This window comes from Acinetobacter pittii ANC 4050, from assembly GCF_000399685.1.
GTDB classification, from domain to species: domain Bacteria; phylum Pseudomonadota; class Gammaproteobacteria; order Pseudomonadales; family Moraxellaceae; genus Acinetobacter; species Acinetobacter pittii_E.
On sequence record NZ_KB976987.1, the window covers coordinates 873,330 to 931,000 of the forward strand.

General features: G+C 37.5%; 56 protein-coding genes (1 of these 56 only partly in view). 39 read left to right on the plus strand and 17 right to left on the minus strand.

Annotated features, from left to right (window positions below):
- Positions 1-588 precede the first annotated feature (588 nt).
- The 4 genes from F931_RS08010 to F931_RS08025 all read right to left on the minus strand — a co-directional run bounded on the left by F931_RS08010 (position 589) and on the right by F931_RS08025 (position 2,584).
- Positions 589-1,515 (minus strand): ornithine cyclodeaminase family protein, encoded by a 927-nt coding sequence (locus F931_RS08010; RefSeq protein WP_016140878.1) that lies wholly within the window; start codon positions 1,513-1,515, stop codon positions 589-591.
- A 6-nt stretch (positions 1,516-1,521) separates the two neighbouring features.
- Positions 1,522-1,818 carry a DUF1330 domain-containing protein gene (locus F931_RS08015; RefSeq protein WP_016140879.1) on the minus strand — a complete coding sequence of 99 codons (297 nt, stop codon included), beginning with the start codon at positions 1,816-1,818 and terminating at the stop codon, positions 1,522-1,524.
- Between the two features lie 27 nt (positions 1,819-1,845).
- Complete coding sequence (locus F931_RS08020; RefSeq protein ID WP_016140880.1) at positions 1,846-2,037, minus strand: type II toxin-antitoxin system Phd/YefM family antitoxin; 192 nt, start codon at positions 2,035-2,037, stop codon at positions 1,846-1,848.
- A gap of 91 nt (positions 2,038-2,128) precedes the next feature.
- Positions 2,129-2,584, minus strand: a complete 456-nt coding sequence (locus F931_RS08025) for an acyl-CoA thioesterase (protein WP_050567590.1) — start codon at positions 2,582-2,584, stop codon at positions 2,129-2,131.
- A gap of 399 nt (positions 2,585-2,983) precedes the next feature.
- On the opposite strand from F931_RS08025, the gene F931_RS08030 reads away from it, so the two are divergent.
- From F931_RS08030 to F931_RS08055, 6 genes are all read left to right on the plus strand, one after another.
- The gene (locus F931_RS08030) at positions 2,984-4,303 is read left to right on the plus strand and encodes an NAD(P)/FAD-dependent oxidoreductase (RefSeq protein WP_016140882.1); all 1,320 of its coding nucleotides are present in this window, start codon (positions 2,984-2,986) and stop codon (positions 4,301-4,303) included.
- A gap of 121 nt (positions 4,304-4,424) precedes the next feature.
- The gene (locus F931_RS08035; RefSeq protein WP_016140883.1) at positions 4,425-5,762 is read left to right on the plus strand and encodes an MFS transporter; all 1,338 of its coding nucleotides are present in this window, start codon (positions 4,425-4,427) and stop codon (positions 5,760-5,762) included.
- Between the two features lie 136 nt (positions 5,763-5,898).
- A complete protein-coding gene (locus F931_RS08040; protein WP_016140884.1) occupies positions 5,899-7,239 on the plus strand; it encodes an MFS transporter in 1,341 nt (446 codons plus the stop codon).
- Between the two features lie 43 nt (positions 7,240-7,282).
- Positions 7,283-7,633, plus strand: coding sequence for a cupin domain-containing protein (locus tag F931_RS08045; RefSeq protein ID WP_016140885.1), 351 nt, complete (start codon positions 7,283-7,285; stop codon positions 7,631-7,633).
- Positions 7,634-7,640: 7 nt separating this feature from the next.
- Complete coding sequence (locus F931_RS08050) at positions 7,641-7,994, plus strand: RidA family protein (RefSeq protein WP_016140886.1); 354 nt, start codon at positions 7,641-7,643, stop codon at positions 7,992-7,994.
- 76 nt (positions 7,995-8,070) lie between these two features.
- Entirely contained in the window at positions 8,071-9,564 is a 1,494-nt protein-coding gene (locus F931_RS08055; RefSeq protein WP_016140887.1) for an FAD-dependent oxidoreductase, read from the plus strand.
- 58 nt (positions 9,565-9,622) lie between these two features.
- Here F931_RS08055 and F931_RS08060 read toward each other — a convergent pair whose 3' ends face one another.
- Together F931_RS08060 and F931_RS08065 are read right to left on the minus strand one after the other, a co-directional pair.
- On the minus strand, positions 9,623-10,696 hold the full coding sequence (locus F931_RS08060) for a GlxA family transcriptional regulator (RefSeq protein WP_016140888.1): 1,074 nt from the start codon (positions 10,694-10,696) through the stop codon (positions 9,623-9,625).
- Between the two features lie 179 nt (positions 10,697-10,875).
- Positions 10,876-11,931: a proline racemase family protein gene (locus F931_RS08065; protein WP_016140889.1), complete on the minus strand. Its 1,056-nt coding sequence runs from the start codon at positions 11,929-11,931 to the stop codon at positions 10,876-10,878.
- Between the two features lie 415 nt (positions 11,932-12,346).
- Here F931_RS08065 and F931_RS08070 point away from each other — a divergent pair, with 415 nt between their 5' ends.
- The 9 genes from F931_RS08070 (at position 12,347) to F931_RS08110 (ending at position 23,021) form a co-directional block, all read left to right on the plus strand.
- Positions 12,347-13,735, plus strand: a complete 1,389-nt coding sequence (locus F931_RS08070; RefSeq protein ID WP_016140890.1) for an NAD(P)/FAD-dependent oxidoreductase — start codon at positions 12,347-12,349, stop codon at positions 13,733-13,735.
- Positions 13,736-13,776: 41 nt separating this feature from the next.
- A complete protein-coding gene (locus tag F931_RS08075; RefSeq protein ID WP_016140891.1) occupies positions 13,777-14,760 on the plus strand; it encodes an NAD(P)-dependent oxidoreductase in 984 nt (327 codons plus the stop codon).
- Complete coding sequence (locus F931_RS08080) at positions 14,748-16,199, plus strand: aldehyde dehydrogenase family protein (RefSeq protein WP_016140892.1); 1,452 nt, start codon at positions 14,748-14,750, stop codon at positions 16,197-16,199. The genes F931_RS08075 and F931_RS08080 overlap by 13 nt, the downstream gene beginning before the upstream one ends.
- Before the next feature lie 123 nt (positions 16,200-16,322).
- Positions 16,323-17,729, plus strand: a complete 1,407-nt coding sequence (locus F931_RS08085) for an FAD-binding oxidoreductase (RefSeq protein ID WP_016140893.1) — start codon at positions 16,323-16,325, stop codon at positions 17,727-17,729.
- Between the two features lie 183 nt (positions 17,730-17,912).
- The gene (locus tag F931_RS08090; RefSeq protein ID WP_267283352.1) at positions 17,913-19,640 is read left to right on the plus strand and encodes an electron transfer flavoprotein-ubiquinone oxidoreductase; all 1,728 of its coding nucleotides are present in this window, start codon (positions 17,913-17,915) and stop codon (positions 19,638-19,640) included.
- A gap of 137 nt (positions 19,641-19,777) precedes the next feature.
- A complete protein-coding gene (locus tag F931_RS08095) occupies positions 19,778-20,950 on the plus strand; it encodes a hypothetical protein (RefSeq protein ID WP_016140895.1) in 1,173 nt (390 codons plus the stop codon).
- A 78-nt stretch (positions 20,951-21,028) separates the two neighbouring features.
- On the plus strand, positions 21,029-21,934 hold the full coding sequence (locus tag F931_RS08100; protein WP_016140896.1) for a DMT family transporter: 906 nt from the start codon (positions 21,029-21,031) through the stop codon (positions 21,932-21,934).
- A 10-nt stretch (positions 21,935-21,944) separates the two neighbouring features.
- On the plus strand, positions 21,945-22,682 hold the full coding sequence (locus F931_RS08105; RefSeq protein ID WP_228681257.1) for a glutamine amidotransferase: 738 nt from the start codon (positions 21,945-21,947) through the stop codon (positions 22,680-22,682).
- Positions 22,683-22,829: 147 nt separating this feature from the next.
- The gene (locus F931_RS08110; protein WP_016140898.1) at positions 22,830-23,021 is read left to right on the plus strand and encodes a biotin/lipoyl-containing protein; all 192 of its coding nucleotides are present in this window, start codon (positions 22,830-22,832) and stop codon (positions 23,019-23,021) included.
- Positions 23,022-23,123: 102 nt separating this feature from the next.
- On the opposite strand, the gene F931_RS08115 is transcribed toward F931_RS08110, so the two are convergent.
- Complete coding sequence (locus F931_RS08115) at positions 23,124-24,020, minus strand: hypothetical protein (protein WP_016140899.1); 897 nt, start codon at positions 24,018-24,020, stop codon at positions 23,124-23,126.
- A 328-nt stretch (positions 24,021-24,348) separates the two neighbouring features.
- Between F931_RS08115 and cpo the strand changes: the two genes are divergently transcribed.
- From cpo to F931_RS08135, 4 genes are all read left to right on the plus strand, one after another.
- Complete coding sequence (gene cpo / locus F931_RS08120) at positions 24,349-25,179, plus strand: alpha/beta fold hydrolase (RefSeq protein ID WP_004792098.1); 831 nt, start codon at positions 24,349-24,351, stop codon at positions 25,177-25,179.
- Between the two features lie 160 nt (positions 25,180-25,339).
- A complete protein-coding gene (locus tag F931_RS08125) occupies positions 25,340-26,578 on the plus strand; it encodes an NADH:flavin oxidoreductase/NADH oxidase family protein (RefSeq protein WP_016140900.1) in 1,239 nt (412 codons plus the stop codon).
- A 15-nt stretch (positions 26,579-26,593) separates the two neighbouring features.
- On the plus strand, positions 26,594-27,661 hold the full coding sequence (lysl, locus tag F931_RS08130; protein WP_016140901.1) for a saccharopine dehydrogenase family protein: 1,068 nt from the start codon (positions 26,594-26,596) through the stop codon (positions 27,659-27,661).
- Positions 27,662-27,861: 200 nt separating this feature from the next.
- Positions 27,862-28,437: a dihydrofolate reductase family protein gene (locus F931_RS08135; protein WP_016140902.1), complete on the plus strand. Its 576-nt coding sequence runs from the start codon at positions 27,862-27,864 to the stop codon at positions 28,435-28,437.
- 65 nt (positions 28,438-28,502) lie between these two features.
- Here F931_RS08135 and F931_RS08140 read toward each other — a convergent pair whose 3' ends face one another.
- Together F931_RS08140 and F931_RS08145 are read right to left on the minus strand one after the other, a co-directional pair.
- The gene (locus tag F931_RS08140) at positions 28,503-29,309 is read right to left on the minus strand and encodes a type 1 glutamine amidotransferase domain-containing protein (protein ID WP_016140903.1); all 807 of its coding nucleotides are present in this window, start codon (positions 29,307-29,309) and stop codon (positions 28,503-28,505) included.
- A 76-nt stretch (positions 29,310-29,385) separates the two neighbouring features.
- Positions 29,386-29,802, minus strand: coding sequence for a MerR family transcriptional regulator (locus tag F931_RS08145; protein WP_016140904.1), 417 nt, complete (start codon positions 29,800-29,802; stop codon positions 29,386-29,388).
- A 155-nt stretch (positions 29,803-29,957) separates the two neighbouring features.
- On the opposite strand from F931_RS08145, the gene F931_RS08150 reads away from it, so the two are divergent.
- Positions 29,958-30,650, plus strand: coding sequence for a type 1 glutamine amidotransferase domain-containing protein (locus F931_RS08150; RefSeq protein WP_016140905.1), 693 nt, complete (start codon positions 29,958-29,960; stop codon positions 30,648-30,650).
- Between the two features lie 89 nt (positions 30,651-30,739).
- Here F931_RS08150 and yjlD read toward each other — a convergent pair whose 3' ends face one another.
- The 4 genes from yjlD to yhgD form a co-directional block, all read right to left on the minus strand.
- Positions 30,740-31,945, minus strand: a complete 1,206-nt coding sequence (yjlD, locus tag F931_RS08155; protein WP_016140906.1) for an NAD(P)/FAD-dependent oxidoreductase — start codon at positions 31,943-31,945, stop codon at positions 30,740-30,742.
- Between the two features lie 158 nt (positions 31,946-32,103).
- Positions 32,104-32,652 (minus strand): RrF2 family transcriptional regulator, encoded by a 549-nt coding sequence (locus F931_RS08160; RefSeq protein ID WP_016140907.1) that lies wholly within the window; start codon positions 32,650-32,652, stop codon positions 32,104-32,106.
- A 198-nt stretch (positions 32,653-32,850) separates the two neighbouring features.
- Positions 32,851-33,870 (minus strand): MBL fold metallo-hydrolase, encoded by a 1,020-nt coding sequence (locus tag F931_RS08165; RefSeq protein ID WP_016140908.1) that lies wholly within the window; start codon positions 33,868-33,870, stop codon positions 32,851-32,853.
- A gap of 141 nt (positions 33,871-34,011) precedes the next feature.
- Positions 34,012-34,581 (minus strand): TetR/AcrR family transcriptional regulator, encoded by a 570-nt coding sequence (gene yhgD / locus F931_RS08170; protein ID WP_016140909.1) that lies wholly within the window; start codon positions 34,579-34,581, stop codon positions 34,012-34,014.
- A gap of 371 nt (positions 34,582-34,952) precedes the next feature.
- On the opposite strand from yhgD, the gene F931_RS08175 reads away from it, so the two are divergent.
- The 18 genes from F931_RS08175 (at position 34,953) to F931_RS08255 (ending at position 53,096) form a co-directional block, all read left to right on the plus strand.
- Positions 34,953-36,680, plus strand: coding sequence for an amidohydrolase (locus F931_RS08175; protein ID WP_016140910.1), 1,728 nt, complete (start codon positions 34,953-34,955; stop codon positions 36,678-36,680).
- A 147-nt stretch (positions 36,681-36,827) separates the two neighbouring features.
- The gene (locus F931_RS08180) at positions 36,828-37,586 is read left to right on the plus strand and encodes a TorF family putative porin (RefSeq protein WP_016140911.1); all 759 of its coding nucleotides are present in this window, start codon (positions 36,828-36,830) and stop codon (positions 37,584-37,586) included.
- A 381-nt stretch (positions 37,587-37,967) separates the two neighbouring features.
- Positions 37,968-39,230 carry a Zn-dependent hydrolase gene (locus tag F931_RS08185; protein ID WP_016140912.1) on the plus strand — a complete coding sequence of 421 codons (1,263 nt, stop codon included), beginning with the start codon at positions 37,968-37,970 and terminating at the stop codon, positions 39,228-39,230.
- 69 nt (positions 39,231-39,299) lie between these two features.
- A complete protein-coding gene (locus F931_RS08190) occupies positions 39,300-40,700 on the plus strand; it encodes an aminotransferase (RefSeq protein ID WP_016140913.1) in 1,401 nt (466 codons plus the stop codon).
- Positions 40,701-40,832: 132 nt separating this feature from the next.
- A complete protein-coding gene (locus F931_RS08195; protein ID WP_016140914.1) occupies positions 40,833-42,248 on the plus strand; it encodes an aldehyde dehydrogenase family protein in 1,416 nt (471 codons plus the stop codon).
- Positions 42,249-42,365: 117 nt separating this feature from the next.
- Positions 42,366-43,709: an APC family permease gene (locus F931_RS08200; protein ID WP_016140915.1), complete on the plus strand. Its 1,344-nt coding sequence runs from the start codon at positions 42,366-42,368 to the stop codon at positions 43,707-43,709.
- Between the two features lie 81 nt (positions 43,710-43,790).
- A complete protein-coding gene (aguA, locus tag F931_RS08205; protein WP_025470296.1) occupies positions 43,791-44,885 on the plus strand; it encodes an agmatine deiminase in 1,095 nt (364 codons plus the stop codon).
- Between the two features lie 257 nt (positions 44,886-45,142).
- Entirely contained in the window at positions 45,143-45,739 is a 597-nt protein-coding gene (locus F931_RS08210) for a UbiX family flavin prenyltransferase (protein ID WP_016140917.1), read from the plus strand.
- Positions 45,736-47,223, plus strand: coding sequence for a UbiD family decarboxylase (locus F931_RS08215; RefSeq protein ID WP_016140918.1), 1,488 nt, complete (start codon positions 45,736-45,738; stop codon positions 47,221-47,223). Before F931_RS08210 ends, F931_RS08215 begins: the two co-directional genes overlap by 4 nt.
- Positions 47,213-47,701, plus strand: coding sequence for a MarR family winged helix-turn-helix transcriptional regulator (locus F931_RS08220; protein ID WP_016140919.1), 489 nt, complete (start codon positions 47,213-47,215; stop codon positions 47,699-47,701). The genes F931_RS08215 and F931_RS08220 overlap by 11 nt, the downstream gene beginning before the upstream one ends.
- A gap of 713 nt (positions 47,702-48,414) precedes the next feature.
- Positions 48,415-48,972, plus strand: a complete 558-nt coding sequence (locus tag F931_RS08225) for a TetR/AcrR family transcriptional regulator (RefSeq protein WP_016140920.1) — start codon at positions 48,415-48,417, stop codon at positions 48,970-48,972.
- A gap of 127 nt (positions 48,973-49,099) precedes the next feature.
- Positions 49,100-50,137: a hypothetical protein gene (locus tag F931_RS08230; RefSeq protein ID WP_002047201.1), complete on the plus strand. Its 1,038-nt coding sequence runs from the start codon at positions 49,100-49,102 to the stop codon at positions 50,135-50,137.
- 202 nt (positions 50,138-50,339) lie between these two features.
- Entirely contained in the window at positions 50,340-50,657 is a 318-nt protein-coding gene (locus F931_RS0103705) for a hypothetical protein (protein ID WP_031945504.1), read from the plus strand.
- 267 nt (positions 50,658-50,924) lie between these two features.
- A complete protein-coding gene (locus F931_RS08235; RefSeq protein WP_016140922.1) occupies positions 50,925-51,065 on the plus strand; it encodes a hypothetical protein in 141 nt (46 codons plus the stop codon).
- A gap of 156 nt (positions 51,066-51,221) precedes the next feature.
- Positions 51,222-51,404 carry a hypothetical protein gene (locus F931_RS08240; protein ID WP_016140923.1) on the plus strand — a complete coding sequence of 61 codons (183 nt, stop codon included), beginning with the start codon at positions 51,222-51,224 and terminating at the stop codon, positions 51,402-51,404.
- A 195-nt stretch (positions 51,405-51,599) separates the two neighbouring features.
- A complete protein-coding gene (locus tag F931_RS22565; protein WP_016140924.1) occupies positions 51,600-51,830 on the plus strand; it encodes a hypothetical protein in 231 nt (76 codons plus the stop codon).
- 314 nt (positions 51,831-52,144) lie between these two features.
- On the plus strand, positions 52,145-52,603 hold the full coding sequence (locus tag F931_RS08250) for a hypothetical protein (protein ID WP_016140925.1): 459 nt from the start codon (positions 52,145-52,147) through the stop codon (positions 52,601-52,603).
- A gap of 256 nt (positions 52,604-52,859) precedes the next feature.
- Positions 52,860-53,096: a hypothetical protein gene (locus F931_RS08255; protein WP_016140926.1), complete on the plus strand. Its 237-nt coding sequence runs from the start codon at positions 52,860-52,862 to the stop codon at positions 53,094-53,096.
- Positions 53,097-53,366: 270 nt separating this feature from the next.
- Here the strand turns inward: F931_RS08255 and F931_RS22445 are convergent, their stop codons facing one another.
- Entirely contained in the window at positions 53,367-53,543 is a 177-nt protein-coding gene (locus tag F931_RS22445; RefSeq protein WP_016140927.1) for a hypothetical protein, read from the minus strand.
- A 353-nt stretch (positions 53,544-53,896) separates the two neighbouring features.
- Between F931_RS22445 and F931_RS08260 the strand changes: the two genes are divergently transcribed.
- Entirely contained in the window at positions 53,897-54,112 is a 216-nt protein-coding gene (locus tag F931_RS08260) for a hypothetical protein (RefSeq protein ID WP_016140928.1), read from the plus strand.
- A 119-nt stretch (positions 54,113-54,231) separates the two neighbouring features.
- Here F931_RS08260 and F931_RS08265 read toward each other — a convergent pair whose 3' ends face one another.
- The 3 genes in view from F931_RS08265 to F931_RS08275 are tightly spaced (at most 9 nt apart) and all read right to left on the minus strand, a layout consistent with a single transcriptional unit that may run on beyond the window.
- Entirely contained in the window at positions 54,232-55,572 is a 1,341-nt protein-coding gene (locus F931_RS08265; protein ID WP_016140929.1) for an MFS transporter, read from the minus strand.
- A 9-nt stretch (positions 55,573-55,581) separates the two neighbouring features.
- Complete coding sequence (locus F931_RS08270) at positions 55,582-56,394, minus strand: amidohydrolase family protein (protein ID WP_016140930.1); 813 nt, start codon at positions 56,392-56,394, stop codon at positions 55,582-55,584.
- A gap of 7 nt (positions 56,395-56,401) precedes the next feature.
- Positions 56,402-57,671, minus strand: the 3' portion of a protein-coding gene (locus F931_RS08275) for an SLC13 family permease (RefSeq protein WP_016140931.1). Its footprint extends 20 nt past the window's final position; only the last 1,270 of its 1,290 coding nucleotides appear in the window; its start codon lies off the right edge, out of view; it ends in the stop codon at positions 56,402-56,404.

The window sequence follows — 57,671 nt, forward strand, 5'->3', positions numbered from 1 at the left end:
AGATGGAGCTTGCCATTAAAGCTGATCAGGACTGTGTGGTTCAGGAAGTTTTAATGAGTGCAGGTAAGCAAGTTAGAAATATGGATTTGGTTTTAACATTAAGTTAGAAATACAAGGTATATTTTTAATTCAATAAACTAAGAAGCTCTCACGAGAGGGCTTCTTAATATATTTTTAAAAAAGTAACATTATATTTTCTAAAAATACAAATATTGTTTATTCATTAGATTATGAGAGTTCGCTCCCTATCAACTCAGGTGTATGGAGCATGTTAGTTTTTATATAAATAATAAAAATTAAATTTTTTTGCTTTACGGCAATGTATAAAAAATACGCCGTTTCCTATATATCATAAGGGTTTTAGCTTTTTCTAAATTCTCATCTCGTAAAGCTACGTAAAACAAAAAGTAATTTTGTTGGACGACATTTATCCTTAATTTACCTAAAAACTATATATAGAAAGGCTTTGAGTAAGTTTTGCAAGTTTGAGTTTGTCAAACTAGGTCAAACAAAAAATTAGAAGATGAAGCAAATAAAATTTTATATTGGAAGTATGCTCAGAGATGAGTTGGTCTTAATAGATTGATTTTATAACCCTAACTTCTTCAATATTGCATCGGCAATCATGAGATCTAAATGAGCGCCTCCACCATTTTTAAAAACAGTGATATCTTTTTGATTTCTAAAAGTGTCAGAACTACTATTTACCAACCTATATAGATCACCTCGAATATGATCTCGTGAGATTTTTCCATTCGCAATTGGAATGACAATTTCTCCAATATTCCAAGTAGTTTCAAGATTATCTACATAGAGCTGAGATGCTGCGATTAATTGATCATCAGCTTCACGCATTTCAGGGGTAAAAGCACCAATTAAGTCGATATGAGTTCCTGAGCGAATCCAGTCTGCTTTTAAAATTGGTTGTTGTGCCATAGTCGCTGAAGAAACAATATCAGCAGTTGATAAAGCCAACTGTAAATCTGAGGCAGCAACAACTGGCACAGATAATCCATCTAGTTTTTTAACGAGTGCTTGAGATTGATTTAAACGGCGAGACCAAATTGATATTTTTTTAAGTTGGGGAAATAAAGCACTGTAGGCATTTGCAAGATTGTGAGCAACGCGACCTGCTCCAATGATTACTAGATGCTTACTATCGGGACGAGCGAGTAGAGTAGCCCCTAATACAGAATCAGCAGCAGTTTTCAGATCGGTAATAATGTGGCTATCAACCAAGCCGCGTAAAATACCATTTTCAGAAGAATAAACTGCGACCACTCCATGAGTATTAGGAAGCCCTATACTCGCATTTCCATTGAAGACAGACTCAGCTTTTATTCCATAGCCCAACCCTTCAATTCTTGCCATGCGATTTAACAACATGCCATCTTTAGGGCCTATGAGTGAGTCGTGCAGAGTTGCTTTGGGTTTTTCATGACCTAAGCGTAGTGCCTCAATAGCTTCATGCCAATTTAGAATATCTTTAGCTTGATCGTAGTTTAAAAAATTCATTAGACCTTATATTCCCTCAATAATGGAAAATGTTCTTTCCATTGCTTTTAATGCAAGCTCCTTAGCTTTTTGGTACTTTTCACTGTAATAGCAATCTTGAGCAATTTGGTAAGAAGGGAACTCCAAAATAAGTACTCGTGCTTTTTGTGGGCCTTCTACAAAGTCGGAAGATTTAGTGCCGCCAATAATTTGAGCATTAAACTCATTTGCTATTTCAGTCCAAGCATTTGCATATTTTTCCATAGAGATTTGGTCAGTAATTTCCTGACACTCGATAATCCAATATCCTTTAGGAACACACATCTCTTAATTCCTTTTATGAATTTTCTATTAAGGTTTTTTTTGCTCAGCAGGGAATCTCGCTTCGAATTCAGCTCTTTTATATGCTTCATATGATTCTTTACTTATGATGACAGCCGACCCTCTACCTCTACGAGTAATTTCAACGGGTTGGCCACCAATAGCTTTATCCATAAGCATAGAAAGTTGCGCTCTAGCATTAGAGTAATTCATGCTATCCATAATTATGCTCCATGATATTAAATGGTTAATTGTGACTAAATTTAATTTCGGTCATTTCGCTTTAATTAAGCAATAAATCCCTATTTAAGAACTACTTCTCTCTTAGTTGACAAGAAGGTTGAATTTGTTCTTTTAAGCGAATACTTTTGCGCTTCGAAGCAGCTTTAAAACGGCACTGTTTTAAGGCTGTATCTAGAACCAACTTCGGGACTACACGTGGTTTACGATCTTCATCAACAGCAATCATGGTGAAATAACAACTGTTAGTATGGCGTATAGTACGTTGCTGAATATTTTGTGATTCAACCCTAATACCTACTTCCATAGAGGTTGTACCTACATGATTAACTGTGGCCAGAAAAGTTACTAATTCCCCTACATGAATTGATTCTTTAAAAATAACTTTATCGACAGATAAGGTAACAACATAACTACCTGAATAACGGCTCGCGCAAGCATAGGCCACTTGGTCTAATAGTTTAAGAATCGTTCCTCCATGAACATTGCCAGAAAAATTTGCCATATCCGGAGTCATGAGGATAGACATTGTTAATTCTGACTGGTCATCTTTATTAAGACCAAAGTGACTTACCACAGCAATTGACCAATATTAAAAAAGATTAAAGTATCAAAACATCATTCTAAAAATAGAAATATAAAAAAAAGGTCAATTTATCTCATAAAAATGATGAAGTGGAAAAACATAAATATGAAGAATATGACATAGGTATAGAAATATAAGATTAGAATAATTTTACTTAAATTAAAAAGATTATGTTTTTGATTTATATTGAATAATTTATTAAAAGTATAAATTTTTTAATAAAATTCATTTTGTCGACTTTTAATAGAATGTCTATTTTGTCCTAAAAATTGCCCATTTTTTTATATGCAAGACATAGAAATGAGATCAAAAATAATAAGAAAAGGACGTTAGGAATTTATCATGGAAAGAATAGGTTCAACACCGGCTGATGACAATGGATGTGCTTGGTTCCACTTAAGCCCAAATCGATTACCGAAATCTCCATTGAATGGAAGAATAGAGGCTGATTGGGTCGTTGTAGGGGCGGGGTTTACAGGTTTATCCGCTGCTAGACAACTTGCCTTAAATTTTCCTAACGATCACATTGTTCTTGTAGAGGCACAAGAGGTTGGGTATGGAGCTTCTGGAAGAAATTCAGGTTTTATGATTGACCTTCCTCATGATATTGGAGCCGCAGATTATATCGGTGATATCAAAACAGCTGGTATGCATTTAAAGCTCAATCTGGCTGCGCAGAATATTATTAAAAGGTTAGTTGCCGATTACAATATTGATTGTCAACTTGAGCCAGCGGGCAAGTACCAGGCTGCTGTTGAAAAGAGAGGTCTAGCAGTTCTTGAAGCGTATAAAAGTGGTTTAGAAAAGCTTGGTCAAGTGTGTGAGATTATTGAGGAACAAGATATTCCAGCTCATTTAGGTACGCATTTTTATAAAAAGGCACTTTACACACCAGGGACTTTGTTAGTACAGCCAGCGGCAGTGGTAAAAGGTTTAGCCAATAACTTACCAAGTAATGTGACTTTATATGAGTATACGGCCATTACATCTGTTGAATATGGAAAGAAAATTCAATTGCAAACAGATCAAGGTTCAATCATTGCGAATAAACTTATATTAACAAACAATGCATTTGCTTCCCAATTTGGCTTTTTAAAAGGTCGATTACTTCCTATTTTTACCTATGCCAGCATGACTCGTGTGCTGACAGAAGAAGAGCAATTAGCTTTGGGCGGGAAAAAAACATGGGGCATTATTCCTGCAGATCCGTTTGGAAGTACATTGCGTCGTACACCAGATAATCGTCTATTAGTGCGTAATAGTTTTAGTTTTAATACTGACGGACGCAGTAAACCTCATCTTTTATCTCGTGTAGCACAGAGACAAAGGCAGTCATTTGAAAATAGATTTCCAATGTTACCTCAGGTTGAATTTGAATATACATGGGGTGGATCTATGTGCTTATCCAGAAACCATGAATCATTTTTTGGCGAACTAGCACCGAATGTTTATGGAGCACTTTGCTGGAATGGCTTAGGGACAACTAAAGGAACTATTGCAGGAACATTATTAGCAGATTGGCTTGCAGGTGAAAGAAATGAACTTATCGATTTCTTAATTTCATCACCGGGACCAAATGCGAATCCACCTCAACCATTTTTATCACTTGGCGTAAACCTTAACTTAATGACAGGGCAATACCGAGCGGGAAAGGAAAGTTAGGTTTTCAAATATCAGTTAAGACTTGTTAGATCATGATGTTAATGGTCTTGGAAGATTATTTTTGAAGAAAGCTGTTAAGGGATAGATAACAGTTTTATACCGTGTAGGTAAAGGAGTTTATATGCGTAATAAAATACCTTTAGAGGAAGTTCCTTTAAATAAGTTTCATAAAAAACTAACCATTTATTCAGCTGGTGGGCCATTTTTAGATGGTTACGTGTTGAGTATTATTGGTGTAGTAATGCTTCAGATTTCTTCAGCGTTACATCTCACCTTATTATGGGAAGGGCTAGTCGCGGCATCCGCACTTGTTGGTATTTTCTTTGGCGGATTTCTAGGTGGTTGGCTTACTGATAAAATTGGCCGTAAACTACTATATATTTTAAATTTAGTCATTATTGTTGGCTTATCAGTTGCACAATTCTGGGTAGAAACAGCACTAATGCTGGTTGTATTACGTTTCCTCATCGGTGCCGCAGTGGGAGCAGATTGTCCTATTGCTACTTCTTTATTAGCAGAATTCTTACCACGAAAAAATCGTGGTCCTCGGCTTTCAGCTTTAGTAACAGCATGGTTCTTAGGCGCAGCGGCAGCTTATATTATTGGTGAGTTGATTTTGTCTGTGATTGGACCCGATGCTTGGCGTTGGGTACTAGCGAGTGCACTTATTCCTGGCATCCTATTCTTAGTTGGACGCTTAGGTACACCTGAGTCCGCAAGATGGTTAATTAGTCAGGGACGCACAGCAGAAGCAGATAAAATTATTAAGAAAATTTACGGTAATGAATACTCTGTGAATGATTTACCAGAACAACAAGTTGATGAGAAGAATAAAGTTTCTATCACATCTTTGTTTCACTCTGGCTATGGTAAGCGTACTCTATTTGTTGGGCTTTTTTGGACTTGTTCAATCATTCCCTTATTCGCTATTTATGCATTCGCGCCAAAAGTTATGTTGGCTTTGAAACTAACAGGCGAAATGGCGAAATGGGGAGCTGTCGCTATCACAGTTTTATTCTGTGTTGGTTGTACTGTTGCTACGTTAACGATTAATACCGTAGGCCGTAAGAGAATGTTGTCACATAGCTTCTTTTGGTCTGGTTTAATGTTACTTTTACTCGGACTTTTCCCAAGCGCATCTCCTGTCATTATTCTGATTTTATTTGGTGGTTATGCAGTATTTATTGGTGGCGCTCAAGTCATGCAATATGTTTATCCAAATGAATTATTTCCCACAGAAGTTCGTGCTACAGCAGTTGGATTAGGCACTTCATTATCACGGATTGGTGCAGCTGCAGGCACTTATTTTGTACCTTTGTCTCTGGCACATTGGGGGATTGGTACCACAATGTTGATTGCAGCAGCTATTAGCTTGGTTGGATTATGGGTAACTCGAGCATGGGCTCCGGATATTGATGGTGTAGATTTACATCAAGCCGCATCTCTAAGTAAGAACTAAGTTATTTAATCTAAATCACCTTATTTAAAATTTATAAAACAAAAAGTTAGCTTCTTAAAGGAAGAGGCTAGTAGAGGTTTTTTGTCCTCAAAATTTGAATAAGGTGAATTTTGCTTGAGATAAGGCAGATATTCCCATGAAAAATAAGATTCCTTTAGAGGATATTCCTTTAAATTCCTACCATAAAAAACTGACCTTTTACTCATCGGGTGGTCCATTCCTAGATGGTTATGTATTGAGTATTGTCGGGGTCGTAATGATGCAAATGACAGATGCATTATCTCTTACGACTTTTTGGCAAGGAATGATCGCGGCTTCCGCATTAATTGGTGTATTTCTAGGTGGGTTTTTAGGTGGATGGATTACTGACAAGTATGGCCGAAAAGTTCTTTACTTAATTGACCTTATCGCGATTATTGGCTTTTCAGCTGCTCAATTTTGGGTTGAATCAGCTTTTATGCTTTTCATTTGGCGATTATTAATTGGTGTCGCTGTTGGAGCGGACTACCCAATTGCTACGGCTTATCTTGCAGAGTTTTTACCACGTAAAAATCGTGGACCAAGATTAGCAGCAATGGTTATGGTTTGGTTTTTGGGTGCAGCGGTTGCCTATGCTGTCGGAGAGCTTACATTAACATTTGGTGGAGATGAAGCTTGGCGCTGGGCTTTAGCGAGTGCCGTGGTACCGGGTGCACTATTTTTAATGGTACGTATGGGGGCTTCTGAGTCACCACGATGGTTGCTTAATAAAGGTCGAGTTGCTGAAGCCGATGCAGTCATTAAAAAAGTATATGGCCAAGAATACTCTCATGCTGATTTATCAGAAAATATTGGAAATCAAAATTCTAATACTTCGGTTTGGTCATTATTCCATTCAGGATATGGCAAACGCATGTTATTTGTTTCAATTTTCTGGACATGTGCAATTCTGCCTCTTTTCGCAATTTATGCATTTGCTCCTCAAGTATTACAGGCTTTAGGGCTGACTGGCGAACTTGCTGGTTGGGGAGCAGTTGCTATTACTTTCCTATTTTTCGTTGGGTGCTTATTAGCAACATTATTAATTAATGCTATGGGCCGCAAAAAGATGCTTTTTCATAGCTTCTTATGGTCAGGAATAGCTTTATTTCTCTTAGGCGTATTCCCTCAAGCCTCTTCCTTCATTGTGTTGTGTCTATTTGGTGCATATGCCGTATTCATTGGTGGGGCACAGGTCATGGAATATGTTTACCCCAATGAACTTTTTCCAACTGAAATAAGAGCTTCTGCCGTTGGGCTTGGGACATCTATCTCAAGAATTGGAGCAGCTATTGGTACTTATTTATTACCTTTTGCTTTAACAAGCTGGGGAATAGGCACCACGATGATCGTTGCCGCAGTAGTTTGCTTTATTGGGGCGTGGTCAGCTTGGGCATTAGCGCCAGATGTAGATGCTTTAGATTTAAATCAGGCTGCAAGCTTGGGAAATCGTAAATAATTTTTTATTTAAATCAGTCTAAAGACTGTATAGGGAGATCATTATGAACAATCAACTCGTTGTAGTACGTCAAGCAGAAAGTGCTGTATTAGGCGTGCCAGCACCAGCAAAACTTCCGGTAGGTGAGTTAATTGCACAGCAGAGCACTGCACAAGATCAAACTTCTGAAAGTATTGCTGCAAGTATTGGTGTATGGGAAAGCTCGCCAGGTAAGTTCAAGCGTCATATCGCAAACCGTGAGTTTAGCCATATTGTTAAAGGCTGGTGCATTTTTACTCCAGAAGGTGGAGAACCGGTAGAGCTACGTGCAGGAGATGCAGTTTTATTCCCAGCAAACTGTGAAGGTGTATGGGACATCAAAGAAGACTTTAGAAAGACTTATTGTATTTTTTGAGGCATAAATGATGACAGATATAAAAAGATTTCATAGCGGAGCTCGTGCTAGTCAGGTTGTTGTAAGTGGCCAACATATCGAAACAGCTGGGTTAGTTGCTAAGTGCACGGATAAAGGAATTGCAGAACAAACCCGTTGTGTATTAGATCAACTTGAACAGTTAATGGTTGATATAGGTGCAAATCGTAACCAAATTACCCGTATTCAGATTTGGCTAGCTAATATGGCTGATTTTGAAGAAATGAATAAGGTCTATGATGCATGGGTAAGTGAAATAGATAAACCTGCACGAGCTTGTGTTGGTTCGCAACTTGCTAGTCCTGAATATTTAATTGAAATTCAGGCAACAGGAACGTTTTAGTATTCCACTAAATGTTTGAAAAGCACCTTTCTCATTTCTGAGAAAGGTGCTTTTTTATGAAAATAAAAGGTTAGTTATGGAACGATTAACATTAGAAAGTTTACAAGAACAAGTATATGACGTTGTAGTTATTGGTGCAGGCGCTGTTGGATGCGCATCAGCCCGAGAGTTGGCTGCACGAGGTTACCGTACTTTATTAGTTGATAGAGGTGATATAGGTGCAGGAACTTCATCACGTTCAAGTCGTATGTTGTATTCTGGCGTAGGTTATCTAGCACCAGATTTTCCTCTATGGCAAATACCTTTCCGATTTATAGCATTATGGAAACGTTTTCTCTATGCACGCAATATTATGCATTGTCGAGCTGAGTTAGTTGCTGACATGCCTCATCGTTTGACCAAACATTCATTTCATTATCCATTTAGAAAAGGTGACCGTTATCCTCATTGGTTAATCGATTTTGGTTTTCGCTTGATGGAAACGCTTACTAGTCGTGGAGTTCCATTAGCCTATTGTAAGGTATCAGCTGCTAGAGCAGCCAAAAAGAGTGCGATGGTGGCTAGTTTGAGTAAGCCATTACCTAATGTTGCGATATTTGAAGAGTATATGTACGATTGGCCTGAACGTATCTGCGTAGACACAGCATTAGATGCTGAGCAAAGAGGAGCACATATACGTACTTATACGAAAGTAAATAAAATAGAACGCTGTAATGAAATTTGGGAAATTACTTTAGATGACCAAGCGCCCGGTATGGATGGGCAGGTACAGATAAAAACACGATCAATAGTGAATGCTGCTGGCCCATGGGTTGACCGAGTATTGGGCGGTGGTAAAAAAGAAGAAAATCGAGTACTAGGACGAAAAGGTGTTAATGTCATGGTGCGTTTGCCAGATGAATGGCGTGGACAAGGCTTAGAAGCATTTTCTAGCAAAGGTGAACCTTTCTATGTTTTTCCATGGCGTGACTATCACTTTATCGGACCAACTGAATCTCTGGTTACCGATGATCCCGATAATATTCATGTATTAGATTCTGAAATTGACTATATATTGGGTGAAGCTAACTTTTTGTTTCCAGATCTAAAATTATCACGAAAAGATGTGAAACATTGTTGGTGTGGGGTTAGGCCCATGTCAACATTAGATGGTAAAACAGTTAGTTTACCTGTGCGTGCTATTACGGATTCAGATATGCCCGGATTGATAACGATGACAGGGTCATACATTATGATGCATCGTCATGCTGGACGATTGGCTGCTCAATCTATTGAAAAATGTCTAGGCAAACGACTTGCACCAGCAAAAGGAATGATCTTCAAGGCTAATAATGCCAAAAGTGAAAAGGATATTAAGCAAATCATTATGAAAGAACATGTTGTACGTCTTACTGATTTGATTCGCAGGCGTTTGAATGATGGATTAAATATAGATTTGGGGTTTGATCGTGTTGAAGAATTATCAATCATAGCCGCAAAAGTTTTAGGTTGGAGTGAAGCACGGCGTTTGGAAGAAGTTGCTTATTTTAAAGAAGATACCCACCGTGTCTATCGAAAAATAAATTCCTAAAATCATGAGGCTTTATAAAGGGCATAATTAATAATATTGCCCTTTACTTTATTGAAAATTAATTTAATCGTTCAACTTCATGACGTCGTTTTCTATAAGAGAATGGTGTTTCGCCGTATTGTTTCTTAAACCAGTAAATGAAGTGTGAAGCATCGGAAAACCCACATTCTATTGCAATAGTAGTTACATAAGCACTCGTATTTGCCAACAATTTTCGGGCATGATCGAGTCTTAAACGTCTCCAATAATTAGCAGGAGATTCATTCGTATTTGCTACAAATACACGATGCAATTGTCGTGGACTAGTTTGAGCATGTTCTGCTACTTCTTTTAAAGTAACATGAGCACTTAAATTTTTACTCATAAAATCTATAGCACGGGTAACTGTTATATTTTCATAAGTGTCTGGTTTATCGATATCTGGGCTTTCTTGTGTTTTAGGTGGCTTTTCTCCATTTATTAAAAGATATTCCAAACCTTTTTGTGCACGTACATCCCCACAATGTTGTCGAATTAAATTTGCTGCCAAGTCAATTGCTGTCCCACCTGGACAAGTAAAAACACCCCGGTCTTCAACATACGTTTTATCAATAACAGCTATGGCTTTTGGAAATCTCTGAACAAATTCGTCTCTAATCGTAAAATGAATTGCACATTTATGTTGATCAAGAATACCTGCTTTCCCTAAAACAAAGCTTGCGGAGCATAAGGCAATGATAGGAATTTTAGCTTTATGAATTTCTTGAAGTGTATCTAATAAGCCTTGCGGGGGTTCTCGGGTTTCACTTAATAAACCACCAGCAAGAATAATATAATCATAATTCTTCTTTAAATTTTCTAAATTAAAGTCAGTAGTAGGCTGTATGGTAAGGCCACAACTTGCAACGACTGGAATATTGTTGAAGGTCATCCAGTCCCATTTACAATAAATTTGTAAGCTACGAAAAGACTTATCTGCTGCAAACCGTAATGATTCAACTAGTCCAGTCACTGGAGCTAAAGTGAATTTGTTCATCAGGATAAATGCAACTCGCATATCTGGATTAATTGCAGAGGATGCTTCTTCAGGATCTAAAATTTCTTCATAAGCATGAGCAGATACATTTTTCATATTTTCACCGTCAAGTTCCATGAGAGCAGTGGGCAACAGTTTGAAGCTGTCTCTTTTATTATATATTTCTTTTTTATGAAAACGAAGACAAATTTGTTTTGTTTTTTATTTATAAATATTTGTTTTAAATAAATAAATTAAGAGATTAGGGCGGTTTCCCTAATCTCTTCTTATAAATCTTTTAGTATAAAAATTAGGTCTTATTCAGCCCAGATGTCACCTACAGTAAAACCTTCAGTAAATGGATCATCTGGATCTAATACATAAGTATTTAATCCATAAATCCAGCTTGTTCCAGTAATTGTTGGGACAACTGCTTTTTTATCGCCCACCATTGTTTCTTCGACTAAACGTCCTGTAAATACATTGCCAAGAATACCTTGGTGACGGAAATCTTCATCAATTTTAAGCTGACCTTTAGCATGTAAAATAGCCATTTTTGCACAGGTACCCGTTCCGCAAGGGCATCGGTCAATTGCACCTGTCCATGTCTGAGGATCATCCCATCTTAAATCGCCAGATGCTACGGTCACTGCATTTTTCCAGTCAGCATCTGGGCTATCAGTAGGCCCTGAAAGTTGTGAAATCGTAATTCCTACACCAGGATAGTCGGGATGTGAAACAGGCAGCTGCTCGATTGCTGCTTGTCGGATCATCGCAGAGATGCGTGCAATTTCAGCACCATGTTCAGGAGTTAACTGAATATGTGGGAACTGACGTACATCGGCAATAACATAGAACATGCCACCCCAACCAACATCGACAGTTACTTTACCTAAATTTGGAACATCAATTTCTGCATCAAGATATGCAGCAAAGGCAGGAACGTTTTTGAAGGTAACGTTTTTTACTTTACCATCTTTACATTCAGCTTTGATTTTGATTAAACCAGCTGGAGCTTCAAGAGTTAATTCGGTTACAGGTTCTTTCATAGGCAACATTCCCATTTCAAGTAGTACTGTAGCTACTGAAATAGTGTTACCACCAGACATAACAGGATATTCCACCTGTTCCATAATAATATAGCCAGCATCCGCATCTGGATGGCAAGGTGGGACAATGACATTACAGCATAGAGGAGGATAACCACGTGGTTCACGTAACATCAATTTACGGAACTGGTCATCATTATCTCTTAGCCAGCACATTTTTTCATAAACGGTATTACCCGGAATATGAGGAACACCGCCTGTGACAACACGCATTGGTTCACCAGCGTGAGTGTCTACAGCATGGAAAGTTCTTTTAAATGCCATTTTTGTCTTCCTTTGAATATATTCAAGTGTTTTAATCACCTTATAGGTAATTTTCACAACTCGAAAAGTTACAATTCCTTTACTGTTACCAAGAATATGCTTTTAGCTCATTTATACGATAGTGACATTCGGTCTTTTTTTAGGAGATTTAGGCCATTTTGTTCCTTTTATATTCGATAAAGTAATTACTAATAAATAAGAAAAATTTAAAAGAAAAAATTCTTAATTTAAGATACTATTATTTTTAAATTTATATAATCCATTAATTTATATACATAAATGGAGTTTATATTTTTTTATTAGTATAAAAATAAGTTTGCCAACACTTCCTAATTATTGTCATTTTCTTGATATCGCATAAATCATCTCATGTCCAAAATCTTATACAGCAAAACAAATTTTAATGAGGCGAATTATGTACCGTGGATTTTGGTATGCAGAGGCGTTAGATCGTGAAAGTGCACTTTCTCCGGCCTTACAAGGAAACGTTAAAGCCGATGTTTGTATTATTGGTGGAGGCTATTTAGGGCTATGGTCAGCAATTCGGCTTAAAAAAGCTCACCCGAATATGACGATTGTGGTTATTGAAAAAGATCGTTGTGGTTCAGGTGCAAGTGGTCGTAATGGCGGTTTTGTTAATAACTGGTGGCCAAAATACTTATCTTTAGTTGAAATTTGTGGTGAGAAAGAAGCACGTCGCATCTGTGAAGCTGCTGAGTCTGCTATTGATGAGATGGGAGAGTTTTGTCGCGAACATAATATCGATGCGCAATTCCGTAAAGATGGTTTGTTATGGACTGCTAGCAATAAACGCCAAATGGATTCATGGCTTGGTTTAACCAGAGAACTGGATAAATATAACGTTAATCCATTTAAAGTAATTTCTAAAGAAGAAGCACAGCGCCGTTCAGGTTCAAAACGGATGTTAGGCGGTGTATTCGATTCAAATGCAGCAACGATTCAACCGGCTTTCTTAGCACGTGGTTTACGCCGTGTAGCAGTTGAATTAGGCATTATTATCTATGAAAAAACTCCGATGACACGATTGGAGCGTAGTGAACGTCCAGTCGTACACACCGAAAAAGGTAAGGTTGAGGCCAATAAAGTTGTTATTGCAATGAATGCATGGGGAGCACAATTCCCTGAATTACGTCGCATGATTATGGTGATGTCGAGTGACATGGTAGCAACTGCACCTGCTAAAGAACGCTTGGATGAGCTTGGTTTTAGTGGTGGGGAGTGTGTTATGGACTCACGTACTATTTTGAATTATTGGCGAAACACTCCACAAGGCCGCATTGTTTTCGGAAAGCCATTAGGCGAATTTGCTTACGGCGGAAAAATTGGTGACCTTTATGAAAAACCATCTCCAGCTGCTGCAGGTGTTGAGGCTGAGATGCGTTCGTTCTATCCAGAATTAGAAGATATTCCTGTGGTAAGCAGTTGGACTGGGCCGCTTGATCGTGCAATGAAAGGTTTACCTAACTTTGGTCATTTAGGTGGCCATAAAAATATTATTTTTGGTATTGGCTTCTCTGGAAATGGCGTAGGTACAACTGTATTCGCTAGTCGCATCATTAAATCATTAGTAGAAGATGCCAATGATGAATGGGCAAACTGCGGTCTAGTCGAGCAAAAAATGAAGTTATTGCCACCTGAGCCATTCTGTTATATCGGAGCGCATTGGGTTCGTGATGCCTTAGTAAGAAAAGAAACATTGGAAGATCAGGACCGAGATGCGGGCCCAATCACTAACTTTTTAGTGAGTTTGGCACCTGCAGGTTATGCGCCTAAGAAAAAGTAAGAATCGGTAACGAATAAATACATCAGGAATGGATGAGAAAGATGAAGCATCATATTGTTTTTTTGGATAATGAAGGCATTGGACCGACGGTTAAATTACCAGAGTTTCCATTTCCGCATACTTGGGCAAGTTACCCTTATACAAACCCTGAACAAGTAGTTGAGCGTCTAAAAGATGCAACGATTGTGATGACATGTAGTGTCCCATTACGTAAAGAACATCTATCACAATTGCCAAATTTAAAAATGATTTCTTTGGCACTTACCGGAACAGATGGCGTTGATCTGGATTATTGTCATGAACATGGCATTGTAGTAACCAACGTCCCAGCATATGCGCAAAATACGGTAGCTGAACATATCATGGCGATGATTTTTACTTTAATGCGTCAGACCTCTAGCTATCATCAACTGTTAAGTAAAGTCTCAAAAGGTGAGGCTGAACCGCAGAATATTTATTTTGATTACCGTATTCGAGATGTGCGCGGTCAAATTCTAGGCATTATTGGCCATGGTGCTATTGCTAAACGATTAGCTGAGTTAGCAACAGCTGTAGGGATGAAAGTTCGTTTCTTTGATCGAAATGGTAAATACCAAGGAGACGAATTCTTCAGTTTTGAAGAAATTTTATCTCAGAGTGATGTGGTGTCGTTATGTTGTCCACTTACTAAAGAAACTAAAGACCTGATCGGTTCTGCTGAAATTGCCCTAATGAAGGATGATGCAATTTTAATTAATGCTGCTCGTGGTGGCATCGTAAATGAACCAGCACTCATCGAAGCAATTCAGAATAAACGAATTGGTGGTGCTGCCCTTGATGGTTCAGTAGAAGAACCGATTCAGCCTCATGATCCTTTATTTCAGATTATTGACTATCCGAACTTTATTTTAAATCCACATGTTGCATGGAGCAGTGAAGATGCCATGCAAACACTAATTAACCGTACCGTTCAAAATATTATTGATTTTGCTCAAGGTAAAACACCCGCTTCTGTAGTCAAAAAGGAAGAATTATGTCAAGCGTAATGAAGACCAGTTATGTTAATGGCGAATTCGTTGTTTGCCAAGGTACAGAAGATATTCTGGAAAATATTAATCCATCTAATCCGAGTGAAATTGTTGATCGTTTTGCTCGCGCAGATGAAGCTTTAACTCAGCAGGCAATTGCTGCTGCAAAAGCGGCCAGTAAAGAATGGGCAAACAGTAATCCTCAATTACGTGCAGATATACTTGATCGTATTGGTACTGAAATTTTAGAACGTCGAGAAGAGTTAGCTAAATTGCTGTCTTTAGAAGAGGGAAAAATCTTTAAAGAAGCATTAGGTGAAGTTGATCGAGCAGGGCGTTCTTTTAAATTCTACGCACAAGAAGCATTACGCGCGGTGGGTGAAAAATATAATTCAGTACGTGATCAGGTGGGTATTGATGTTTATACCCAAGCTGTCGGAGTGGTGGGAATTATCAGTCCGTGGAATTTTCCAATTGCGATTCCTGCATGGAAAATAGCTCCTGCATTATGTTTCGGAAATACAGTCGTGTTTAAGCCTGCAGAGCTTGTACCTTCATCTGCCTGGGCTTTAGCAGAAATTATTTCTCGTTCTGGTTTACCTGCTGGTGTATTTAACATGTTAATTGGACCAGGCCGTAAAGTTGGCGATACCATTATTCGTTCGCCAGATGTCAATGCGATTACTTTTACGGGTTCTGAAGGTACAGGACGACAAGTCGCTGAAATTGCAGCTTCGCGTTTGGTCCGTGTTCAACTTGAAATGGGTGGAAAAAATCCTTTAGTTGTACTAGATGATGCAGATTTAGACACAGCAGTAGATGTTGCATTACAAGGTTCATTTTTCTCAACTGGTCAACGTTGTACAGCAAGTTCACGTGTCATTGTTACAGCTGGAATCTATGAGTCATTCATTAAACGTTTAGAAGAAAAGACTCGGTCATTAAAGATTGGCAATGCTGCAAAAGCAGAAACTGATATTGGTCCAGTTGTTGATTCTAAACAGCTCAAACAAAATCTCACTTATGTACAAGCAGGTTTGGATGAAGGTGCAACGTTACTTTGTGGTGGTGAACATCTTCAAAGTGAAGAAGGTGGCTTTTATTTTACCCCGGCAATATTTACCGATGTGACACCGGAAATGCGAATTTATCGTGAAGAAATTTTCGGTCCAGTATTGTGTGTGTTGAAAGTTGAGAATTATGAAGAAGCTTTTGCCGCAGCAGAAGATACACCATTTGGTTTGTCGGCGGGTATCGTCACAACTTCATTGAAATATGCTGAAGATTTTAAACGCCGTTCATCCGCAGGTATGGTGATGGTTAACTTGGCCACAGCAGGCGTTGATTACCATGTCGCTTTTGGTGGAAATAAAGGCTCAAGTCTAGGACCTCGTGAACAAGGTACTTATGCAAGACAGTTTTTCACCAAAGTTAAAACAACATATCAACTTGCATAGAGCAGTGAACGAGACTTCTTATTCAACTCCTTTGAGCTCTGAATAAGAAGTCACCAAAACTAAGTGTTTCAGCTTAGCGTTGGATTCGAATGAATACCATGACTATCTCAGAGGCGATTTAGGATGAATAGCTTTTTATTATCTCCAGATGTACTTGATGCATTAAAAAATATTGTTGGTGAAAACCGCGTAAAAACTGATGTGGATAGCCTAGAAAATTGGGGTAAAGATCATACGAAATATTTTGCTCCACATGCCTCGGCGATTGTATTTCCTTCATCAACAGAACAGGTACAGGCAATTGTTAAGCTTGCTAACCATCATGGAATTGCGATAACCCCGTCTGGTGGTCGGACTGGGTTATCGGCAGGTGCGGTTGCTCATAATGGGGAGATAGTCATAAGTCTGGACAAAATGAACCAGATTTTGGAGTTTTTCCCAGCTGATAGAATGGTCCGCATTCAAGCTGGTGTAGTGACAGAACAATTGCAAGATTATGCAGAAGAGCAGGGTATGTATTACCCAGTAGATTTTGCTTCAGCAGGTTCAAGTCAACTGGGTGGAAATATTGCAACCAATGCTGGTGGAATCAAAGTTATTAAATATGGCATGACGCGTAATTGGATATTAGGTCTTACAGTTGTTACTGGAAAAGGCGATATCCTTCGGTTAAATAAAGGCATGATCAAGAATGCTACAGGCTATGCTTTACATCATTTATTTATTGGTGGTGAAGGTACGCTGGGTATTGTAACGGAAGCTGAAATTCGTCTTGATCGCCAACCCCAAGATTTACAAGTATTGGTACTTGGAGTGCCTGATTTTGAATCAGTCATGCCAATTATGCATGCCTTTAGAAAGGAAATAGATTTAACAGCCTTTGAATTTTTTAATGATTTGGCTATGCAGAAAGTATTAGATCATGGACTAGTACAACGTCCATTTGAAACTTCTTGTCCTTTCTATGTGTTGTTAGAGTTTGAAGCTCCATATGAGCCTGTAATTGATAAAGCTATGCAAATTTTTGAGCATTGTATGGAACAGGGATGGGTTCTGGATGGTGTTATGAGCCAATCTCTAGAACAGGCGCAAAATCTATGGCGTTTAAGAGAAGATATTTCTGAATCTATCTCGGCATTTACACCTTATAAAAATGACATTTCTGTTTTGATTACCCATGTACCAGATTTTATTGCTGAAATTGATTCTATCGTAGCAGACAATTATCCAGATTTTGAAACATGCTGGTTTGGCCATATTGGTGATGGGAATCTTCATTTAAATATTTTAAAGCCAGCAAATCTAAGCAATGAAGATTTCTTTGCAAAATGTGAAATCGTCAACTCATATGTTTTTGAGGTGGTAAATAAATTCGATGGTTCTATATCTGCTGAACATGGAGTCGGTATGACAAAGAAACCTTATCTTGAATTTAGTCGAAGTGAGCAAGAAATTGAATATATGAAAGCGCTTAAGAAGGTTTTTGATCCTAACTTGATTATGAACCCTGGAAAACTATTAGATTTCTAATAGGTTAGTTCAAAGTTAGTTGGAATATATTCAACATTTTTCTGTGACTTAAATTTTATCTAGTTGCAAGTTGGCTTTTATTAGAGTCAAAGGTTTTTTGCACCTTGAATTTAGTTCGTAACTAGATAAATTTTTTAAATATCATCGGTTTGATTAAGTGAAGCAAGGTTCTTTTCAAACCGATTGGTCGGAGATTATATGGAACACATCGAACGTGAATCGATGGAGTTTGACGTTGTCATCGTAGGTGCAGGACCTGCAGGTCTATCTGCTGCGATTAAGATCCGTCAATTAGCGATTGAAAAAAACTTACCCGATCTTTCTGTTTGTGTAGTTGAAAAAGGCTCTGAAGTAGGTGCGCATATCTTGTCTGGTGCTGTGCTTGAGCCACGTGCCATCAATGAACTTTTCCCGAACTGGAAAGATGAAGGCGCGCCTTTAAACGTACCTGTAACTGAAGACAAAACATTCTTCTTACTTTCAGACACCACCTCAAAAGAAGTACCACACTGGATGGTTCCTAAAACCATGCACAACGACGGTAACTATGTGATCTCGTTAGGTAACGTGGTTCGCTGGTTAGGTCAAAAAGCTGAAGAGCTAGAAGTTTCGATCTTCCCTGGTTTTGCTGCATCTGAAGTGCTTTACCATGAAGACGGTACTGTAAAAGGGATTCAAACTGGCGACATGGGTGTTGGTAAAGATGGCGAACCAACGCATAACTTTACCCCAGGTTATGAACTTCACGCTAAATATACTCTCTTTGCTGAAGGTTGCCGTGGTCATTTAGGTAAACGCCTGATTGCGAAATACAACCTTGATAAAGATGCTGATCCTCAGCATTACGGTATCGGGATTAAAGAGCTTTGGGAAATTGATCCAGCAAAACATAAGCCGGGCTTAGTGATGCACGGTGCAGGCTGGCCTTTAGCGGAAACAGCTTCTTCTGGTGGCTGGTGGTTATACCACGCTGAAAACAACCAAGTTACTTTGGGTATGATCGTGGACTTATCTTATGAAAATCCACACATGTATCCATTTATGGAAATGCAGCGCTGGAAAACTCACCCACTGATTAAACAGTATTTAGAAGGTGGTAAGCGTATTTCTTACGGCGCACGTGCGGTAGTGAAAGGCGGTTTCAACTCATTGCCTAAACTAACTTTCCCAGGTGGATGCTTGATTGGTGATGATGCAGGTTTCTTAAACTTTGCAAAAATCAAAGGCTCACACACTGCCATGAAATCAGGCATGTTATGTGGTGAAGCTGTATTTGAAGCCATTGCTGCCGGTGTAGAAAAAGGCGGTGACCTTGCGATTGCACGTGTTACTGAAGGCGAAGATTTATTCGTTAAAGAATTGACTTCATACACTGACAAATTTAACAACAGCTGGTTAAAAGAAGAGCTTTATAACTCTCGTAACTTTGGCCCAGCAATGCATAAATTTGGTCAATGGATGGGTGGTGCATTTAACTTTATCGACCAGAATGTCTTTAAAGTACCATTCACTTTACATGACTTGAAGCAAGACTTCGCTGCATTGAAAACTGTTGATGCAACAAGCTTTAAGCCAAACTATCCAAAACCGGATGGCAAGCTTACATTTGACCGTTTGTCTTCTGTGTTTATCTCAAACACTGTTCATGAAGAAAATCAGCCAGCTCATTTAAAGCTTATCAACAATTCTATTCCTATTAATGTCAATTTGCCTAAATGGGGCGAGCCTGCACAGCGTTACTGTCCTGCTGGTGTTTACGAGGTTATGGAAAATGATGATGGTTCTAAATGCTTTCAGATTAACGCAGCGAACTGTGTTCACTGTAAGACCTGTGATATTAAAGACCCATCTCAGAACATCACATGGATAGCGCCAGAAGGCGGTGGTGGTCCTAACTATCCAAATATGTAGAGCTATATCAACTCTTCATTTTAATTTTTTAGGTAACCATAGTCCCTAAGGGGGCTATGGTTAAAAAACACATTCAGAATTATGGGAAATAAGTTTCTGAATGAAGGAAAAATTTAGTTCTTAACATGGATGAAACAATGAAAAAAGTATATGTAAATATAGGTATTAGTCTCTGTACTGTAGGTCTTTCAGTTCCAGTTTTTGCTGGAGTGACCTTCGGTGATCCAAAAACTGAACTGGGGGCAGTCACAGTTTCGGGAACTTTACGAGCCAACTATCAAGATAAAGATTATGGTGAGTCTGCTTCTGATCAAAAGATTAAGTTCGATGCGGCAATTCTAAATGTGGCTTATGAATCACCAGACTGGTTTGGTAAGGTCCAATATCGTTGCTATCAATACGATAAATTTTGCGATTTCTCGACTCTTGTACAGGCCTATGCAGGTTACCGCTTAAATGCGACCGATAATATTACGGTCGGTTTACAACCCATTCCTTTTGGTCCGGGTCGCTATTGGGACACTAGTTTCTATGCGGGTATTAACAATACTATGGGGCTGCAAGACGCTTTAGATTTAGGTGTGAACTATCACTTTGAAATGCCGACTGCGACCAAAGTTGATCTCGCATATTTCGCAACTGACGGTGGTAACTACCACGGAACAAGTAAAGACTCTGCGCGTTATACCGCCAATGTCGTTACTTCATCTGATCCACTTAAAACCAATCTAAATGAAAAAAACATGTGGATGGCTCGTGTTGATCAAGACCTTAAGTTTTTAAGTACAGATGATTTAAAAGTATCGGTTGGGGGAAGCTACTGGTATTCAGATATTGAAAATAAAAAGATATCTGCAGATGGAAATCGAAACACATGGGCTGTGTTTAACCGCATTAATTATAAAAACCTGAATGTGGTACTGACAGGCGGAAGACAGACTATTAGTAACAAAGATGCCTTAAGTCCAGCAAGCTCTACTTTTGGTTCGTTTGATGGTGAATATGACATTGCCAATAAAGGCTATTTCTACACCGTAGACACGAGCTACACCTTTAAGAATGTAAAAGATTCACTCAACGTCACGCCTTATGTAGTGTTCAGTGGTTTCAATAAGAAAGAACAAGGCTTTGACGACTCACAGCGTAACATCGTGGGCGTGGCATGGGACTACAAAAATGTTTCGCTCTATACCGAATATTTAATGAGTAAAAACGACCCATTTGTGGGTGGTACTGGTAGCTCACTTGCAGCGGGTGATGATGGTAAGTGGAACAAGCTCTTAAATGTGATGTTGGTTTATAACTTTTAAAAAACTCTTAAATCCGCCAAAGAAGAGAGATTTTAAATTATAAAAATCTCTCTTCAATTTTGGGGGAGAGGACTAACAATGCCAAATGTGAATAAAAACTATGACTGGTCATATGGCATTAGTTTTTTATCGATACTTTTAGCCGCATTTCTATGGGGAACTTCAGGAACAGTTGCATCTTTTTCAAAAGGTTTAAGTCCTATCGCTATTGGAACAATTTCACTAGGATTTGGGGGCTTAATCCATGCATTTATATCTATTTCTTTAATTAAAAAGAATAATCATCTTTTAAAGCAGCATAAAAAAATATTGTTTATTGGTGTAATAGCGACCACAACCTATCCCTTGGCTTTTTATTCTTCTTTATCTTTAGCAGGAATTGCAATTGGAACGGTTATATCTATTGGAAGCGCTCCATTATTTGCTGCTTTGTTAGAGTACTTTTGTGATCAGAAAAAATTATCTGCTAAATGGCTCATTAGCTTTATTTTAGGAGTTATAGGGATAATATTTTTAACTTTGGGAGATGGAGAGCATAAACAGGTAACTGATCAGTTCAACCAAATTGTTGGGATATTTTTGGGTGTAATCGCAGGTATCACATATGCAATTTACTCTTGGATTGCAAAGAAGCTGATAGGTCATGGAATTGATGCTCGAGCAACCATGGGAATTGTTTTTGGAATAAGTGCACTCATTTTATTGCCTACTTTATTTTTTACAGGTAGCAATCTTTTAAATTATTCAATTAATTGGGGAGTAGCTGTTTATCTAGCTGTTATACCCATGTTTTTAGGATATTTTTTATTTAGTGTGGGGCTCAAGAAAATTGCAACAAGTAAAGCAATTACTTTAAGTCTATTTGAGCCATTTGTTGCCACGTTATTGGCAATATTTGTGGTGGGAGAACATCTCTCTTTGATGGGCTATTTAGGGCTCACTTTAATCTTCATATGTATCTTTTTATTAGTAAAAGCTGAATAGGGCTCAGGAAATGAATATGGTATCAAATTCGAAGCAGATTTTAATTGTGAAGTTGGGTTCTACTTTTCCAGAATTGAGCAAAAAGCTAGGCGATTTCGAAGACTGGATACAGGACGGTATAGATAATAAAAATTATTCTACCAAGGTTATAGATGCTAAGAGTTTACCAATACTTCCTGAGCCATCCTTATTTATAGGAATCATTTTAACGGGATCTAGTGCAATGGTGACAGATAAAGAAGAATGGAGTGAACGTCTAAAACCTTGGTTAATTAAATGCATGAATCAAAAAACGCCTATCTTAGGTATTTGCTATGGTCATCAATTGCTTGCAGATACATTTGAAGGAAAAGTGGAGAGCAGACAAGATGGAGTAGAAATCGGCACGGTACTCATTACTCGAGGTTTAGCTTCACAAAATGATCCATTATTTAAGCACTTACCTATTGCTTTCCCAGCTCATACAGTGCATTGGCAATCCGTTTCAAAGTTGCCGCTAAATGCAATTTTATTAGCTTCTTCTCAATTGGATAAACATCATGCCTTCAGGATTGGAGATAGAACTTGGGGTGTTCAGTTTCATCCTGAATTTTCTGAAGTAGAGATGAATTTCTATATTAATGAATATAAAGAGGTCATCCAGAAAGAAGGAAAAGATGTTTTATCTTTGCTTAAAAATATAACTTTTACGAGTAGTGCTAGAACTATTTTGAAAAGGTTTGGAGAAATATGTGATAGCAAATTTTAATTGTCTTTAGCATCTTAAATGCATTAAAAATATGTTGAACAAAATTAAGTTTAGCGAAAGATACAAGTTATCGTTTGCTTCGTAGATTATTGACTTTGTTGACCATCGAAGGCTGACCCGACAAATCCGAAACATATCGGTGCGTCGATGCCGGGCATGATCAGTTCAGTACCTGTGAAACTGGGACAGTCTGTCAAGAAAGGCGATACTTTATTTACCATTGAAGCGATGAAGATGGAGCTTGCCATTAAAGCTGATCAGGACTGTGTGGTTCAGGAAGTTTTAATGAGTGCAGGTAAGCAAGTTAGAAATATGGATTTGGTTTTAACATTAAGTTAGAAATACACGGTATATTTTTAATTCAATAAGCTAAGAAGCTCTCACGAGAGGGCTTCTTAATATATTTTTAAAAAAGTAACATTATAATTTCTAAAAATAAATCTATAGCGGAGTAGGCAAATTAAGCACGACCTGAGCATCGTCAATAACATCTAAGCGGAGAATTCTTGAGGCACCTAGCTCATTTAGCAATGTAGTTAAAGGTCCCTCATTTCTCTCGAGTTGAACATTCTTTGGGAAAAGTTTTTGAGCGAAAGAAAGAATGTTGGACTGAACTTCTGTTTGATGCCATTTCCCATCAACAACATGTAACATAGTGGCTTTGTTGATATGTGTTTCAGAAGTGACATGTTTTAAAGTTGGTACTAAGGTTTTCAAGCTTAAATCTAATTTTCCATTAACATCGAAAATTTTAGCTTGAACCTCTTTTGAACTAATGTTGACGTCAATTTTAGTCAGCCATTTTGGTAATTGGTAACCATATACACCGCGAACTCTGGCAATTTCCGTATCGACAGGTAAAGCTAAAACATGCGCATAAAAATGACGTTGACGCATCGATTTCATCAACTCTGCAATATGTGGACCACGAGCATTAGGTTGACGTACAACAATCGCAATCGACACTTCGTTATAAGGGTCGTTATCACAAACTGAATAGGTAAAGAACGTAACAGCGACCAACCCATAACCCGGAAATGGTTGTAATGGAGTTAAAGCCGCAGGAAGTTTTGCCTTAATGAGCTTAATTGGAGCAAGCATTAAAAGCTGTACATTTGCACTACGATAATAAAAGTTGGGTGCCCAGACAGGACCTACACGTGACTCTACAATTTTTTTAGGAATATGGCGGAAAAAATCGATGTTGCCCGCAGCAGGGTCTTGAGCGACTTCGTTTAGATCAGGGTTCATTCTAAAACGGTCATAATAACCATCTTTGGGTACTTTGACTTTTTGTTGCCCAAATTCAACCTCAGTAAACTGTTGTTTTATATTCATGAGAGTTCACCTTTAATATTTAATGACCGAGTAGCTACTGTTGTCCATATCCAGCATGTTAATTAATAGCCAATGTGGGCACTATAAGATTAAAGCTAGCTTTAAGGTCAAGGCTTTAATTTTGATATGTCAAATCTTTGACATTTAGAAGAAATAAAATAAAAACAATTCAAGATTAAAAAGATACAAAGTTGAGTAGAGTCTTCATATAAATTTTATTCTTAAAATATGATTTAAGATGATTGACCTTAAAGTTAACTTCAAGCTTAGTATAAATATTCAAACTTTTATAACGAATCTATAAACAGTTTTCAGCAGGAGAACAAAGATGGGATATGTAACAACAAAAGACGGTGTAGAAATTTTTTATAAGGACTGGGGACCACGCGATGCCCAAGTTTTATTTTTTCATCATGGTTGGCCTTTAAGTTCAGATGATTGGGACACACAATTGCTTTTTTTCCTTAAAGAAGGTTTCCGCGTAGTTGCTCATGACAGACGTGGGCACGGGCGTTCAAGTCAAGTGTGGGATGGTCATGATATGGACCACTACGCAGATGATGTCGCAGAAGTGGTTAAACATCTGAACATTAAAAATGCAATTCATATTGGTCACTCAACGGGTGGTGGTGAAGTAGCTCACTACATTGCGCGTCATGGTGAAGAAAATGTTGCGAAAGCTGTACTTGTTAGTGCGGTTCCACCATTGATGGTTAAAACTGAAAATAATCCTGAAGGTTTACCAAAAGAAGTTTTTGATGACCTGCAAAATCAAGTTCTCACAAACCGTGCGCAATTTTTCCGTGACCTTCCATCAGGTCCGTTTTATGGTTTTAACCGACCTGATGCGAAGCCATCTGAAGGCATCATTTCTAACTGGTGGCGCCAAGGCATGACAGGCAGTGCAAAAGCACATTACGACGGTATTGTGGCATTCTCACAAACTGACTTTACTGAAGATTTAAAGAAAATCACGGTTCCTGTTTTGGTGTTGCATGGTGACGATGATCAGATCGTGCCTTATAAAACTTCTGGCGTGAAATCTGCTGAGTTACTTCAAAATAGCCAACTCAAAATCTATCCAGGTTTTTCTCATGGCATGTTAACTGTTAACCATGAAGTAATTAATGCGGACTTGTTGGCTTTTATTCGCGAATAATTAAAAGCGTTTAAACTTCAAAAAAGAGGCCTAATGAGAGCCTCTTTTTTTTATATAAAATTAATAAATTCAAAATATTAAATTTAGAAATACTAAAAGGTATTGACATTAAAGTTAGCTTTAATCTTAAAGTAAAGCCATACTGAATGAGGTCATTCCAATGAAAGTTTTCGAAAAATTAGTATTCCCAAATGGCTCATATGTTCCTAACCGTATTGCTAAAGCGGCAATGGAAGAAAACATGGCTGATTTAAACCACGCACCATCAGAAGAATTAATGCGTCTATATCAAGCTTGGGCAAATGGTGGCGTAGGTTTAATCATTACCGGAAATGTAATGGTAGATCGCCGCGCAATGACTGGACCGGGCGGTGTCGTGCTGGAAGATGAAAAACATCTAGATACTTTTAAAAAATGGGCACAAATTGGCCGTTCAAAAGGCGCTCAGGTTTGGCTTCAAATCAACCATCCTGGTCGTCAAATGCAGTCAAATTTAGGGCAACAAACATGGGCACCTTCTGCTGTTGCTTTAGATTTAGGAAAAATGTCAGACCGTTTTAATACACCAATCGAAATGACTGAATCTATGATTGCAGAGGTGATTCAGCGTTTTGCAAACACTGCGCGGTTAGGTGAAAAAGCAGGATTTACTGGCGTAGAAATTCATGCAGCACATGGTTATTTATTAAGCCAGTTTCTTTCTCCACTCAGCAATAAACGCCAAGATCAGTGGGGTGGTTCTTTAGAAAACCGTGCTCGTATCTTAATTGAGATTGTAGAAGCAGTTCGTAAAGTGGTTTCACCTGAATTTACTGTGGCGGTAAAACTAAATTCAGCCGATTTCCAGCGCGGTGGGTTTAGTGCTGAAGATGCTCAACAAGTGGTTAAAATGTTAAATGAGCATGCAGTCGATTTGGTGGAGCTTTCAGGCGGTAGTTACGAAGCGCCAGCAATGCAGGGTCAAGCACGTGATGGACGAACACTTGCTCGTGAAGCTTACTTTTTAGAGTTTGCACAAGAGATTCGTAAAGTTGCCAAAATGCCTGTTATGGTAACAGGTGGCATACGCCGTAAGCAGGTAGCAGAGCAAGTAGTTGAAAGTGGTGTAGATATGGTCGGTATTGCCACAGCACTAGCAATTGAACCTAATTTGCCAAATGCTTGGAAACAAGGCCACAATGTCACACCAGAGCTAAAACCAATTACTTGGAAGAATAAAACACTCGCTTCACTTGCGAATATGGCTGTGGTCAAATTCCAGTTACGTAATTTAAGTTCTGGCAAAAAAACAAAACCAAATGTTTCACCAGCTTGGGCTTTAATTTTGCAACAATCAGCGATGTCATGCCGTACCCGCCAATACAAAAAAGGTATGCGTGATTATTCATTTGCTTCTTAATAAAAGAGTAGTGTTATGACAAATCCTAACGATTCAAATTGGATAATCTATGGAGCAAATGGCTACACGGGTGAGTTAATCGCTCGTGAAGCTGTACGCCAAGGTCTAAAACCAACTTTGGCTGGTCGTAACAAAGGCAAGGTTGAAACACTCGCTCAAGAGTTGGGGCTCAACTATAAAGCTTTTGGACTTGATAGCGTAGATGCAGTAAGTGAGCAAATCCAAGGCTTTAAATTGGTCATGCACTGCGCAGGACCATTTTCAGCGACCTCGAAGCCCATGATGGAAGCTTGTATAAAAGCAGGTGCTCACTATCTCGATATTACTGGTGAAATTGCAGTTTTTGAATTAGCGCAGTCACTTAACAGCCAAGCCGAAAAAGCCGATATCGTGCTTTGTCCGGGTGTTGGTTTCGATGTGATTCCGACAGACTGTGTGGCAGCTGCCTTGAAAGAAGCACTGCCAGATGCGACTCATTTAGCACTTGGTTTCGACTCAAGAACAGGACTTTCACCGGGTACTGCCAAAACCAGTACAGAAGGTATGGCAGAGGGTGGAAAAATTCGTAAAAATGGAAAAATTACTACAGTTCCATTGGCGCACTACGTCCGAACTATTGATTTTGGGGACGGTAAAAAAAGTGCTATGAGCGTTCCGTGGGGTGACGTATCTACAGCGTTCTATACAACAGGTATTCCAAACATTGAGGTGTTTGTACCCGCATTTCCCAAAATGATCGTGTGCGCGAAAATGATGAACTATGTACGCCCCGTATTAAAACTAAAAGCTGTGCAGAAGTTTATTAAGTCGCGTATTGAAAAAACGGTCGTTGGGCCAAATGAGGAACTCCGTGCGAAAGTACCAACCTATGTATGGGGTGAAGCGAGAAACTCACGTGGGGAAATAAAAACCGCCCGTATCCAAACAGAAAATGCTTATAGCCTTACGGTTAACGGCTCTCTAACTGTAGTGAATTATTTACTCAAAAATACCGTGAAAGGCGGTACATATACACCTGCAAAACTGATGGGCTATAGGCTAGTGACTGAGTTGCCGGGTTCTGGTCCGCTGGTCATTAATTAAAAGCCTTTATTAAAACAGCATGTTTATAAATAGTCCCGAACAAGGAGTCATTCTTGTTCGGGTTATTTTTAAATATTTCAATTAAATATAGCTTTATATAGATGAAAGAAAAACAGCAAACAAAACACTCCATAAGAAATAATTCAAATTGAATATACTAAAAAGCGATAAATATTTTTCATAACAAAGGAATGAGAATAATGAGAAAACTCATACTATTTCTACATGCATCGCTTGATGGTTTTGTGGAGGGTCCAAATGGGGCAATGGACATAGGTTGGATTGCTTACGACGCTGATTTAGCAAATCATGCCAAAGAAGTTTTGAGCACTGCCGATACTGTGATTTGGGGGCGTGCAACTTACCAAATGATGCATAATTACTGGCCAACCATGCTTTCAAACCCAGAAGCTTCGGAGCACGAACGAAATCATGCTGAGTGGATTGAAAAGACAGAAAAAATCGTTTTTTCAACTACTTTAGATACAGTTGAATGGAATAATTCCAGACTGGTGAAAGACCATGTCGAAGAAGAAATTAATAGACTCAAACAAGAACAAGGCAAGGATATGGTGATTCTGGGGAGTCCTCGCTTTGCGCATTATCTGATGCAACTTGGTTTAATTGATGAATACAAAATTACGGTTTCGCCTGTGCTGATTGGTAGTGGCTTGCCACTATTCCAAGGTATTCAAGAAAAGACTAATCTTAAACTTATTGAAAATAAAACGTTTGCTTCAGGTGCAATAGGCCTTCACTATAAAAAGATTGGCTGATTTTTTATAGTATTTACATGAAAAAGACGAATTACAGAATAGGGCTGTAATTCGTCTTTTTAGATTTATTGAATGCTACTTAAACGCTTAACAACTGCCTCGGCAATTTCTTTACTCGACTGAGGGTTTTGTCCCGTAATAATTCTGTCGTCCGAAACCACATATGAGGTAAATGGAACAAATGCTTGTTTATATTTTGCTCCACGTTCAATGAGTCTATTTTGTAGTGAAAAAGGAACTTGAGACTTAATACCCGACAGCGTTTCTTCAATATTTGCGAAACCCGTAACGGTTCTATCTACAATTAAAGGTTTGCCATTTTCATCCTGCAAAGGTAATAAACCACCCACGCCGTGACATACTGCTGAAATGATCCCTCCTTGGCGATAGATCTGTTCACTAATGTTCTGCAAGGCTTTATTGGTCGGGAAATCCCACATAGTGCCGTGGCCACCAGTATAGTAAATAGCTTTATACTGGGTAGGATTAATTGCGCTCGGAGCTAACGTTGTTTTTAACCGCTGCATAAACGCTGGGTCAGCTAAATGATGACGTGCTGATTTGTCTAAGTAAATGGACTTTAAACTACGTTCATCTAGAGGAATCTGACCGCCTAAAGGACTTACAAAATCCATATCATAGCCAGCAGCTAAAGCCACATCATAAAAATGAGTGAGTTCAGTCAGCCAAAGTCCTGTTTTATCCGAACGGGAAGGGTAAGCCGAATGATTGGTCATCACGACTAAAATTTTTCCATTTGCTTTGCTAAGGCTTTGAGTTTTATCTAACTCTGCGGCATATGCCACATTGGTAGTCAAAAAAATAGCAAAAATAATGGTTAACCAACGCTGAAAATCCCAAACTTTAAACATCACAGGTTCCTCATCTATCACCTGTGATCTATCGTATGTTTAAAGTGTACTTTAAGGTCAATAGTTCTTTAAGAAATTACGGTGTTCTTGCTTTGTCGTAATAGAGGTTCATGAGTCGTTCTGCATTTTCTTCGCAAGTAATTTCATCTGGTTTGTTATTAATCGCTTCAACCATGGTTCGTAAATTTTGCTTACTCACTTTTAGTTTTTGTTCTAAAAGTTCAATTTCTTGAATTTTTGATTCAAGTGTTTGGATGAGTGCGTCATGGTTCCAACTACTCACTTTTGAAGGAAGAAAGGCTTTAATTTCTGCTAAAGAAAATCCAACTTGCTGGGCTTGTTGAATTAAGGAAAGTTGCTTTAAATCGTTGTCGGTATATTCGCGGTAGCCATTTGATTTTCTTTTGGCTTTAGGTAAGAGTTTGATTTGCTCGTAGTAACGAATTGTAGGGGTACTTAAACCGCTTAGTTTAGATAACTCGCTAATATTCATAGCCACATACTCTATTGACATTCAAGTTAACTTTAGACTTATAGTCATGTAAAAGCAAGGTTCATAACTTTACCAAGCACACACTTTCAGTAACAGCTTTCTATGTTTTGATAGATGAAAGATAAAATTATAAATATGAAAAATGAGGTGATGAAATGTCTAAACGTATACTACACGTCGTGACCAATGTTTCACGCTATAAAGATATCGATGAACCAACAGGGCTGTGGCTAGGCGAGCTTACCCATGCCTATGATGAATTTGAAAAGCAAGGCTATATACAAGACATTGTTAGTCCCAATGGCGGAAAAACTCCGATTGAACCAAAATCATTAGGAGCTTTGGTTTCTGACAAGTCTGTAAAAGCGAGGGAAGATGATCAAGCTTTTATGACTTTATTGGCCAATACTTTTAAGCCTTCCGATATTAATTGGCAAGATTATGATGTGATCTATTACACAGGCGGTCACGGTGTCATGTGGGATTTTTTAGATAATCCTGAACTGCAAGAAATCACTAAAAATATTTATGAAAAGGGTGGCATTGTTTCGAGTGTCTGTCATGGGTATTGCGGCTTGCTCAATATACGGCTTTCAAATGGCGAACGACTGATAAAAGACAAAAAGTTAACGGGCTTTGCATGGAGTGAAGAGGTTTTGGCAGGGGTCGCGAAAAAGGTCCCATACAATGCTGAAGAGTTGGCTAAAGAATATGGTGCACATTATGATAAGGCCTTTGTTCCATTTGCACCGCATGTGGTTCAAGACGGCAATTTAATTACAGGACAAAACCCGTTTTCTGCTAAAAAAACAGCTTTAGCGATAATAGAAGAGTTAGAAAAGTCATAATTTAATGACTCAAAAAAACCTAAAAGCAAAACCAGCAACGGCTTTGCTTTTAGGGTATCTAAATAAGTAGTTGTTGTAGAAAACTAATATTAAGGAACAATCACAAAATCAGGGTTTGCGATTGCAAAAATTGCTTCGCGATCTGCAACTGGCGGATAAATCCAGACCGTATTAATTTCTTGTTTAATTTTTTTCGCCTCTTCACGTACAAACTGAACTTTTCGATCCCATCCTTCAGTATAAAGTGCGCCCCATGGGCCTAAGTCAACACAAGTCACATACTTTGGTTGGCTATAGGCATGTAATGGTAAATCAACCAATTCTGCGGCAGCATTGTAACCAGCTACACGGCCTAGGCTCATCGCATGCTGACATGACATCACGTTAAAATTACCTAAATCGTCGGTTGGAACTTTTACCGTATCACCCGTCACAAAAATATTTTTTGCCTCAGGTGCATGTAAATAAGCATTCCCTAAAATACGGCCTAAATTATCTTTTTCACCTGCAATTTGAGAGGTAAGCGAGTTCGCTCGCATGCCTGCAGTCCAAATAACCGTCTTTGCTTCAATTCTTTCGCCGTTAGAAAGGGTTACACCAGAAGCATCAAGTGCAGTAACGCGTAGCCCAGCTTTACCTTCCACACCGAGTTCGTCGAGAGCTTCACGAATGATAGCCGCAGCTTCATCACCCAATGCTGCACCAATTTCTGTAGATGAATCGACTAAAACCACACGAATATCAGTTTCACCTAAAATATTACGCAGACGTTCTGGCATTTCAGTCACTGTTTCAAGCCCAGTCAGGCCGCCACCAGCAACAACTACAGTATTACGAGCTGCATTTGCAGGTTTATGGGCTAAGTTTTTAAGATGCTGGTCTAATTTTTCCGCATCTTCTAATGTGCTTACGCTAAATCCATACTCGGTAAGACCTGGTATTGGTGGCATAAACGTGGTGCTTCCAGTGGCCAGAATAAAACGGTCATAGCTTAAAGTCTGTTTATCGCCCTGAGTTGTGGTAATCACAAGATTTTGGGCAGCAGCATCAATTTCATTTACCCAGCCAGCTACATATTTAACATCAACTACGCTTAATAGTTCTGAAATATCAGGGTACATATTTTCAAGTACAGCTTCATAAAGACGAGGACGAATATCCACATTTGGACTAGGGGAAACCATTACCACTTCAATGTTTTGTTCTTGCGAAGCTAAGTGAATTGCCCGTTGTGCAGCAAGTGCAGCCCATAAACCAGCAAAGCCAGAACCTGCAATAATAATACGTTTACTCATTTGATTATCCTTTTGATAAGTTTTCGGACAACACATTCCAGCTCATCACAAAATTTAGGGTGAGCGAATCCATTCTCTGATTTTCCGAAAAAATCTGAGAAGGCGTTTAAAAAGGATTAGGGGGAGTTTACTTTAGGGCGCGGAGCCCTATCAGCTTATTAGTCGGGCGTATCCCGTGATATTTTACTTTTTCGCATTTTTGCTGTTCTTCCTTCAATGCGTTCACTGATCCAACCATTTACATCACTAAAAAATACGTCGGGTGCATAACGGCCAAAACGGTCTGCAATATCGCCAAGTGTATGAGCACCTAAAGCGTCTCGCATGGCTTTTTCAGCCTGTAGCATGACTGCATGCACTGCGCACACACCACTGGTTGCCCAATCTGGTGGGGCATTGTTAAAGACTGCACATTTTCCACGGACTTCTTGACACTCAAAAAGCGGTTTTTCACCCTCAATTGCATTCACGATATCTAAAAAACTAATTTCGTGCTCAGAGCGAGCCAGTAAATATCCGCCGCGAACACCTTCTTGTGCTACAACAAGTCCAGCCTTTTCAAGTTTAGGAAAAATCTTGGCCATAAAACTTGGAGAAACTCCTTGTAATTCGGCAAGATCCTTACTACTCAAAGGTTTATCTTCATTGTTCACAAGAAAAAGAAGACAGTGAATCGCATACTCGACGCTACTAGTGATATAAGCCATTTAATTTCATAATTGATCAACTATAAACACAGACTAAAGCAGTCTGTGTTTTAAGTCAATAATAAAACTAAGACAAAATTAGTCCTAGTTTTATTTGGAATTATTAAAGAGAGGGTAAATAGGCGATATATATCTGAATTTAAATACCTTTAAAGTAAAATTAGGGGCTATAAATAATTTAAAAAATATTGAAAAAACTTACGAACGCCACCAATAATTTTCAACATTTGGCTCGTTTAAGTTTAAGAGTTCACCCATTTGAGGTGTACTAATCGCTAACTCGTTTTGTTGAGCCAAAGCCACTATACGTTCAAACGGGTCGTCCCAAGCATGAAGTGCCAAGTCAAAAGTACCATTGTGTATAGGCAACAAATGACGTCCTTTTAAATCGATATGTGCTTGCAGCGTTTGCTCGGGTTGCATATGAACATCTGGCCATTCAGGGTCATAAGCACCTGTTTCTAACATGGTGAGATCGAAGGGACCATAGCGATGTCCAATCTCTTTAAACCCATCAAAATATCCCGTGTCACCGCTAAAAAATACACGTAAGTCATTATCGATAATCACCCACGAGGCCCAAAGTGTTGCATTGCTATCGCCCATACCGCGGCCTGAAAAATGATGGGCAGGGGTAGCAACCAGTTCAAGTCCATCTATATGTGTGGTGTCCCACCAGTCGAGTTGCTGAACTTTTTCTGCTGGAATTCCCCATTTAATGAGCGTATCACCCACGCCAAGTGGAGTTAAGAAATGCTCGACTTTATCATTAAGTTGCATCACTGCGTGGTAGTCCAGATGGTCGTAGTGGTTATGCGATAAAATCACGCCTTTAATAGGTGGTAAGTCAGCAATGTTAATCGGTGGTTGATGAAAACGTTTTGGGCCAATCCACTGAAAAGGTGAAGCACGCTTCGAAAAAACAGGGTCAGTTAACCAAAACTCATTTTGTAGTTTTAACAAAATCGTTGAATGTCCCAAACGAAATAGAGAGCGGTCAGGTGCACTTAAAAGTTGTGCTTTTGACAAACTTAAAACAGGAATATCTCGGTTAGGTACAGTGTACTTCGGTTTATTAAACAGAAACTTCCACATGAGCTGGAGTGTTTTGCCAAAAGAAGGCTTGTGTTGGTTCGGACGTGTATTTTTAAATTTGCCATTATGCTGCTGAGATGGCATTAAAGGAGAGGACAAATCTGTTGTGTTTGAAATCGTCATCTTGTTTTTCCTTATAGGAACAAACCTATATGTACCAATAAGAACTTGGGCTAAGTGCTTATTTTAATTTAGTTAAATGAGTATTTACTCACTCATTAATTGGATTAAAAATAAGGACGCCGTGCATCCTTATTCTTTTATCTATATTGAAACTGCATGCCAAAACGCTTCAAAACCAGATTTGCGATAACGCTTGGCTTGAGAAGGGTCTTGGGCAATAAAGTTGAGTGTAACTTCGGCAAGCGCACCTAAAATTGAAGCAATAAATAACGGTGGATAATCTCTTAATTTGCCATCGTTAATACATTCTTGAATGTTTTGAGTGAGGTCACAAAAGGTTTGCATACCAATTTGTTTGCTTTGCTCGGTAATTTGTTCTGATGTGGAAAGCTGTGCCATGACTTTTCGTTTCAGGGGAGCTTCTAGACTCCAGTCCAAATAGCTTTGCCAGATATGCGACATTTGTGTTTGTAGGTCGGAGTCAGCAGGATAACCAAGCATCATGACCTGACGCAGTTCGGCCTTTAGTGAAAGATATAATTGGTTAAGCAATTCTTCTTTATTACTAAAATAGGTAAATAAAGTTCCTTCTGCCACGCCAGCAACTTTAGCAATTTTCGAGGTAGACGCACGTTCGCCAAGCTCAGCTAATATTTCAATAGCAGCGCTTAAAATTGCATTACGTTTATCTTCACTACGGGGACGAGCCATATATAAACATATTAATTGAGTGATTACTCAATCATACATAAAAATAGTTAAAGCACAAGAAAGATTTTGTGAAGGTAAAAAGAAACATGGGTATTAATCAGAAGATATTTTTACTAAGAAATATACTTATTTCTCCATTCATTAAGTGCTTTAGCGATGAGAGTTAAAGTGGATTTAAGTCTAATAATCTATTGAAATTGTATAATATATTTATAAAAAGTATAAAAATTGGCTCCTTCGATTGATCAAGAAATGGCCCTCGTTTATTCAGTTTAAAAAGTACACATTGAAGCCTAAAGATATATCCATTGTATATCTTATTACGGCTGGGAAGCCGCTTAAACTTAATACAACTAAACAAGAAGGATATTATGAAAACAGTATTGAAAACGGCTTTATATCTAGCAATCTCAATAGTATCAGTAGAAACATTCGCACAGTCTCAACAAGCAGATATGATTGTCTTAAATGCGGATATTCGTACTTCGAATCCAGCCCAACCTAAAGCACAAGCATTTGCAATCAAGGATGGTAAGTTTTTTGCTGTAGGAAATAATACGTTCATAAAGAATATGGCCAGCAAAGAGACCCAAGTGGTTGATGCAAAAGGTAAGACTATATTGCCTGGTCTAACAGATGCTCATACTCATTTATTAGGTGGTTTAGAACTATGGGAAGGCGTAGATTTATATGGAATTACTGATCGTCAGCAATGGTTCAAATTAATTGCTAAACGAGACAAAGAGTTGCCTAAAGGAGCATGGTTAACTGGTGGTCGATGGGATACCAGTATTTTAAAAGATTCAGCTATGCCGACAAAACAGGAACTTGATGCAATCATTCCAGATCGTCCCGTTGTTCTACAAGATATTGATTTCCATACTGTCTGGGTAAATAGTAAAACTCTACAATTATTGGGTATTGATGAAAATACGCCAGTTCCACAAGGTGGAGAAATTATTAAAGATCCTAAAACAGGAAAATTAACAGGAATTTTTAAAGAAACAGCAGCGACTCAATTAATTTTAAATAATCCAAAATATATTAAAGCTTTACCTTCAGGTGAAGCTGCGCTAGCCACATTAAAGAAAGTGGTAGCTCATTTCAATAGTTTAGGAATTACCTCTGTTCATGATATGTGGAACGAACTGTCAGACGTTTATCCTTCTATTTTAAACTCTAATCAACCATTGCCAATCAGAGTAAATTTCGGTCTTATGGCTGAAACAAGAGAAGGGCTAGCGACTGAAGCTCAATTCCAAGCTTATTCAAATCAGCGCAATACGCTAAACCAACGTTTTCAACAAAAAGAGCAACAATGGCATCAGGGACCACAATTCCGATTTGGCTACATTAAATATTTTGTTGATGGAACTTTGTTGAATTATACGGCAGCTTTAAATGCTCCTTATGCAGATCGACATAACTTTAATGTAGAACCAGTAGCTAACCAAGCTCAGCTTAATAGCTTAGTAAAAAAAGCAAATGATGTAGGCTTTCCTGTCGCCATTCATGCAATTGGTGATAGAAGTGTAGATATGGCCCTTAACGCTATTGAGAATAGTCCTAGTCATAAAAAGCTATTAAATCGTATTGAACATATCGAGGTTATGAGTAAAGAGGCCATGCCTCGTTTTGCACAAATAGGTGTGGTTGCTTCGATGCAGCCTGACCATGCGATCTCTGGTAATTACCAAGAGTCACGTTTAGGGGAAAAACGATTACCTTATAGTTATGCTTGGCAATCTTTATTGAGTAGTGGCGCTACGTTGGTTTTAGGCAGTGATTGGCCTACTGCACCAGAGAATCCAATGCTTCAGTTAAGTGATGCTGTATTTAGGGAATACAAGGGTAAAACACGCTATAGCGATAATGCCCTAAATTTAGATGAAGCTTTATATGCCTATACTCAGGCACCAGCAAATGTAGCGGGCTGGGGTAATGAAATTGGAAGTATAAGTGTCGGAAAATGGGCAGATTTTATTATTTTGCAAGATACCATGCGGACTCCATTAAACAAAAATATTAAAGATTGGAAAGTTATCCAAACATGGTTCTCTGGAAAGAAAGTATACGACCAGAAAATTAATCACCAATAACACAAAGAGATAAATAAAAAAGCCGAAAGGTTTTTTTATTTATCTAATTATATAAAAACACATAAATAAATAGGTCTTGTATTTTAGACAAGTTAATTTCTATTTATAAAAAATACAAGATAAGATCATGGAATGATAGGTTAATATATGAAATTAAATAAGTTGTTAATGGCTGCATTAATAATTTATTCTGCAGCAATGCCTGTGCATGCAGAAATAAATAAAGATGACTCAGCAACTAATCCATTTTTAATAAGTGGGTCACTTACTTTTTTAACAGACTATTATTGGAGAGGAGTGTCACAGACTAAAGGAAATCCTGCTCTACAAGGAATATTAAGGTTAGATCATGAGAGTGGTTTGTATGCACAAGCTTTTGCCTCAAATATAGATTTAGAAATTGGTAGTTCTCTAGAGCTTGATTATTATATTGGCTACAATTATTTATTAAATGATTATTCGAAAATAAATATTCAGTATCTAGACGTAAACTATCCCGGAGCGGATAAGTCGTTACCGAATATTAACTTTGAAGAGTATTCATTTAGCATCATAAATAACCAAATTTTGAAAAGTAATGATGAACTAAATTTTTCTATTTACTATTCACCAGAGTATTCAATGCAAACTGGGACAATGTTGCGCTATGAACTTGGTTACATCTATCCTATTAATAATTATTGGAATATTGTTGCACAGTTGGCTTATAACCAATTTTCTAGCAAAACTGCCTATGATTTACTTTGGGGGACAGATCGTAAAGATGGTTTCTATGATTATAAATTAGGAGGAAATTTAACCTTTCAGGGGCTTATTTTTGATTTATATTATGCCTCATCGAATGTTAATAAAGAACTACCAGAAGCTGATCCAACTCTTGTTTTTAGCTTAACGAAAAACTTTTAAAAATATTAATAATTATAAATATGTTGGATTAACTCAATAAATTTGGTTTAATTAAATTTATCTAATTATTTTAATTGCTGAGTTTATTGAGTTTTTAATAAAAGAAATATAATTACAAAAGGTTGAAGTTTTACAGGCAAAACAAAAAATGTTGAATGGCGCACATATTTAAATTTGTCTATTGTGTGGTTTTAATAATTGATATTTTTATATTTTACTTTTTGTTGATTTGATTTTTAGGTTGTATTTTTATTTTAGTTAATTTTAAATTGGCACCTTTGAAAGTTTTAAAATTGGCACTCGTTTTTAATAAAGAAATTTATCAAATTAGAGTGTATAAAAGCTGCACAAAAAATATATTTATAAATGGAAGTTAAAAAGATGAAGAAAGTAAATGCAGAGCGGTTGTGGCAAATGTTAATGGAAATGGCAAAGATTGGCGCAACTGATAAAGGTGGTAATACACGGTTAGCTCTTACAGATGAGGATGTCGCTGGTCGAGCACTATTAATAGAATGGGCAAAAAAAATTAATCTTTCTTGTCATTATGATGAGATTGGTAACTTAATTTTGCGTCGTTCAGGCCGTAATGAAACAGCCTTACCTATCGTTATGGGAAGCCATTTAGATACTCAACCTAAAGGTGGTCGTTTTGATGGGATCTATGGTGTATTGGCTGGAATGGAAGTGTTACAGCGTTTAGCTGAAGAGAATGTAACAACTTACCATCCCTTAGAACTCATCGTATGGATGAATGAAGAGGGTGCACGATTTACTCCAGCGATGATGGGGTCTGCTGTATTTACAGGCACTTTGGCAAAGCAAGTAGCGTATGAAAATAAAGATAAGCAGGATATTTCAGTCTATTCTGAATTAGTGCGTACTGGTCAGCTCGGAGAGTTATCTTTAGCACGCCCGTTTCAAGGCTACTATGAAGTGCATATAGAACAAGGTCCTGTATTAGAGACAAACCAAGTTGCTATTGGAGTTGTCACGGGTGGGCAAGCAATTCTTTGGTTAGATATTCAAACCAAAGGTAAAGCGGCTCATGCGGGCACTACACCTATGAATGTTCGTAAAGATACGATGGTCGGTGTTGCAACTATGATCGCTACACTTGAACAACTCATTTTAGAAAAATTTCCTGAAGGTTTAATTACTTTTGGTGAATTACAAGTAGAAAATTCTTCACGCAATACTATTCCTGCCGAAATAAATTGGACAATTGATTTACGTCATCCTAACGATGCTTTATTAGCAGAAATGGAAACTGAAGTTCGAAAAACTTTGCAATTAATAGCATCAGAAAAATCTTTAGAAATATCGATTTCTCAGCATTGGTTAAGTCCAGCTACTTATTTCGATGAAGCTTGTGTTGAAACAGTACAAACAGCCGTTGATAAATTGGGTTATTCAAATCAACAAATCGTAAGTGGTGCAGGGCACGACGCTATTAATCTTGCTACGCATTGTCCAACTACCATGATTTTTATCCCTTGTATTAACGGATTAAGTCATAACGAAGCTGAAGATATTTATTTACAAGACGCCGCACAAGGTGCCGATGTTTTACTCAATGCAATTTTGAATTATGACGCTATGCAAGCGCAAAAAAATATTAAACAACATTCATTAGCCGTTTAAAAATTAATTAACTGAAAAAAATACAAGCTTCCGGAGCGGAGTATTGTAATAAATGAGGATGGAAATAGTATGAACTCTAAAATTGCTGTAAACGCTGAAATTCAAGATATTTGGCAAAAAGATAAAGATCATGTGATTCACCCTTGGACAGATTTTACGACTTTTAAAGACGAAGGGTCGTTGATCATGTCTAAAGGCGAAAATGTATATGTTTACGATGCCCAAGGTAATAAATATTTAGATGGCATTGGTGGTCTATGGTGCGTGAATGTTGGATATGGGCGTAAAGAAATTGCAGAGGCGGTTGCAGAACAGATCATGCAATTACCTTATTTTTCACCTTTTGGCCATCAAACAACTGCACCTGCAGCAAGATTGGCAGCTAAATTGGCAGAGCTCGCTCCAGGAAATCTAAATCATGTATTTTTTGGCTGTGGTGGTTCTGTAGCAAACGATACAGCTGTACGTTTAATTCATCATTATTTTCATCAAATTGGTAAACCGAGTAAGAAAAAACTCATATCACGTAAAGATGCATACCATGGTAGTACCTATATCAGTATGACACTAACCGGAATTGAAGCCGATCATATTGGTTTTGAGATTCACAATGAGTTAGTTCACCATATTTCTTGCCCAAATCCTTACCGTAAGCCAGCTTCTCAATCAATGGAAGATTTCTGTAATGAGAAAGTTCAAGAACTAGAAGATACGATCTTGAAGCTTGGTCCAGATAATGTTGCGGCTTTCTTTGCTGAACCAATTATGGGAGCCGGCGGTGTCATTGTTCCACCAGAAGGATATCATGCTAAAACGCTAGCAGTTTGTAAGAAATACAATGTTTTATACGTTTCTGATGAAGTCGTAACAGCCTTTGGCCGATTAGGACATATGTTCGCATCTGAAGCGGTCTTTGGCATTGTGCCCGACATTATTACTTGTGCTAAGGGGTTGTCTTCAGGATATTTACCTTTAGGTGCAACAATTATTTCAGACGAAATTTATGAAGCTATTAGTAAACCACATCATAACGGCGGTTTATTAACGCATGGATTTACTTATTCTGGACATCCTGTTAGCTGTGTAGCTGCACTAAAAAATATTGAAATCATTGAAAAAGAAAATATTTGTGCGCATGTACAAGAAATGGGCGTTTATTTTGAAGAACAATTAAAAACTCTTTCTGATTTAGAAATAGTAGGCGAAGTACGCGGCAAAAAATTCATGATGTGTATTGAAAACCTACGTAATAAAGAAACGAAAGAGCTTTTTGATGGCGCTGTAGGAGTGGGTAAGCGTATTGCTAACCACTGTCAAAAACTTGGTCTTATTGTACGACCAGTTGGACATATGAATGTTTTATCTCCACCTTTAATTCTAACTAAAGAAAATGTCGATTTTGCTGTAACGACTTTAAGACAAGCAATTCTGAACACGATTCAGGAGCTTAAGGCTGAAGGCCATCTCTAAATTTTAGAGTTCACATTCCTATTACTTTTAACATCAACCTGGTCTTATTTGGCCGGGTTGATCAGACCTGCATAAAAGTAATTAAGGCCCTATGAAAATAAGTCAAAGTAGTTAAGAAAAGGCGATCATTAAATGAATAATTATATTAATGGAAAATGGAAATCCACTACTGGTAAATCACAAGTTGTAATTATTAATCCGCGTACTGAAGAGGTACTGGACTCTTATATTACAGCTTCTGTAGAAGATGTAGATGCCGCAGTAATGGCTGCGCATCAGGCGCTCACTTCGTGGAGCAATACTGAACCCGACGAAAGAGCCAGCTGGTTAAATAAAATTGCAGATGTACTTGAATCTTCAAGAGAAGTTTTAATCGAACTTTCTCATGCGAATAATGGTAAATCACGTAATCAAGCTAAAGTTGATGTCGATAATAGTATTAAATGCTATCGCTACTATGCCGATCTGGTTAAAAAATTTGCTTTTAGCAAAATTACAGATTGTGAAGATGGAGTGGAATTAACACACCATCAAAGCCCTGTCGGCGTGGTTGCACTTATTACGCCTTGGAATTTTCCTTTAATCACGAGTGCATGGAAAATCGCACCCGCACTTGCAGCGGGTTGCTGTATCGTTTTTAAGCCGTCTGAACTTGTACCTCTTCCTGAAGTTGAATTTACGAAGCTGCTTGATCAAATTAATTTTCCAGCAGGAGTATTTAATTTGATATTAGGAGACGCCGTTGCTGCTCAGCATTTAGTGGCTCATAAAGACGTGCAAAAAGTCTCATTTACAGGCAGTACTGAAATTGGCATACAAGTCATGCAAGAAGCTGCTAACTCTGTGAAGCGAGTGACTTTAGAGTTAGGCGGGAAATCTCCGATTTTAATTATGGCTGATGCAGATTTGGATGATGCTGTAGAGAAGGCAGTTTCTGGAATGTTTTATAACTGCGGACAAATGTGCTCAGCAACGTCACGGTTATTAGTACATGAATCTATAGCTGAATCTTTCTATGAAAAACTAAAAAAGTCAGTTGAGTCAATCATTATCGGTCAAGAGCAGGTAGATGACTTTACTATTGGTCCTATTACGACAAAAAAACAATTTAATAAAGTTCATGAATATTTAGAGATTGCCCAACAAGAACAATTAAATTCGCTTGTTGATTTAACAAAAATTTCACTACCAGAACAGGGCTTCTTTATAAAACCCCATGTTTTTGTTGATGTTCCTACCACAAGTCGACTCTGGAGAGAGGAAATTTTTGGCCCGGTTTTATGCTGCCGAACATTTAAAAATGAAGAGGAAGCAATTGCTTTAGCAAATGATTCTGAGTTTGGTCTCGCTGCAACAATTATGACGGGTTCAGTTTTACAAGGTAAACAAATCGCGAAAAGGCTTCGTTCGGGACATATCTGGATTAATTCATTCCAGATGATTCAACCTGGTTCCTTATGGGGTGGCTTTAAAAAAAGCGGTCTTGGCCGTGAGCTCGGTGAGTCAGGTATACGAAGTTATCTTGAAGAAAATGTAATCACTATCTAATAGCTCTTACATAACTATTGAAATAAGAAAGGGACGTCATTTTTCAATCTAGGCTCTATTGAGTTAAGGAATTGACGCACTGAAAAAAGTGCTTGCATAGATGCAGGAGAAATAAGCATGGAAGGCGAAAAAAATCGCAAAGGGCTGACCTTATGGCAAGTTGTTGTCATTGGGGTCGCTTATATGGCGCCAGCTACCGTATTTGATACTTTTGGAATTATCTCTCAGGTCACACAAGGTCGAGTACCACTAGCCTATGTATTGGCGCTATTTGCTATGTTGCTGACAGCTTTTAGCTATGCTCGATTTAGCAAACAGTCGCCAAAATCAGGTTCTGCCTATACCTATACCACAGAAACTTGTGGTAAAACGGCAGGCTTTTTTGTGGGATGGTGTTCATTAATTGATTATTTACTCATACCACTGGTAAATGTTTTATTAGCCTCTTTTTATTTACATGCCTTAATGCCAGACGTTTCATATACCGTTTGGGTCATCATTATGGTGAGTATAATTACCCTAATAAATAGCTTTCATATCAATATTTTGGCGAACTTTAGTTCAATACTGATTACTGCCACGATAGCGATGATGATGATATTTATTATTCTTGTGGTGACGGGCATAGGTAATTCACAAGGTTATAGCAATTTATTAACCATGCGCCCCCTTTTAAATGGAAATACAGAATACTTAACCTTACTCACGGGCATATCTTTAGTATGTTTTTCTTATTTAGGCTTTGATGCTGTTTCTACACTCGCACATGAAAGCCAAGATCCTACGAACACGATACCCAAAGCAATTATGCTAACCACATTGTTGGGTGGGGCAATCTTTATCACCGTATCGTGGTTTGTACAGTTATCTTTTCCATCACTTGATCAGTTTAAAAATCCTAATGAAGCATTGCCAGAAATTGCACTCTATGTAGGTGGCGCATTATTTCAATCTATTTTGTTAACAGTTCAGATTATGAATGCCTTTGCTTCTGGTCTAGCGTCCCATGCAAGTGCGTCACGATTGCTATATATCATGGGGCGTGACGGTGTCTTTCATAAAAAAATATTTGGTTCAGTAAACTCCAAATTAGGAACGCCTCTCTACTCTATCTTTTTCGTAGGCTTAATTTCATTACTCGCTATTTTTGTTGATTTAGCAATGGTGGTTAGCCTTGTCAGTTTTGGAGCTTTGATCGCTTTTACAATGGTGAATTTCTCTGTATTTATGAAATTTTACGTCATTCTTAAACAGCGTAATGGCTTTAAAAATATTTTTCTTAATTTACTTTTACCACTGGCTTCTGGAGTAGTCCTTTTAGGTTTATGGATACACCTAGAAAAATCAGCTCTTGTATTTGGTGGTATATGGCTTCTATCAGGAGGTTTGTTATTGCTGTACAGGAAAATTAAAAAACAGCCTGCCTCGCTAAATATAGCGACTCAAGAATTAGGAAAGTAATACTCAACGTAAAAAATAAATGAATTAGGGAAACATTTAAACATGAGTCTTTTAGAAGTAGTTGTAAATAGAGATAGTCATATGGAACACACTATAAAATCACCTAAGCAAGAAGGTTTTGTTATGCCGGGTGAATGGGCACCTCAAGAGGCAGTCTGGATGATTTGGCCTTATCGTACAGACAATTGGCGTGCGAATGGTCGACCTGCTCAACAGGCGTTTGCACAGGTCGCCGCAGCGATTTCCCAAACAACTCCAGTATTTATGGCTGTACCCAAAGCGGAAATGACTAATGCTCAACAAGTTATGCCTGAAAATATTACTTTAGTAGAAATGGAAAGTGATGATGCTTGGATGAGAGATACAGGCCCAAGTATTGTGAAAAATAGTAAGGGTGAACGAATCGGAATTGACTGGGTATTTAATGCATGGGGAGGGGAAAAGGGCGGTTTATATTTCCCGTGGGACCAAGACCAGCTTATTGCCAAAAAAGTTTCAAAGTTTCATGATATTAAGACTTATTCAACCCCTCTTATTTTAGAAGGTGGTGCAATTCATGTGGATGGTGAGGGAACATTACTCACCACTGCAGAATGCTTGTTAAATGAAAATAGAAATTCACACCTAACTCAAGCTGAAATTGAAAACGTTTTAAAAGAATGTTTAGGCGTTTCAACATTTATTTGGTTGCCGCTTGGGGTATATAACGATGAAACAGATGGACATGTAGATAACATGTGCTGTTTTGTACGTCCTGGTGAGGTTGCTTTACATTGGACAGATGATGTTAATGATCCACAGTATCCGCGTTCTCTTGCTGCCTTAAAAGTATTAGAAAATAGTCGTGATGCTTTAGGGCGTCAGTTAAAAGTTTGGAAACTACCAGCCCCAGGCCCACTATATGCGAGTGAAGATGAAACGATTGATGTTGAAAAAGGAAATGCAATTGAACGAATCGAAGGTAATCGTCTAGCGGGTTCATATGTAAATTATCTCATTAGTAATAAACAGATTATTTTTCCATTACTAGATGAGCGTACAGACGATCAAGCAAAAGCAATATTGCAACAGATGTACCCAGACTATTTAATTACAGGCGTTGAGGCCCGTGAAATTTTATTAGGCGGGGGGAATATTCATTGTATTACCCAACAGATTCCAGCCTCTGTTGCTTAATATGATTAAGCTTTTAAAGCGCTTAATCTAATAAAGAATGTAGGGTAAAAGCTATCTACGCGATATCTTTTACCCTTTATTACATCAGTCAACTTATTAGATCTCATATTTCTGTGACTCTAAATTTTATTTAATAAATAGATATCATATTGATAAATATAAATTCAGTATTTATTTGTGTGCGCATGCACATAAATAAATTGACATGGAGCTTCGCTGTATTAATATGTGTGCACATGCATATATTTTGGTGGTTTATGAAACGTATAGTAATTTGTATTACAGGCGCCACTGGAGTCGTTTACGGTATTAGGCTTTTAGAAAAGTTAGCTGAATTAAATATCGAAACTCATTTAGTGATGAGTAAATGGGCAAAAGTAACAATAAAACAAGAAACAGATTATTCATTAAAAGATCTGCAAAAGTTAGCAACTTATATTTATTCAGATGCAGATCAGTCGGCTCCAATAGCGAGTGGATCTTACCGTTATGATGGGGTCGTGATAGCCCCTTGTAGTATGAAAACTTTAGCAGGAATTAGTAGTGGTTATGCTGAGAACTTAATTACAAGAACAGCAGATGTCGCTTTAAAAGAGCGTCGTAAGCTCGTACTTATGGTTCGTGAAACTCCGCTTAGTATCATTCATCTTGAAAATATGCTGACTGTTGCAAAGGCGGGAGCAATTATTTTTCCTGCAATGCCAGCTTTTTATCATCAGCCTTATACCTTAGACGATGTCATTAATCAGGGCGTGGGCAGAATATTAGATATGTTTGATATTGATGATCCTTCATTAAAACGTTGGGAAGGGTTAGATAAAAAACAAAATATTGAAAAAGGAATTGAATCATGAACTTACTTGAAGCAGCATTAGATTTTCGAAAATTTTTAGAAGAATTAGCCCTACGCAAAGATCTTGTTGAAATTCACCAAGAAGTATCTGCACATTTAGAAGTTGCTGCTATTACTCGTCGAGTGTATGAAGAAAAATTACCAGCTCCGTTATTTTGTAATATTCATGAAGGAATGGCAGGAGCAAAGATTTTAGGTGCGCCAGCCGGCATGGTTGCAACACCCGGTAAAGAATACTCCCGTCTTGCTTTACACTTTGGCTTACCTTCGGATAGCACTCCTAAAGATATTGTTAATAAAATTCGTGCCGCAGTGAAAGCCGATCCTGTAGAGCCTGAATATTGTACGACTGGACCAGTTAAAGAAAATATTTGGTTGGGTGATGAGGTTGACCTAGAACAGTTTCCAGTTCCTTTATTGCATGAAAAAGATGGCGGAAGATATTTTGGGACCTATGGTTTTCATGTTGTCCAATCACCAGATGGAAAGTGGAACAGTTGGGGCATTGGACGCTTAATGTTAGTTGACCGAAACCGCTTAACGGGCCCTGCAATTTCAACTCAGCATATTGGAATCGTCCGTGAAATGTGGCGGCAACAAGGTAAGCCAACGCCGTGGGCAATGGTTTTAGGTGCACCACCGGCTGCGGTCGCTGTCGCTGGAATGCCTTTACCAGCTGGAGTAAGTGAGCCGGACTATATTGGTGCTTTGCTAGGTAAAAGCATTCCTTTAATTAAAACAGAGACCAATAATCTTTGGGTGCCTGCTCATGCAGAAATCATTTTAGAAGGAGAAATAAGCCTTACAGAAAAAGCATTAGAAGGGCCAATGGGGGAATATCATGGCTACCAGCACCATCAAGGAAATGAACAACCTATCTTTCATGTTAAAGCCGTTACTTTCCGTAATAATCCGATATTACCCATTTGCGTGGCTGGAACACCACCTGAAGAAAATCATACAATTTGGGGGACAATGATCTCTGCACAACTGCTGGAAATCACTCAGAAGGCAGGCTTACCAGTCGATTTCGTATGGTGCTCATATGAGGCAGCGACATGTTGGGCTGTAATTTCAATAGATACTGCTAAATTGGCTTTAATGGAAACAAACGCTACCGATTTTGTAGAACTTATTGCTAATGTGGTTTTTAATTCACATCCGGGATATTTAATTCCTAAATTAATACTTGTAAGTAATGATATTGATATTACCAATATTAATGAGGTAGTTTGGGCACTTGCTACTCGATCTCATCCTAAAAATGATCATTTTATTTTCCCTAATGTGAGAGAATTTCCGATGGTTCCTTATCTATCGGCGGAAGATAAAAAGAAGGGATGTGGCGGCAAAGCAGTAATTAATTGTCTTTTCCCTGAACAATTCAAGGGACAAATCAGAGCCGAGACAGCTTCTTTTAAATATTCATATCCTCAACATATCAAAGATAAAGTTGTAGAGCATTGGGAGAGTTATGGCTACTGACGCGAACGTTAAACAAAAAATGAGTCAAGGGCTTGGTTTACCCCAAGACTCATTATATTTAATGACAGAAATTGTGCGTTATCGTGAGAAACGTTTGAGTACGTTATTAAATCAGAAGGGTATTACTTTACATGAGTGGCGTGCTCTACGTATTTTGTACAGTTTTAAAGGCGATGTTCCGATGGGTGAGTTAATTGCCCATTCGCAAACGGATAGAACAGCGTTAGGACGAACAATAAATCAGCTTGTTCAACGTGGTTGGGTCGAGCGTTTTCCCGCGCCTGATGATAAACGTGCTTTATATTTAAGAGTGACGTCCCAATCCCAAGAGACATTTGAGCAAGTATGGAAAATGGTAACTGAATTTGATCAACAATTTCAGGCGAGTCTTAGTGAAAGTGACCACGTAATTTTTAAGAAAATTTTAAAAAATATGATGGTGAATATGGATATTTCTGAACAAAGTTCGCAACTCTAAAATCAAGTCATGAAAATGAGAGGAAAGTTAATGTTTAATATTATCTATAGCCGTTTCCTTTACGGCTATAGAACGATTTTGTTTCACAATTAGTATAAATCTATAAATTAGTATAATTTACACTTAAGATTTTCCTTAATTATGTAATTAAATGAAAAACAATAATTTAATTAAATAATTTCTAGCCAATTTCACATTGACAGCTCAAATATTGAAGATTACCATTTGCGGGCTGGCCTACATTGCCAGTCGGTTTTGACGGACCGAGTTTGTAAGACCACATCAGAGCCATTCCTTCTGAGGGATACTCATATGTGCACACCCCGTTCCCTCCCGTAGCGGTAGGACGGGAGTGGGACACCTTCGGGTGTGCTGGAGTCTTACCCAGTCCGTCAACCTGCTTCCGTTCTGCCACCATAATTTATAATGCTTTGGCAGAACTCCCAAAAGAAGGAGTTGGCTATGTACATTCATAAATTATTGGCAGTCACTGTCAAAAACTATCTCGACACAACTTAAAGCACTTTAAAGCAGTTTGATCGCCTATAGGCTTTTCAGGCTTTAAATCATTTCGATTAAAAACTTAGCAACAATAAAACTTGAGATGTGCCAAGCACAGTCTTTAGGGCTTTGCTGTGCCTTTTTTTCTCCCAGAAAAGGCACAGGCTTTTTAATCTCTTTTAGAAACAACAAGAATTTATAACGGTAAAACTATGCACAATTTAAAAAATTCTTCCAAGAAATTACAGGTTATTCATACTGCCATACGTCTATTTGTTACTTATGGTTTTCATACGACGGGTGTAGACCTAATTATTAAAGAAGCCAAAATAACCAAGGCGACTTTTTATAATTACTTTCACTCAAAAGAACGGTTAATTGAAATGTGCATTGCTTTTCAAAAAAGCCTGCTGAAAGAAGAAGTACTTGCCATTATTTACTCAAGTCGTTACCGCACTTCAAAGGACAAACTCAAAGAAATTATTAACTTACACGTTAACTTTAATAGCCTGTATTATCTTTTGCTTAAAGCCTTTTTTGAAATTAAACATATGTATGCGAGCGCTTACCGTATGGCGGTTGAGTATAGAAGGTGGCTACTTCATGAGATTTTTGACCTCATTTTTAGTTTAGAAACCCATGTATTAAAGCCTGATGCTAATTTGGTTTTAAACCTAATTGATGGCTTGATGTTCCAGATTTTAAGCTCAAATAGTTTGGAAGAGAGGGATATGGTGGTGGAGAGGTTTTTTGGGGGAATGGGCCGTTAATAGTTTTTTATTATCACGTCTGCTATTAAATAAATTAAAGCTGAGAATTAATTATTTCATATAATAAAATTTTAAATTATTATATTTAAAAGTATTTTATACCAGTCAATAAAAAAGAGTAAATTTGATGACACTTAATAAAACTATTTTTCTTTTTCTACTTTCAGCTCTTATAGTGGGCTGTGGTGGTGGAGGAAGTAGCGATACTGTTGCCACAACAAAAGATGAAATTCTTAATACAGAATTTGATAATACTACTTCTTACAAATGGGGATCTATTCAGTTTGATACAACGTTTGTTGAGATTACAAAGAATTCAAGAAATGGAAATATTTGGTATGCTGATTATCCTAAGTTAGATAAAGGTACAGAACCAGATATAGGACGCTTAATGTTAAGTACAGATGGCCTTTATAGACCAGATGAGACGAAGTATCCATTGGGTTATAGACGTTATATTTTGAGATCCACTTCGCAAGATGGAACGACACTTAGAAAAACTCCTTATAACAAAGATGGTCTAAAAAATATTGTTATAGAGGAGAAAGGGCGCTGGATTGATTTAAAAAATGTCAGGATAAGTGACAGAACCGCTGTATATTGGAATCTTCTTGCAGAGAAAATTCCTACAAGTGTATTTTTTCATCCAAAACTTATTGGTGATCAGTTTAAAGATTTTTTAGCTTTAACCAAGAAAAATACATTTCCAGCAGGAGCGAAATGTTTTCAGGTTGAAAGAACAAGTTATTCAGTACCTTATTATGTAATTACAAATACGGAAAGCTTGGCTTTTATTAATGGTGTTAGTGTTAATAACCTTTCAAATTATATTTCTTTAGCTGGAAGTAATACCGTTACTGGAAAATGGGGCAATGTACAGTGGGCTTATTTAAATACCGAGGCAAATGATCCAAAGTATTATACGATTTCAGTTTATATGAATATAGACAATAAATTAGCTTCAGGTTATTGGCAAAAGAATCCTAACACTTCAATTGATAGTATTGTTGCAGGTTATGAAAGATCACTTGATTCACCTAATAATTATGAGGATGTAATTTCTTTCCAAAGCGCAATTGAAGAAGCAAAGAATGAATGTACTTACTATAATTCTGTTGCTTCTCAAAAAATTGAATCATTGATTAATCAAAGCTTAGTGAATTAATTTTCAGATTATTTCATTTCTAAAATTGATAATTTAATTTGAATCGAGTCTAGTCTTTTTAGGATTAGACTCATCGTTATTCTTGAGTAGAAAACTCATGAGGATAAAGCTTACTTGAAAGAGTAAAGATTTTTACAGTATTGAAATTATATTGTCATTTTTAAACTTTATTTTTGCTTAATTATTTTTGAAGATCAGTTAAATGAAAAAGATTAAATTAATAAGTATTCTGGGCATAGTTGCATTCATGTTGTCAGGTTGTCTGCAAATGTTTCCACCTACCGTAGCCGAGATAACTCCTGGAATTTATCAACTTCATGCTCAAAGCAATGCATTTGGTTCAAGGGATGCTTTACGATCAAAGCTCATCACTAAGGCGGAAGAAGTATGTAAGAATAAAGGCTTTGATGAGTTAGATAGTAATAACAAAATTGTAAACCACCATACTGCCTACAATTCAGGAATGATTATTCCGGTGAGTACAAAAGCAGCGATTTTGAAAGTTAAGTGTAAAGAGTAACTTAAATAGAAGGGGAATATTCTTTGTAGAAAGGATGAACTTACAAATAAACTATTTTCTGTTATGTTATTTATAGAATCCACAGTTAATATGATTCGAATTAATATAAAGATATTTTCATTCTGAAGCTTAAAAGCTCACAAAGATGTGGGCTTTTTTATTACACATTGCTTAAAAAATATACAGAAACCTCCCTAAAACAAGTTGGAACGCTACAAACGCGAATGATACTTTAAGTTTCACTCTTCCCAATAAGTGAGGTGAGCAATGAAATTGTTAGCTTTGGTTAGCATGGGAGTTGCAGCGAGTTATTGGTATAAAACTATAAAAAATAGCAAGCTAACTCTCAGAAAATCAAATTTTGATGAAATAGTAAAAAACTTTGTATTAGCAGACTTTAAAGTCTAATGCATTTAATAATGTTAATTAAATAAGAAGCTCATCGGAAGATGGGCTTTTTTGTTGTTATGGAATTCGGTTTTATCTTTTAGAAAAAATACACAAACTCACTTGTTTATTTAGTTGTGTTGACCTAACAATGCGATATAACAGGAGTGTCAAAGTATGAAAACAAGAATTGGCTACATTCCTAATGAGGAAGAAGAAGAGGAATCTTTGCTTACGGCGAAGGTTGATTCTGAAATTGAAAAATTAAGGAAAAGAAGGGATGAGCGATTATTATCCTATACTGATGAGGAGAAAAACATTAAGTATAAAATTCCAATTGAATCTTCAGTGAAGAGTTGATGCTAGATTTTTATCGAATTTTATAATGATTTTTGATTAATAAAACTCATTAATCTTAACCAATATTTCTTTTATCCAATATGACAAAGCTTGCTAGAAAGATCACAGTATTTAAAGCTTCTCAAAGTATCAATTCATGCGGGACTTTCTACTTTGTGTGTTAAGCTCATCGCCATAATTTTATGAATTCTTACAATGTTCATTTGTATTGGTGGTGATTTAGACGGTGAAGTTGTAAATAACCGTGAAGGGACATTCTTTAAGGCAAGTGAGATAGATACAAGTAAGAAATCAACGTACAACCGTCAGAGCTATATTATAGATGGCAACATAGTTAGATTTTGGTTATGTGTAGAGCTACCATATGTAGAAACAACCAAAGTCGCGAATAAATACCTAGACGGGAAGTACAGAAATCGTTCTTGATTTAAGAAATGAAAAATATAGCTCATCAATTGGTGAGTTTTATTTTTAATCAACTAATAATTTACCAAGTAAGAAAAATAAGTTGAAATTAAATATTTCATTTTATCTCTAGTCATCTTTATTAATTGTAGACTAGTTATCAAAACCATAATTTTTTTAAGGGTATTATAGGCTTTACTTACATAGAAACTATAGTGATTACCTTAGGTCATATTTTTATTTCATTTTTTAACGTTAAGTTTAACATAATTTCATAAAGAGGCACTTGAACATAAGCAGGCTCTTAACAAGCATAACTATAAGGAGAGATGCTGATGCCAAGATACTTAGCTATTGCTGATAAAGTATATAAAAAGATAAAAAATGATAAGTTATATACTGAAAATACGGTTGAGAACTTAAATTGTTTAATCAGTGAAATCCGTAAAGCTATTAAAGGTACTGAATTTAAACTTAAACATAATTTTATCAATTTTGAAGAGTGCCTCTCAAAGCCATTAGCTGAGTGTGAAGTCAAAATTGATCTTTCTCTTATGCCTAGGTTTAAAAATGAAGATGAGTTCATTTTGTGGCTTGCGGGATTTATTGAAAGAATGACATTAGGTGGAAGGCCAAAACTTCCACCTTTATCTCAGATGATACCAAAAGACTTTGAATTTAATAAAGAAACTAAACCAGTACCGCTAGCCCCTCAAAAAGAAGAAAACGTTGAAATGATCATAAATTATTTTAAATCCGAAGATTACCTAAAAAAAACTAAAATATCTTCGTGAGAAGAATATGGAAATGTGAGCATCATACTTCTATATACTGCTGAAAATATTACAGCAATCGCCTCTGGGGCGGTTTTTTAATTTAATTTTTTAGCTTCAAATAGAGCTAAATCATTTAGGATGCTGAACAATCTGGGAATTAACCACAGAGTTAAGTCGCAAAATTAGGTGACCAATTTTTATCATGAAAAAAATAATACGGCTTAAAGGTCGGCGTGATATGGTATGTGAACACCTCCAAAAATAAGGATTAGATATGTCAGACAATACAACGAAATGGCTTTGTGTAGGTGGTGCACTAAGTGGAGAGTGGAGAGAGCAGCAATTAGAAGCTTTTGATGTTGATCCCAATGATTTAAATACTCATAGTTATGAACCAATGAAACTTATTAATCCTGTTACCAAGGCAGAACAGCATTTCTATGTATATACGGAGTTACAGGAACAGGCATATGATAGGGCCATAAATTTTGCCTTATACAAAAATCAGTAAAGATGAGAGAGCACTTAGGTGCTCTTTTTTTATGGGTGAAATTTATGAAAAATTCGGCTAAATACTGGTTAAGTGGAAACACAATTAAAAAAGCCCCTCATATCTGAGAGACTAGTCATATCAATTTTCTGGAATAAATGGCTGTAATTTCTTAAATAACTAAACAAATCAAATTGATAAAAGTAGTTAATAGTATAATAAATCAGTGCACTAATTTATTCTTTATAGTAGCAAAGCCTTAAAACAACTTAAGGCATTGTTAATAAGAAATTATTTGTTATTAGGATCTGGTTGATCATTATTCTCAGGCAGGTCTTTTACAGTGCCAGGAGTTTCTGATGGTTGAGTTTCAGTAGGGGGTGTGGTTGCAGAATGCTTGTTCATTTGAGCTTTAATGATATTAGCGTGGTTAGTTGTATTTTGAGAAAAACTTTTAAAACCTGACATTTTTATCTTCTTATCTTTACTAGGGAAAGCCCATAGTACGCTTTAAATGCCTTTACATTACGGTTGTTTTAAGACTGATATGTGTTGATATGTCATAGAAATAGGCTTTATTTCGACTATATATTTCATAAATAAAATCAATTATATATAACCTGTTGAGTCTTATCCTTTAAAAATTGAAATTATGCTATTCATATTTCAAGTAGGGGTACATAAAGCACACATATATAAATTTTTTCAAAGTAGCGAATACATAAAGTTTTAAAAATTAATTCAATCTAATTGCCTACAAAATATTGATAGTATAAAAGTTCCGTTACGCATAATATGTCCGATTAAATTGGAGCATTTTAATGCTAAAAGACATTACAATTATTGATTTTCAAGGAAAAGAAATAAGAGCACAGGCAAGCTATAAAGAAGTAAATACTAATAAAATCAATTATTCATCTAGAGTTCAAAGAACCACTGTTGAATATATTTTGTTAAAAGGGGAATTTATTTACCCTACTTCAAATATGGTTTTCAACAGTTCCGATGGCAACAGCTATTATATAGAATATAAATGACTCACTTAGGTGGGTTTTTTAATGAGCGATTTTAAATATGGGTGTTATAAATAAAAAAAAGACCAGTGAACTGGTCTCTTTTTCGCTATATGAGCTAGTGTGTTTCTAACCATTAAAGCTTAAATCACATTTTGAACCTTCTGTGCTTTTGGTAACGACGGTTTTCTTCCCAAATACAACGCAATCATGGCACCCGTAAATGTAAGCATACATAACGGTAAAAGAGAAATAGGGAAGCTACCCGAATAATCTTTTACAATACCCATAATAGAGTTCATAAGCCCAGTACCGATATGCGCAATGGTGTTCACCGCTGCAATACCTACAGCCACTAAAGTAGGCGGTAAGCGCTCAGAAACCAACGCCCAGAAAGGACCTTTAATGGCATAGTTACCCATCAAAACGAGTGAGAATAAAAGTAAGCTCAAGGTTAAAGATGAAGTAAAAATAGTAAGAAGCAAACCAAAACTGGTCACAAATAACGGTATAGCTGTGTTGAGACTCTTATTACCACTTTTATCGGCATGTACGCCCCAAACAATCATGAAAGCGGCAGCTAAACCAAAAGGAATCATATTTAAAAGACCTGTCTGCATGGCAGTTAAATGGAAGGCTTTTAAAATCTGAGGCATCCATAACGATAAAATATTGCTGGTTGCTGAACTTCCTGCATAAATAATTGCAAAGAACCATAGATATTTATTGGTAATCAGCAACTTGAACTTACTCTTTTTCTGTTCGGCACTGTCTTGTTTTTCAGAGTTCAACAATTGATTTTTTTCAAAAGTTAAAGTGCTTGATAACCAGTCCTTTTCTTCTTGATTTAACCATTTAACATTATTTGCGGTATTCGGCAGCCATACAAGGCATAACAAACCAAGAAGGATTGCAGGTAATGCTTCAAGAATTAAAAGCACTTGCCATCCACTTAAGCCCAGTAAACCATGCAAGCCCAACAGTAAGGCAGATAATGGTGAACCAATAAAGTTAGACAAAGGAATCGCAACCATAAATACGGCAACAATTCGAGCCATATATCGTTTAGGGAACCATAGTGTTAAATACAGTAATACGCCTGGGAAAAATCCGGCTTCGGCAGCACCAAGTAAAAACCGTGAAATTGCATATGAAATTGGGCCGGTAATGAAGGCGGTACAGCAACCGACAATTCCCCAAGTAATCATGATTCTGGCAATCCAGATACGTGCACCTAGCTTTTCCATAGCCATGTTACTTGGAATTTCAAATATGACATATGCAATAAAAAATAATGTCGCACCAAAACCAAAGGCAGTAGCAGTTAAACCAATTTCTTGATTCATGGTTAAAGCGGCGAAACCAATATTCACCCGATCAATATAAGCGATGAAATAACAAAGAATGAGGAAAGGAAGAATACGGAAAGAAAGTTTACGGATCGTTGACTTTTCTACTTCCGATATAGATATATCATTTTTCATACATACTCCTTATGTACGTGAGAAACCAAACAGCTCGGTAGGGTTCTGATTTAAAATTAAACATTGCTCGTGTTTATCAAACACAATCTGTTTAAAAGCTTTAATCGCATCTTCATAAGTTATTAAGGATTCATGTTGGGTATGCGGCCAATCGCTTCCCCAAATGAGTTTTTGTAAAAAACCTTTTTCTTTGAAAATGTTATATGCCTGTTTGGCTATATTTATATTGTTGGGTGTAGCACCCAAACGATAGAAACCGGACACTTTAATCCAGTGCTGTTTTACGTTAAGTAAGCTTAAAAATTTCTGATAATCCGGATCTTCAATCCCTTTAATAGGGTCAACTCGGCCAAAATGGTCAATTACGACATCAAAGCGGTATTCATCCAATTGTGGCAAAAGCTGAACCAGATATTTCGGCGGTGCGTGTATCTCAACTTGCCAGTTGAGGCTTTCTACATTTCGTAAAAATTTTTGCCAGTCAGGCGTATTTAGCGCAGGAGGGTTAAGACCGAATAGATTTAAGCGAACACCAACGATGCCTTGTGCCTTGAGATTCACTAGCTCATTAAAAGTCGTCGTATGTTGAACAACGGCGATCCCTTTTAAACGCTCAGGGTATTGCTGAATTGCGTTTAACATCGCTTGGTTATTGGTACCCAAAAAGCTGGGTTGAACCAAAACACCATGCGTGAAATTGTGTTCATCAAGATGAGAGATAAAACTTTGTACAGTTGCCTCATAATCAGGTGCATAACGTGCTGTTTCGATACTGTGGTCCTGTGTCGAAAAAACATGTGCATGTGTATCTATACAGTTCATTTTCATCTCACATTACAAATTTTAAAGCGAAAATAGCGATTAAAGCGGCAATGACTCCTACAGGAATTGCTTTAAATAACAGTTGATTAAAGAATTTGGTTTTGTCGATGTCTGCTGGTGCTGAAGCCATAATGAGGCTACCGCCAGAGGAGAAAGGAGAAATCGCTGTAGACTGAGCGCCAACCACAATACAAATGAACAGCACTAGTGGGTTTAGGCCAGAGGTAAGTGCTAGCGCCGGAACAATTGGGAATAAGGTAGGAGCAACTACGCCGAGAGTGCTTGAAAATACAGACATAATGGCACTGATGAGACATAAAAGTACTGGAATGACCCACACAGGAACATTGTTTGCTAACCATTCAGATAGGGTGGTAATAATGCCAAGCTTCACACCTAATGCGATGAGCATACCGACACCGCAAATCATGATCAGTGTTCCCCAAGGCACAAGTGCAATGACCTTTTTCTCATCGGCAAGTTTCATAAGTAAACTAATGAGCGAGAAGGTAATCGCAAGGAAGGCAATATCAATTTTGGAGTTTAAAAAACTAATCGTTTTTACATCGGGAAAAACAAGATGCAAGATTGGAAAAACTAAAACAATCGACATCATTAAAATAATAAGGAAGATGGATTGTTTCTGTTTTTTGTCGAATGGCTCAGGCTTTTGATCTTCAATTACAATTGAATTACTTTTTCTATTCCACAGGGTGTAAATTCCCAACACCGCAATTGGAATAATTAAAGTTAAAATAAAAATGCCACTGCTATATGAAAAAGCTGTTTGCGAGGTAATGCCAGTATTTTCCATTAAGCTTCGGAAAATAATGCCACTTTGCGATGTCATAAAATTTGCGCCAGCTAAAGCGCCGTAATTTGCAGCCATCCCACCAATAATCATATTCATATTGGTTTTTTTACACAGCAGCAGTGTAATGGGTGCCATAAAGGCAAGTACTGTATAAAAACCAGCACCTAGGCCAGCAATAATGGTTGCTGCGAAAAAAATCGCTAAAGGTAAAAACTGAGGAAACTTACGGCATTTATATAAAAGATGGCTGGCAAGCTTCTCTAAAGCACCATTTGCCAAAGCAAAGTTATAAAACAAAGTAACGGATAAAATAATAAAGAAAATTTTGACAGGCCATAATTCAATAACTTCGGAAGGTTTAAGACCCATGCCAAAGCAACCAATCAGGTAGGCAAACGCTATCGTAAAAAATCCGATATTAATTTTCGTTTTATAACCTAAACCTATCGATACGGCTAAAGCC

Excerpts from the sequence above, each read along its gene's own strand:
- F931_RS22565 (WP_016140924.1), top strand. The coding sequence starts at position 51,600 with ATGTTCATTTGTATTGGTGGTGATTTAGACGGTGAAGTTGTAAATAAC.
- F931_RS08105 (WP_228681257.1), top strand. The coding sequence starts at position 21,945 with ATGAATATGGTATCAAATTCGAAGCAGATTTTAATTGTGAAGTTGGGT.
- F931_RS08230 (WP_002047201.1), top strand. The coding sequence starts at position 49,100 with ATGACACTTAATAAAACTATTTTTCTTTTTCTACTTTCAGCTCTTATA.
- F931_RS22445 (WP_016140927.1), bottom strand. The coding sequence starts at position 53,543 with ATGTCAGGTTTTAAAAGTTTTTCTCAAAATACAACTAACCACGCTAAT.
- F931_RS08060 (WP_016140888.1), bottom strand. The coding sequence starts at position 10,696 with ATGGAACTTGACGGTGAAAATATGAAAAATGTATCTGCTCATGCTTAT.
- yjlD (WP_016140906.1), bottom strand. The coding sequence starts at position 31,945 with ATGAGTAAACGTATTATTATTGCAGGTTCTGGCTTTGCTGGTTTATGG.
- F931_RS08255 (WP_016140926.1), top strand. The coding sequence starts at position 52,860 with ATGTCAGACAATACAACGAAATGGCTTTGTGTAGGTGGTGCACTAAGT.
- F931_RS08165 (WP_016140908.1), bottom strand. The coding sequence starts at position 33,870 with ATGACGATTTCAAACACAACAGATTTGTCCTCTCCTTTAATGCCATCT.
- lysl (WP_016140901.1), top strand. The coding sequence starts at position 26,594 with ATGACAAATCCTAACGATTCAAATTGGATAATCTATGGAGCAAATGGC.
- F931_RS08115 (WP_016140899.1), bottom strand. The coding sequence starts at position 24,020 with ATGAATATAAAACAACAGTTTACTGAGGTTGAATTTGGGCAACAAAAA.
- F931_RS08175 (WP_016140910.1), top strand. The coding sequence starts at position 34,953 with ATGAAAACAGTATTGAAAACGGCTTTATATCTAGCAATCTCAATAGTA.
- aguA (WP_025470296.1), top strand. The coding sequence starts at position 43,791 with ATGGAACACACTATAAAATCACCTAAGCAAGAAGGTTTTGTTATGCCG.
- F931_RS08030 (WP_016140882.1), top strand. The coding sequence starts at position 2,984 with ATGGAAAGAATAGGTTCAACACCGGCTGATGACAATGGATGTGCTTGG.
- F931_RS08045 (WP_016140885.1), top strand. The coding sequence starts at position 7,283 with ATGAACAATCAACTCGTTGTAGTACGTCAAGCAGAAAGTGCTGTATTA.
- F931_RS08015 (WP_016140879.1), bottom strand. The coding sequence starts at position 1,818 with ATGTGTGTTCCTAAAGGATATTGGATTATCGAGTGTCAGGAAATTACT.
- F931_RS08100 (WP_016140896.1), top strand. The coding sequence starts at position 21,029 with ATGCCAAATGTGAATAAAAACTATGACTGGTCATATGGCATTAGTTTT.
- F931_RS08050 (WP_016140886.1), top strand. The coding sequence starts at position 7,641 with ATGATGACAGATATAAAAAGATTTCATAGCGGAGCTCGTGCTAGTCAG.
- F931_RS08035 (WP_016140883.1), top strand. The coding sequence starts at position 4,425 with ATGCGTAATAAAATACCTTTAGAGGAAGTTCCTTTAAATAAGTTTCAT.
- F931_RS0103705 (WP_031945504.1), top strand. The coding sequence starts at position 50,340 with ATGAAAAAGATTAAATTAATAAGTATTCTGGGCATAGTTGCATTCATG.
- F931_RS08080 (WP_016140892.1), top strand. The coding sequence starts at position 14,748 with ATGTCAAGCGTAATGAAGACCAGTTATGTTAATGGCGAATTCGTTGTT.
- F931_RS08220 (WP_016140919.1), top strand. The coding sequence starts at position 47,213 with ATGGCTACTGACGCGAACGTTAAACAAAAAATGAGTCAAGGGCTTGGT.
- F931_RS08025 (WP_050567590.1), bottom strand. The coding sequence starts at position 2,584 with ATGTCTATCCTCATGACTCCGGATATGGCAAATTTTTCTGGCAATGTT.
- cpo (WP_004792098.1), top strand. The coding sequence starts at position 24,349 with ATGGGATATGTAACAACAAAAGACGGTGTAGAAATTTTTTATAAGGAC.
- F931_RS08265 (WP_016140929.1), bottom strand. The coding sequence starts at position 55,572 with ATGAAAAATGATATATCTATATCGGAAGTAGAAAAGTCAACGATCCGT.
- F931_RS08125 (WP_016140900.1), top strand. The coding sequence starts at position 25,340 with ATGAAAGTTTTCGAAAAATTAGTATTCCCAAATGGCTCATATGTTCCT.
- F931_RS08200 (WP_016140915.1), top strand. The coding sequence starts at position 42,366 with ATGGAAGGCGAAAAAAATCGCAAAGGGCTGACCTTATGGCAAGTTGTT.
- F931_RS08085 (WP_016140893.1), top strand. The coding sequence starts at position 16,323 with ATGAATAGCTTTTTATTATCTCCAGATGTACTTGATGCATTAAAAAAT.
- F931_RS08210 (WP_016140917.1), top strand. The coding sequence starts at position 45,143 with ATGAAACGTATAGTAATTTGTATTACAGGCGCCACTGGAGTCGTTTAC.
- F931_RS08160 (WP_016140907.1), bottom strand. The coding sequence starts at position 32,652 with ATGGCTTATATCACTAGTAGCGTCGAGTATGCGATTCACTGTCTTCTT.
- F931_RS08190 (WP_016140913.1), top strand. The coding sequence starts at position 39,300 with ATGAACTCTAAAATTGCTGTAAACGCTGAAATTCAAGATATTTGGCAA.
- F931_RS08095 (WP_016140895.1), top strand. The coding sequence starts at position 19,778 with ATGAAAAAAGTATATGTAAATATAGGTATTAGTCTCTGTACTGTAGGT.
- F931_RS08185 (WP_016140912.1), top strand. The coding sequence starts at position 37,968 with ATGAAGAAAGTAAATGCAGAGCGGTTGTGGCAAATGTTAATGGAAATG.
- F931_RS08150 (WP_016140905.1), top strand. The coding sequence starts at position 29,958 with ATGTCTAAACGTATACTACACGTCGTGACCAATGTTTCACGCTATAAA.
- F931_RS08180 (WP_016140911.1), top strand. The coding sequence starts at position 36,828 with ATGAAATTAAATAAGTTGTTAATGGCTGCATTAATAATTTATTCTGCA.
- F931_RS08235 (WP_016140922.1), top strand. The coding sequence starts at position 50,925 with ATGAAATTGTTAGCTTTGGTTAGCATGGGAGTTGCAGCGAGTTATTGG.
- F931_RS08135 (WP_016140902.1), top strand. The coding sequence starts at position 27,862 with ATGAGAAAACTCATACTATTTCTACATGCATCGCTTGATGGTTTTGTG.
- F931_RS08010 (WP_016140878.1), bottom strand. The coding sequence starts at position 1,515 with ATGAATTTTTTAAACTACGATCAAGCTAAAGATATTCTAAATTGGCAT.
- F931_RS08140 (WP_016140903.1), bottom strand. The coding sequence starts at position 29,309 with ATGTTTAAAGTTTGGGATTTTCAGCGTTGGTTAACCATTATTTTTGCT.
- F931_RS08270 (WP_016140930.1), bottom strand. The coding sequence starts at position 56,394 with ATGAACTGTATAGATACACATGCACATGTTTTTTCGACACAGGACCAC.
- F931_RS08225 (WP_016140920.1), top strand. The coding sequence starts at position 48,415 with ATGCACAATTTAAAAAATTCTTCCAAGAAATTACAGGTTATTCATACT.
- F931_RS08260 (WP_016140928.1), top strand. The coding sequence starts at position 53,897 with ATGCTAAAAGACATTACAATTATTGATTTTCAAGGAAAAGAAATAAGA.
- F931_RS08055 (WP_016140887.1), top strand. The coding sequence starts at position 8,071 with ATGGAACGATTAACATTAGAAAGTTTACAAGAACAAGTATATGACGTT.
- F931_RS08250 (WP_016140925.1), top strand. The coding sequence starts at position 52,145 with ATGCCAAGATACTTAGCTATTGCTGATAAAGTATATAAAAAGATAAAA.
- F931_RS08215 (WP_016140918.1), top strand. The coding sequence starts at position 45,736 with ATGAACTTACTTGAAGCAGCATTAGATTTTCGAAAATTTTTAGAAGAA.
- F931_RS08070 (WP_016140890.1), top strand. The coding sequence starts at position 12,347 with ATGTACCGTGGATTTTGGTATGCAGAGGCGTTAGATCGTGAAAGTGCA.
- F931_RS08145 (WP_016140904.1), bottom strand. The coding sequence starts at position 29,802 with ATGAATATTAGCGAGTTATCTAAACTAAGCGGTTTAAGTACCCCTACA.
- F931_RS08065 (WP_016140889.1), bottom strand. The coding sequence starts at position 11,931 with ATGGCATTTAAAAGAACTTTCCATGCTGTAGACACTCACGCTGGTGAA.
- F931_RS08020 (WP_016140880.1), bottom strand. The coding sequence starts at position 2,037 with ATGGATAGCATGAATTACTCTAATGCTAGAGCGCAACTTTCTATGCTT.
- F931_RS08040 (WP_016140884.1), top strand. The coding sequence starts at position 5,899 with ATGAAAAATAAGATTCCTTTAGAGGATATTCCTTTAAATTCCTACCAT.
- yhgD (WP_016140909.1), bottom strand. The coding sequence starts at position 34,581 with ATGGCTCGTCCCCGTAGTGAAGATAAACGTAATGCAATTTTAAGCGCT.
- F931_RS08075 (WP_016140891.1), top strand. The coding sequence starts at position 13,777 with ATGAAGCATCATATTGTTTTTTTGGATAATGAAGGCATTGGACCGACG.
- F931_RS08240 (WP_016140923.1), top strand. The coding sequence starts at position 51,222 with ATGAAAACAAGAATTGGCTACATTCCTAATGAGGAAGAAGAAGAGGAA.
- F931_RS08110 (WP_016140898.1), top strand. The coding sequence starts at position 22,830 with ATGCCGGGCATGATCAGTTCAGTACCTGTGAAACTGGGACAGTCTGTC.
- F931_RS08195 (WP_016140914.1), top strand. The coding sequence starts at position 40,833 with ATGAATAATTATATTAATGGAAAATGGAAATCCACTACTGGTAAATCA.